61 protein-coding genes (2 of these 61 running past the window's edge) are annotated in these 54,189 nt (G+C 70.3%); 47 read left to right on the top strand and 14 right to left on the bottom strand.

Translation table 11 applies throughout. The features are described 5' to 3' along the window. From ASH02_RS14605 to ASH02_RS14475, 27 genes are all read left to right on the top strand, one after another. Window positions 1-166, top strand: partial view of an LLM class flavin-dependent oxidoreductase gene (locus tag ASH02_RS14605; protein WP_200949862.1) — the 3' portion only. 776 nt of this gene lie to the left of the window's left edge; only the last 166 of its 942 coding nucleotides appear in the window; the start codon falls outside the window, past its left edge; the stop codon is at window positions 164-166. Beyond that, window positions 163-1,137 (top strand): quinone oxidoreductase family protein, encoded by a 975-nt coding sequence (locus ASH02_RS14600; protein WP_057294988.1) that lies wholly within the window; start codon window positions 163-165, stop codon window positions 1,135-1,137. The genes ASH02_RS14605 and ASH02_RS14600 overlap by 4 nt, the downstream gene beginning before the upstream one ends. A gap of 51 nt (window positions 1,138-1,188) precedes the next feature. Further along, a complete protein-coding gene (locus ASH02_RS14595; protein ID WP_057294987.1) occupies window positions 1,189-1,968 on the top strand; it encodes an enoyl-CoA hydratase/isomerase family protein in 780 nt (259 codons plus the stop codon). A gap of 97 nt (window positions 1,969-2,065) precedes the next feature. Continuing rightward, window positions 2,066-2,803: a hypothetical protein gene (locus ASH02_RS14590; protein WP_056687909.1), complete on the top strand. Its 738-nt coding sequence runs from the start codon at window positions 2,066-2,068 to the stop codon at window positions 2,801-2,803. A 223-nt stretch (window positions 2,804-3,026) separates the two neighbouring features. Then, complete coding sequence (locus ASH02_RS14585) at window positions 3,027-3,566, top strand: MarR family winged helix-turn-helix transcriptional regulator (RefSeq protein ID WP_056688248.1); 540 nt, start codon at window positions 3,027-3,029, stop codon at window positions 3,564-3,566. A 201-nt stretch (window positions 3,567-3,767) separates the two neighbouring features. Next, window positions 3,768-4,733, top strand: coding sequence for an ABC transporter substrate-binding protein (locus ASH02_RS14580; RefSeq protein ID WP_056687912.1), 966 nt, complete (start codon window positions 3,768-3,770; stop codon window positions 4,731-4,733). Between the two features lie 5 nt (window positions 4,734-4,738). After that, window positions 4,739-5,527: an ABC transporter permease gene (locus ASH02_RS14575; RefSeq protein ID WP_056688251.1), complete on the top strand. Its 789-nt coding sequence runs from the start codon at window positions 4,739-4,741 to the stop codon at window positions 5,525-5,527. Further along, window positions 5,524-6,402 carry an ABC transporter permease gene (locus ASH02_RS14570; RefSeq protein WP_082620902.1) on the top strand — a complete coding sequence of 293 codons (879 nt, stop codon included), beginning with the start codon at window positions 5,524-5,526 and terminating at the stop codon, window positions 6,400-6,402. Before ASH02_RS14575 ends, ASH02_RS14570 begins: the two co-directional genes overlap by 4 nt. After that, window positions 6,395-7,198: an ABC transporter ATP-binding protein gene (locus ASH02_RS14565; RefSeq protein ID WP_056687914.1), complete on the top strand. Its 804-nt coding sequence runs from the start codon at window positions 6,395-6,397 to the stop codon at window positions 7,196-7,198. The genes ASH02_RS14570 and ASH02_RS14565 overlap by 8 nt, the downstream gene beginning before the upstream one ends. A gap of 1 nt (window position 7,199) precedes the next feature. Further along, entirely contained in the window at window positions 7,200-8,126 is a 927-nt protein-coding gene (locus ASH02_RS14560; protein WP_057294986.1) for an FAD binding domain-containing protein, read from the top strand. Next, window positions 8,123-8,608 carry a (2Fe-2S)-binding protein gene (locus tag ASH02_RS14555; RefSeq protein WP_056687921.1) on the top strand — a complete coding sequence of 162 codons (486 nt, stop codon included), beginning with the start codon at window positions 8,123-8,125 and terminating at the stop codon, window positions 8,606-8,608. The genes ASH02_RS14560 and ASH02_RS14555 overlap by 4 nt, the downstream gene beginning before the upstream one ends. Then, entirely contained in the window at window positions 8,605-10,956 is a 2,352-nt protein-coding gene (locus ASH02_RS14550) for a xanthine dehydrogenase family protein molybdopterin-binding subunit (RefSeq protein ID WP_057294985.1), read from the top strand. Before ASH02_RS14555 ends, ASH02_RS14550 begins: the two co-directional genes overlap by 4 nt. Next, window positions 10,953-11,750, top strand: a complete 798-nt coding sequence (locus tag ASH02_RS14545) for an aspartate dehydrogenase domain-containing protein (protein ID WP_056687927.1) — start codon at window positions 10,953-10,955, stop codon at window positions 11,748-11,750. Before ASH02_RS14550 ends, ASH02_RS14545 begins: the two co-directional genes overlap by 4 nt. 109 nt (window positions 11,751-11,859) lie before the next feature. Further along, a complete protein-coding gene (locus ASH02_RS14540; RefSeq protein WP_057294984.1) occupies window positions 11,860-13,386 on the top strand; it encodes an aldehyde dehydrogenase in 1,527 nt (508 codons plus the stop codon). Beyond that, entirely contained in the window at window positions 13,383-13,730 is a 348-nt protein-coding gene (locus tag ASH02_RS14535; protein ID WP_056687930.1) for a RidA family protein, read from the top strand. The genes ASH02_RS14540 and ASH02_RS14535 overlap by 4 nt, the downstream gene beginning before the upstream one ends. A 61-nt stretch (window positions 13,731-13,791) precedes the next feature. Further along, on the top strand, window positions 13,792-14,328 hold the full coding sequence (locus tag ASH02_RS14530; protein ID WP_056890157.1) for a cupin domain-containing protein: 537 nt from the start codon (window positions 13,792-13,794) through the stop codon (window positions 14,326-14,328). Window positions 14,329-14,355: 27 nt separating this feature from the next. Next, window positions 14,356-15,315 (top strand): PDR/VanB family oxidoreductase, encoded by a 960-nt coding sequence (locus tag ASH02_RS14525; protein ID WP_057294983.1) that lies wholly within the window; start codon window positions 14,356-14,358, stop codon window positions 15,313-15,315. A gap of 88 nt (window positions 15,316-15,403) precedes the next feature. Beyond that, window positions 15,404-16,369, top strand: a complete 966-nt coding sequence (locus tag ASH02_RS14520) for a VOC family protein (protein ID WP_057294982.1) — start codon at window positions 15,404-15,406, stop codon at window positions 16,367-16,369. Window positions 16,370-16,376: 7 nt separating this feature from the next. Next, window positions 16,377-17,174 (top strand): alpha/beta fold hydrolase, encoded by a 798-nt coding sequence (locus ASH02_RS14515; protein ID WP_056687944.1) that lies wholly within the window; start codon window positions 16,377-16,379, stop codon window positions 17,172-17,174. After that, window positions 17,171-17,914 (top strand): SDR family oxidoreductase, encoded by a 744-nt coding sequence (locus ASH02_RS14510; protein ID WP_057294981.1) that lies wholly within the window; start codon window positions 17,171-17,173, stop codon window positions 17,912-17,914. Before ASH02_RS14515 ends, ASH02_RS14510 begins: the two co-directional genes overlap by 4 nt. Window positions 17,915-17,937: 23 nt before the next feature. Then, window positions 17,938-18,723 (top strand): SDR family oxidoreductase, encoded by a 786-nt coding sequence (locus tag ASH02_RS14505; protein WP_057294980.1) that lies wholly within the window; start codon window positions 17,938-17,940, stop codon window positions 18,721-18,723. Window positions 18,724-18,748: 25 nt separating this feature from the next. Further along, entirely contained in the window at window positions 18,749-20,446 is a 1,698-nt protein-coding gene (locus ASH02_RS14500; RefSeq protein ID WP_056687953.1) for a thiamine pyrophosphate-binding protein, read from the top strand. Between the two features lie 5 nt (window positions 20,447-20,451). Beyond that, entirely contained in the window at window positions 20,452-21,072 is a 621-nt protein-coding gene (locus ASH02_RS14495; RefSeq protein ID WP_200951235.1) for an alpha/beta fold hydrolase, read from the top strand. Next, entirely contained in the window at window positions 21,065-21,283 is a 219-nt protein-coding gene (locus tag ASH02_RS14490; RefSeq protein WP_056687956.1) for a recombinase-like helix-turn-helix domain-containing protein, read from the top strand. The genes ASH02_RS14495 and ASH02_RS14490 overlap by 8 nt, the downstream gene beginning before the upstream one ends. Window position 21,284: 1 nt before the next feature. After that, window positions 21,285-22,367, top strand: a complete 1,083-nt coding sequence (locus ASH02_RS14485; protein WP_056687959.1) for a Rieske 2Fe-2S domain-containing protein — start codon at window positions 21,285-21,287, stop codon at window positions 22,365-22,367. Continuing rightward, window positions 22,367-22,714 carry a hypothetical protein gene (locus tag ASH02_RS14480; RefSeq protein WP_056687962.1) on the top strand — a complete coding sequence of 116 codons (348 nt, stop codon included), beginning with the start codon at window positions 22,367-22,369 and terminating at the stop codon, window positions 22,712-22,714. The genes ASH02_RS14485 and ASH02_RS14480 overlap by 1 nt, the downstream gene beginning before the upstream one ends. Further along, window positions 22,711-23,118: a RidA family protein gene (locus tag ASH02_RS14475; RefSeq protein WP_200951236.1), complete on the top strand. Its 408-nt coding sequence runs from the start codon at window positions 22,711-22,713 to the stop codon at window positions 23,116-23,118. The genes ASH02_RS14480 and ASH02_RS14475 overlap by 4 nt, the downstream gene beginning before the upstream one ends. On the opposite strand, the gene ASH02_RS14470 is transcribed toward ASH02_RS14475, so the two are convergent. The 3 genes from ASH02_RS14470 to cysC form a co-directional block, all read right to left on the bottom strand. Further along, on the bottom strand, window positions 23,108-23,857 hold the full coding sequence (locus tag ASH02_RS14470; RefSeq protein WP_056688264.1) for an IclR family transcriptional regulator: 750 nt from the start codon (window positions 23,855-23,857) through the stop codon (window positions 23,108-23,110). The two genes, ASH02_RS14475 and ASH02_RS14470, sit on opposite strands and share 11 nt — an antisense overlap. Beyond that, window positions 23,854-24,999: an FAD-dependent monooxygenase gene (locus ASH02_RS14465; protein ID WP_056687967.1), complete on the bottom strand. Its 1,146-nt coding sequence runs from the start codon at window positions 24,997-24,999 to the stop codon at window positions 23,854-23,856. Before ASH02_RS14465 ends, ASH02_RS14470 begins: the two co-directional genes overlap by 4 nt. Window positions 25,000-25,191: 192 nt before the next feature. Further along, window positions 25,192-26,454 (bottom strand): adenylyl-sulfate kinase, encoded by a 1,263-nt coding sequence (gene cysC, locus ASH02_RS14460; RefSeq protein ID WP_057294979.1) that lies wholly within the window; start codon window positions 26,452-26,454, stop codon window positions 25,192-25,194. A gap of 54 nt (window positions 26,455-26,508) precedes the next feature. On the opposite strand from cysC, the gene ASH02_RS14455 reads away from it, so the two are divergent. The 5 genes from ASH02_RS14455 to ASH02_RS26125 all read left to right on the top strand — a co-directional run bounded on the left by ASH02_RS14455 (window position 26,509) and on the right by ASH02_RS26125 (window position 29,623). Next, window positions 26,509-26,895: a hypothetical protein gene (locus tag ASH02_RS14455; RefSeq protein ID WP_057294978.1), complete on the top strand. Its 387-nt coding sequence runs from the start codon at window positions 26,509-26,511 to the stop codon at window positions 26,893-26,895. A 33-nt stretch (window positions 26,896-26,928) separates the two neighbouring features. Further along, a complete protein-coding gene (locus tag ASH02_RS14450; protein ID WP_057294977.1) occupies window positions 26,929-27,888 on the top strand; it encodes an asparaginase in 960 nt (319 codons plus the stop codon). A 135-nt stretch (window positions 27,889-28,023) separates the two neighbouring features. Then, on the top strand, window positions 28,024-28,404 hold the full coding sequence (locus tag ASH02_RS14445) for a helix-turn-helix domain-containing protein (RefSeq protein ID WP_056687980.1): 381 nt from the start codon (window positions 28,024-28,026) through the stop codon (window positions 28,402-28,404). Window positions 28,405-28,459: 55 nt separating this feature from the next. Beyond that, window positions 28,460-29,119: a hypothetical protein gene (locus ASH02_RS26670; RefSeq protein WP_056687983.1), complete on the top strand. Its 660-nt coding sequence runs from the start codon at window positions 28,460-28,462 to the stop codon at window positions 29,117-29,119. A 210-nt stretch (window positions 29,120-29,329) separates the two neighbouring features. Beyond that, window positions 29,330-29,623, top strand: coding sequence for a DUF2516 family protein (locus ASH02_RS26125; RefSeq protein WP_056687985.1), 294 nt, complete (start codon window positions 29,330-29,332; stop codon window positions 29,621-29,623). A 34-nt stretch (window positions 29,624-29,657) separates the two neighbouring features. Here ASH02_RS26125 and ASH02_RS14430 read toward each other — a convergent pair whose 3' ends face one another. Continuing rightward, a complete protein-coding gene (locus ASH02_RS14430) occupies window positions 29,658-31,037 on the bottom strand; it encodes a sugar nucleotide-binding protein (RefSeq protein ID WP_057294976.1) in 1,380 nt (459 codons plus the stop codon). Next, window positions 31,037-32,023: a dTDP-glucose 4,6-dehydratase gene (gene rfbB, locus ASH02_RS14425; RefSeq protein WP_057294975.1), complete on the bottom strand. Its 987-nt coding sequence runs from the start codon at window positions 32,021-32,023 to the stop codon at window positions 31,037-31,039. Before rfbB ends, ASH02_RS14430 begins: the two co-directional genes overlap by 1 nt. 41 nt (window positions 32,024-32,064) lie before the next feature. Between rfbB and rfbA the strand changes: the two genes are divergently transcribed. Further along, entirely contained in the window at window positions 32,065-32,925 is an 861-nt protein-coding gene (rfbA, locus tag ASH02_RS14420; protein WP_056890562.1) for a glucose-1-phosphate thymidylyltransferase RfbA, read from the top strand. A 2-nt stretch (window positions 32,926-32,927) separates the two neighbouring features. Here the strand turns inward: rfbA and ASH02_RS14415 are convergent, their stop codons facing one another. Further along, a complete protein-coding gene (locus tag ASH02_RS14415) occupies window positions 32,928-34,070 on the bottom strand; it encodes an LCP family protein (RefSeq protein ID WP_057294974.1) in 1,143 nt (380 codons plus the stop codon). Window positions 34,071-34,283: 213 nt separating this feature from the next. Here ASH02_RS14415 and ASH02_RS14410 point away from each other — a divergent pair, with 213 nt between their 5' ends. The 4 genes from ASH02_RS14410 to ASH02_RS14400 all read left to right on the top strand — a co-directional run bounded on the left by ASH02_RS14410 (window position 34,284) and on the right by ASH02_RS14400 (window position 37,334). Then, window positions 34,284-35,051: an N-acetylmuramoyl-L-alanine amidase gene (locus tag ASH02_RS14410; protein ID WP_082620899.1), complete on the top strand. Its 768-nt coding sequence runs from the start codon at window positions 34,284-34,286 to the stop codon at window positions 35,049-35,051. Window positions 35,052-35,109: 58 nt separating this feature from the next. Further along, a complete protein-coding gene (locus ASH02_RS14405; protein WP_057294972.1) occupies window positions 35,110-36,015 on the top strand; it encodes an alpha/beta hydrolase in 906 nt (301 codons plus the stop codon). Window positions 36,016-36,035: 20 nt separating this feature from the next. Further along, on the top strand, window positions 36,036-36,182 hold the full coding sequence (locus ASH02_RS25665) for a DUF1059 domain-containing protein (protein WP_082564138.1): 147 nt from the start codon (window positions 36,036-36,038) through the stop codon (window positions 36,180-36,182). A 267-nt stretch (window positions 36,183-36,449) separates the two neighbouring features. Next, window positions 36,450-37,334: a DUF559 domain-containing protein gene (locus ASH02_RS14400; RefSeq protein ID WP_056688002.1), complete on the top strand. Its 885-nt coding sequence runs from the start codon at window positions 36,450-36,452 to the stop codon at window positions 37,332-37,334. 163 nt (window positions 37,335-37,497) lie between these two features. On the opposite strand, the gene ASH02_RS14395 is transcribed toward ASH02_RS14400, so the two are convergent. Next, entirely contained in the window at window positions 37,498-38,259 is a 762-nt protein-coding gene (locus ASH02_RS14395; protein ID WP_056688005.1) for an SDR family NAD(P)-dependent oxidoreductase, read from the bottom strand. Then, a complete protein-coding gene (locus tag ASH02_RS14390; RefSeq protein WP_057294971.1) occupies window positions 38,259-39,428 on the bottom strand; it encodes an acyl-CoA dehydrogenase family protein in 1,170 nt (389 codons plus the stop codon). The genes ASH02_RS14395 and ASH02_RS14390 overlap by 1 nt, the downstream gene beginning before the upstream one ends. Before the next feature lie 118 nt (window positions 39,429-39,546). Here ASH02_RS14390 and ASH02_RS14385 point away from each other — a divergent pair, with 118 nt between their 5' ends. The 6 genes from ASH02_RS14385 to ASH02_RS14360 all read left to right on the top strand — a co-directional run bounded on the left by ASH02_RS14385 (window position 39,547) and on the right by ASH02_RS14360 (window position 45,384). After that, window positions 39,547-41,193: an AMP-binding protein gene (locus ASH02_RS14385; RefSeq protein ID WP_057294970.1), complete on the top strand. Its 1,647-nt coding sequence runs from the start codon at window positions 39,547-39,549 to the stop codon at window positions 41,191-41,193. Further along, the gene (locus ASH02_RS14380; protein WP_235529959.1) at window positions 41,190-41,807 is read left to right on the top strand and encodes a TetR/AcrR family transcriptional regulator; all 618 of its coding nucleotides are present in this window, start codon (window positions 41,190-41,192) and stop codon (window positions 41,805-41,807) included. The genes ASH02_RS14385 and ASH02_RS14380 overlap by 4 nt, the downstream gene beginning before the upstream one ends. Continuing rightward, window positions 41,804-42,538: a nitroreductase gene (locus tag ASH02_RS14375; RefSeq protein WP_082620898.1), complete on the top strand. Its 735-nt coding sequence runs from the start codon at window positions 41,804-41,806 to the stop codon at window positions 42,536-42,538. Before ASH02_RS14380 ends, ASH02_RS14375 begins: the two co-directional genes overlap by 4 nt. An 84-nt stretch (window positions 42,539-42,622) precedes the next feature. Continuing rightward, on the top strand, window positions 42,623-43,972 hold the full coding sequence (locus tag ASH02_RS14370) for an MFS transporter (protein WP_162262592.1): 1,350 nt from the start codon (window positions 42,623-42,625) through the stop codon (window positions 43,970-43,972). Between the two features lie 99 nt (window positions 43,973-44,071). Then, entirely contained in the window at window positions 44,072-44,557 is a 486-nt protein-coding gene (locus ASH02_RS14365; RefSeq protein WP_056688023.1) for a nuclear transport factor 2 family protein, read from the top strand. After that, window positions 44,554-45,384, top strand: a complete 831-nt coding sequence (locus tag ASH02_RS14360; RefSeq protein ID WP_057294967.1) for an SDR family NAD(P)-dependent oxidoreductase — start codon at window positions 44,554-44,556, stop codon at window positions 45,382-45,384. The genes ASH02_RS14365 and ASH02_RS14360 overlap by 4 nt, the downstream gene beginning before the upstream one ends. A 130-nt stretch (window positions 45,385-45,514) precedes the next feature. Here ASH02_RS14360 and ASH02_RS14355 read toward each other — a convergent pair whose 3' ends face one another. The 3 genes from ASH02_RS14355 to ASH02_RS14345 are packed head-to-tail and all read right to left on the bottom strand — an operon-like array spanning window position 45,515 to window position 48,301. Beyond that, window positions 45,515-46,264, bottom strand: coding sequence for an enoyl-CoA hydratase/isomerase family protein (locus ASH02_RS14355; protein ID WP_056688029.1), 750 nt, complete (start codon window positions 46,262-46,264; stop codon window positions 45,515-45,517). Window position 46,265: 1 nt separating this feature from the next. Further along, window positions 46,266-47,444, bottom strand: a complete 1,179-nt coding sequence (locus ASH02_RS14350) for a thiolase family protein (protein ID WP_057294966.1) — start codon at window positions 47,442-47,444, stop codon at window positions 46,266-46,268. A gap of 11 nt (window positions 47,445-47,455) precedes the next feature. Next, window positions 47,456-48,301, bottom strand: a complete 846-nt coding sequence (locus ASH02_RS14345; RefSeq protein ID WP_057294965.1) for a 3-hydroxybutyryl-CoA dehydrogenase — start codon at window positions 48,299-48,301, stop codon at window positions 47,456-47,458. Window positions 48,302-48,428: 127 nt separating this feature from the next. Here ASH02_RS14345 and ASH02_RS14340 point away from each other — a divergent pair, with 127 nt between their 5' ends. After that, window positions 48,429-49,076, top strand: coding sequence for a hypothetical protein (locus tag ASH02_RS14340; protein WP_056688038.1), 648 nt, complete (start codon window positions 48,429-48,431; stop codon window positions 49,074-49,076). Between the two features lie 9 nt (window positions 49,077-49,085). On the opposite strand, the gene ASH02_RS14335 is transcribed toward ASH02_RS14340, so the two are convergent. Genes ASH02_RS14335 through ASH02_RS14325 form a run of 3 tightly spaced genes read right to left on the bottom strand, consistent with a single transcriptional unit; the run spans window position 49,086 to window position 51,234 of the window. Further along, window positions 49,086-49,889: an SDR family NAD(P)-dependent oxidoreductase gene (locus ASH02_RS14335; protein WP_057294964.1), complete on the bottom strand. Its 804-nt coding sequence runs from the start codon at window positions 49,887-49,889 to the stop codon at window positions 49,086-49,088. Then, the gene (locus tag ASH02_RS14330) at window positions 49,886-50,356 is read right to left on the bottom strand and encodes a nuclear transport factor 2 family protein (RefSeq protein WP_057294963.1); all 471 of its coding nucleotides are present in this window, start codon (window positions 50,354-50,356) and stop codon (window positions 49,886-49,888) included. Before ASH02_RS14330 ends, ASH02_RS14335 begins: the two co-directional genes overlap by 4 nt. Then, window positions 50,353-51,234, bottom strand: a complete 882-nt coding sequence (locus ASH02_RS14325; RefSeq protein WP_056890131.1) for an LLM class F420-dependent oxidoreductase — start codon at window positions 51,232-51,234, stop codon at window positions 50,353-50,355. Before ASH02_RS14325 ends, ASH02_RS14330 begins: the two co-directional genes overlap by 4 nt. A 98-nt stretch (window positions 51,235-51,332) precedes the next feature. Between ASH02_RS14325 and ASH02_RS14320 the strand changes: the two genes are divergently transcribed. The 3 genes in view from ASH02_RS14320 to ASH02_RS14310 are tightly spaced (at most 26 nt apart) and all read left to right on the top strand, a layout consistent with a single transcriptional unit that may run on beyond the window. Continuing rightward, complete coding sequence (locus ASH02_RS14320) at window positions 51,333-51,962, top strand: PaaI family thioesterase (protein ID WP_200959144.1); 630 nt, start codon at window positions 51,333-51,335, stop codon at window positions 51,960-51,962. Further along, entirely contained in the window at window positions 51,959-52,783 is an 825-nt protein-coding gene (locus tag ASH02_RS14315; RefSeq protein ID WP_056890130.1) for an SDR family NAD(P)-dependent oxidoreductase, read from the top strand. Before ASH02_RS14320 ends, ASH02_RS14315 begins: the two co-directional genes overlap by 4 nt. 26 nt (window positions 52,784-52,809) lie before the next feature. Then, window positions 52,810-54,189: the 5' portion of a class I adenylate-forming enzyme family protein gene (locus ASH02_RS14310; RefSeq protein ID WP_057294962.1), read on the top strand. Its footprint extends 234 nt past the window's final position; only the first 1,380 of its 1,614 coding nucleotides appear in the window; the start codon lies at window positions 52,810-52,812; its stop codon lies beyond the right edge, outside the window.

Genomic DNA, 54,189 nt, shown 5'->3' with positions numbered 1-54,189 from the left:
CGCCGCCGGCAGCCCCGAGACCGTCGCCGAGTTCCTCAACACCTACGTCGAGGCGGGCGCCCGCACGATCACGATCATCCCGGTCGCGGAGACCATTCACGAGGCCATCGAGCTCTCCGGTGAGGTGCGCCGCCAGCTGCAGCCAGCCGTCCCGGTCGCCGGATGAAGGCGGTCCGCCAGCGCTCGTACGGCGACGCGTCGGTGCTGGAGCTGGCCGAGGTGCCCGATCCCGTCGCCGAACCCGGCTGGACCGTCGTCGAGCTCCGTGCGGCGGCGCTGAACTGGCACGACGTGCTGGTGCGGCAGGGGAAGTACGGCTCCCCGCTCCCGCACACGCCAGGTGCCGACGGGGCGGGCATCGACCTGTCCACCGGTGACGAGGTCGTCGTACTCCCGTCGTTGTGGTGGGGATCTGACGAGTCCGCACCCGGTCCCGACTGGGAGATCCTGGGTGACCACCGACCCGGCACCTACGCCGAGCGGGTGCTGGTCCCGACCGAGGCCGTGGCGCCCAAGCCTGCGGGGCTCTCCTGGGCCCAGGCCGCGGCGCTTCCGCTGGTGGGCGTCACGACGCATCGCGCCCTGTTCACCCGTGGGCGGCTGCGCGCGGGGGAGAGCCTGCTCGTGCTCGGCGCCGGCGGCGGTGTCGCCACGATGGCGGTCTCCTTGGCGTCCGCGACCGGTGCGAGGGTCTTCGTCACCTCCTCCAGCGACGACAAGATCGTCGCCGCGCAGGAGCTCGGCGCCCACGGCGGAGTGCGGTACGACGACCCGGCCTGGCCCACCGCCGCGCGCGAGCTGGCCGGCGGGCGTGGCTTCGACGTCGTCCTCGACCCGGTCGGCAACTGGGCGCAGGCCCTCGAGGTGCTGCGTCCGGGAGGTCGGCTGGTCGTCCTCGGTGCCAACCGCGCAGACACGGCAGAGCTGGGCGTTCGCCCCTACTACTTCGGCCAGTTCGACCTGCTCGGCACCACCATGGGCAGCCCGCGCGACTTCGCCGGACTCCTCGACCTGATGGCCGAGCATGTCGTCCCGCCGCCGGTCATCGACCGCACCTTCGCCCTCGACCTGGCCGCCGATGCCCACCGGCACCTCGAAGCAGGCGGCGGCTTCGGCAAGGTCGTGCTCGAGATCTGACTGCCACTGTCTGTTCTGGCCAGTTCTGACTGCACAACAAGGAGAAACCGGATGCCCAAGGTCAGCTACGAGGTCGACGAGCGCGGTGCCGCGTTCGTCACGCTCGACAGCCCCGAGACCCGCAACGCGCTCAGTGATGCCCTGCTCGACGAGCTGCTCGATGCGCTGGAGCGGGCCGGCGACGATGACGCTGTCCGGGTGGTGGTGATCGGGTCGTCCCACGAGCGGATCTTCTCCGCCGGCGGTGACCTCAAGGCGTTCGCCTCGGACCGGCCCACGATCGAAAAGTATGCGGGACTGGACCGCTTCCCCCGGCTCTACGAGACGATCGGCGGCATGGGCAAGCCGGTGATCTGCGCCGCCGGTGGTGACGTCCTCGCCGGAGCCTTCGGGCTGGCCCTGGCCTGCGACCTGATCATCGCCAAGGAGGGCGTCCGCTTCGGCTGCCCAGAGATCAACGTCGGTGTCTTCCCGTTCATGATCTCCGCGTTGATCTACCGCAACGTGCCACGGATGCGCGCCAACCAGCTGATGATGACCGGCGAACCGATCGACGCCACCGAGGCGGAGCGGATGGACGTCGTGAACGCCGTCGTACCGGCCGCCGAGTTCGACGACACGGTCCGTGAGTGGGCGCACCGGATCGCGGCCAAGTCGCCGCTGCTGATGAGGCTCGGGAAGGACGCGATCAACGCGACCCGCGACCAGAGTCTTCCCGACGCGCTCTCGTCACTGCGCTCGCAGCTCGCACTGGCCTTCACCACCGAGGACATCGGCGAGGGCGTCGCCGCGTTCAAGGAGAAGCGGGAACCGGTCTGGCGCATGCGCTGATCTCGGGCGATGAACTGTGCCGTTCGGCGGACGGCGAGGCCCGCGTCGTCGTACGGTCTGCGGACGTGGATTCGGTTCGAACGGGGAGAACAAACGCATGATGCGTCGACTGCTGGTCCTGGCTGCTGCCGTGGCGACGGGAGTCGCCCTCTTGGCGACGCCGGCGTCCGCGAGTGCGGGCACTGACCTGCTGACCGAGGACTCGACGCGTGTCGTCGTCGACCTCAACGGTGTGCAGCACGAGCGGCACAGCGGGAACTGCTCGGTGACCAACGCGGCGCCCACCGCGACCCTGAAGTGTGCGCGCGACCGGGGCGACTCGCTGATCTACAAGTTCGAGATCCCCGGGGCAGCGATCAACCTGCGGACGCAGGCGATGTACGACGTCCTCGCCAAGGGGCCGTACTCCGACACCGGGTCGTTCGGCATGCGCATGGACAGGCGGACCTACGGGATCCTGGTGCATGCCAGCAACGCGAACCTCCGGGTGAACCGGGTCCGGCTGATCTACGACCTGCCGACCCGAAGGGATGCGCGGGCCTGCGTCACCACCGGCGAATGGTTGAGCGTGCAGCCCGACAGGGGAGGTCTCTACGCGACCCTCTCGCGTGTGGAGACTGTGTTTGACAGCTCCGGCAAGCAGGTCCGGCTCACCGCCTGGCATGGCGACCTGCGCAGCCAGGTGCGCACGTACCGCCGATGCGGAAGCGACCGCACCTATCGGGTCACCTACTTCCAGCTGAAGGGCTACCCGTACTGGTTCTCGCTGTTCGGTTCGGAAGGCGTGATCGTGACCATCGAAGAGGCACGCCAGCTGGTGGCGCGCTACCGCTGACCGTGCGAAGCGCATGGATTGCGTGGGGTGTGGCTCGCTCCCGCGAGCCGCTGTGGAGTGCGTCGTTGTCTGCGTCGCGGTGACATTCCCGTGGTGACAAGGTGGCTCCCGTCCGCGTGGGCCGTTGTGTCCGGACGCCGAAGCCACTAGAGTGCCTTGGCGCCAAGATATTGAGCGGTCCTCATGGTTTCGCCGCTTGGCCGACTGGAAGGTTGTGGAGCGTGTGAAGTCCTCCTCCGACGGCGTGGCCGACATCATCGAGCAGTGGGCTGCGGTCCGACCCGAGCTCGACGTCTCTGCCATGAGCGTCTTCGGCCCGTTGCATCGCAGTTTCCTGCTCTACCGGGCACAGATCTCGGCGATCTTCGAGAGCTACGGCACCAACGAGGCCGGGTTCGACGTGCTCGCCAGCCTGCGCAGGGCCGCGCCCGAACATCGACGTACGGCGGGGGAGCTGGCCGCCCAGACGTTGGTGACGACGGGCGGTCTCACGCTGCGGGTCAACCGCCTCCAGGAGGCCGGGCTGGTCCAGCGCCAGCGCGACGGAGTCGACAATCGCGTGGTCTACGTGACCCTGACCGAAGCGGGGAGGCGGCTGATCGACGAGGTTGCCGACGCCCACTTCGCCAACGAGCAGCGCATGCTCGCCGGCCTGACGAACAAGCAGCGCACGAACCTCTCCGCCCTGCTCGGCGAGCTCGAGTCGTCGTTGCGCGCGGTCGTCCAGCTCGGCCCGGACGGCGAGGTCAAGGACTCCGCCTGACCCCGACCGCCTCGATCAGGGCGCTCGCCGACCGGTTGGTCGCGGGCGCCCTTCTCCATTTCTGCCCCAGGCGTACCTCTTCGGCAAGAAAGATCGGCAAAACCGTTGACGGAGGCATGTGAGGGCGGTAACAATCTTGGCGCAAAGTAATTTTCCGGTGAGATAAATTCACCCATCGCGCCAGAGCCAGGGAGTCAGCCCATGAGCACGACCCGAATCACCACCGCTGCGGTAGCTGCGAGCCTCGCCCTTCTTCTTTCCTCATGCGGCTCGGGCAGCGAGGCACAGCAGGCCGACGGCAAGCTCGAGAAGACCAAGGTCACCATCGGCGTGCTGCCGCTGGCCGACTACGCCACCGTCTACTGGGCCAAGGAGAACGGCTTCTTCGAGGACGAGGGCCTCACTGTCGAGCTCGAGCCGCTGCAGGGCGGACCGGTCGGTGTCCAGAAGGTCGCCGCCGGTGAGCTCGACTTCAGCTTCACCAACTCCGTCTCCGGCTCCATCGCCCAGGCGAAGGGCGCCCCGGTCCAGACCGTGGTGCTGAGCAGCTCGCTCGGACCCGACAGCATGGGCGTGTTCGTCGAGCCGGACTCCGACATCAAGGACCTGGAAGACCTCGACGGCAAGACCATCGGGATCAACACCACCAACAACATGGGTGACGTGACCTTCCAGAGCCTCGTCGACAGCGAGGGACTCGACGTCAAGCCTGAGTGGATCGAGGTTCCCTTCAGCGAGATGATCGCCGGCGTCGAGGCCGGATCGATCGAGGCCGGCTACGTGCCGGAGCCCTTCAAGTCGGCTGCCGAGGCAGCCGGGCTCCGCGAGGTGGTCGACCTGGCCGGTGGCGTCAACTCGGAGTTCGCGGCCTCCACCTTCATCGCCAGCGACAAGTTCATCGATGCCAACCCCGACACCGTGGCAGCCTTCATCGACGCGATGTACGCCGCGAACGCCGACATCAGCAAGCACGAGAAGGAGTTCCGGGCCTGGCTTCCCGGCGTGGCCGGCGTGGACGCCAAGACCGCGCAGACCATGTCCATCCCGGTCTTCGCGACGGAGTTGCCGACGGCGGGGCTCGAGAAGGTCAACAAGACCCTCGTCGACCAGGGTCTGGTGGACGACGACTTCTCCATCCTCGACCACACCTACGTCCCGGAGAAGTGACCTCGATGGACACGGGTGAGCCTCTCGGCACGTGGCAGCAGGTCGGCTACGGCGCCCTGGGCGTGGTCGGCACCGGCGCCCTCGCCGAGCTGCTGGTCCGCAAGGACATCATCACGACGCCGGGCTTCCCGGTTCCCAGCGACGTGATCTCGAAGCTGGGCACCCTCCTGGGCGACTCGATCTTCTGGACCGAGATCGGCTTCACGTTCCGGGAGTGGCTCCTCGCCCTGGTCATGGCCACGGTGGTGGGTGTCGTGCTCGGTGGCCTGATGGGTGCCTTCACCAAGGTCTTCATCGCCTTCGAGCTCCCGGTGGAGGTCTTCCGGGTGCTGCCGTCGGTGGCACTCGGCCCGATCCTGATGCTGGTCATCGGCACGGGCATGCTGCCGCTCTCGCTCACCGTCGCACTCGCCTGTGTCTGGCCGATCCTGCTCAACACCATGTACGGCGTCCGCGCGACCGACCCGACAGCAGTCCAGTCCGGTCGGAGCTTCGGGCTCTCGAACCTCGGGATCTTCTTCCGGATCAAGCTGCCCAGCGCCATGCCGTTCGCCTTCACCGGTCTGCGGGTCGCCGCCTCCATCGGCCTCATCGTGGCGGTCAGCTCCGAGCTCCTGATCGGGAACGGCCGCGGGATCGGTGGGTTCATCCTGGTCCGCACCTCGCAGGCCAGTGACCTCGACCTGGTCTACGCCGCCACCCTCATGGCCGGCCTGATGGGCATCGCGATCAGCATGCTGCTCACCGTGGTCGACGCGAAGGTCTTCGGCTGGAAGAAGGGACTCGCCCAATGAGCATCACCACGACCCACGAGCGACGTCCGCTCGTGCCGGGAAGGAGGGCCGTGTCGAGCGAGCGCTCACGGCGACTGCAACGCGTCGCCACCACGACCGGACTCCGGCTGATCGTCCCCGCGCTGATCCTCGCCGCCTGGTGGACCGGGTCGCGTGCCGAGACCGCAGGCCTGTTCGTGGCCGACCCGTTCGAGACCTTCACCCGCGTGCGCACCGACTTCCTCGCCGCAGGCGAAGGGCATGCGTTCCTTGGTGACGCCACCTGGGACCACCTCTTCCCCGGCGTCTGGCGGGCCCTCCAGGGTCTCGGCCTGGCCGTCGTGGTCGGCGTCGGGATCGGCATCGCGCTCGGACGCAACCGGATCCTGATGGCGCTGTTCCAGCCGCTGATCCACCTCGGTCGGTCGCTGCCGAGCCCGGCCCTGGTCGGTGTCTTCTTCTTCGTCTTCGGCACCGGAGACAGCCCCAAGGTCTTCCTGATCGCGTTCAGCGTCGTCTGGCCGATCCTCTTCAACACGATCGACGGCGTCTCCAGCATCGGCGCAGCGCGCATGCAGGCCGCGGCCGTCTTCAAGATCAACCGCTGGGACCGGCTCGTGCACATCGTGCTGCCCGGTGCGGCTCCCAAGATCTTCGCCGGCATGCGTACGGCGATGTCCCTCTCGCTGATCATCATGATCATCTCGGAGCTGCAGAAGTCGCAGAACGGCCTGGGCTACCTCTTGATCCAGAGCCAACGAAACTTCGACTACACCGGCTTCTGGGCGGTCCTTGTCGTGCTGGCGATTCTCGGCGTCGTCATGAACATCATCTTCACCATCATCGAACGCCGGGTCCTGGCCTGGCACCGAGGAGCGACGCAACAACATGACTGAGACACTTGAGATTGTGAACACGAAGGCCGAGCTGGTCCTCGACGGCGTCTCGAAGAGCTACGGGGCCAATCTGGCTGTCCGCAGCATCAGCGCCGAGGTGCCGGCCGGAAAGGTCAGTGTCATCGTCGGCCCGTCCGGCTGCGGCAAGTCGACGCTGTTGCGCATCATCAGCGGGCTGGACACCCCGACCGAGGGCTCGGTGACCTTCGAGGGCAGCCCGGTGACCGGTGTGCCCGAGGGACTGGCCATGGTCTTCCAGGACTACTCGCGCTCACTCTTCCCCTGGATGCGGGTCGCGAAGAACGTGGCCTTCCCCCTGCGGCACCTGAAGCCCGCCGAGCGTGCGGAACGGGTCCAGGAGGCCATCGACGCGGTCGGGCTCGCCGGCAAGGAACACCTCTACCCGTGGGAGATGTCCGGCGGGATGCAGCAGCGGGTGGCCATCGCCCGGGCCCTCGCCAGCCATCCCAAGCTCCTGCTGATGGACGAGCCCTACGCCTCCGTCGACGCGCAGACCCGCGCGGACCTCGAGGACCTGCTGCTCGCGATCCAGGCCCGGCTCGGCATCACCGTGCTCGTGGTCACCCACGACATCGACGAGAGCGTCTATCTCGCCGACCACGTCATCGTGCTCTCCGCACCGCCGAGTGTGGTGGCCGAGACGATCGAGGTGGACCTGCCCCGGCCGCGCGACCACGTCACGACCAAGACCGACCCGCGCTTCGTCGAGATCCGGGGCCACGTGACCCGGCTGTTGCGAGGGGCTGGCCGACCGGCCGACGACGGAACCCACTGACGTGCGGGCCCAGGCGCTGGGCGCCGGCCTGGTTGCCCAGACCCAGTCGAGCATCCCGCCGTTCGAGCTCCACCGCCCCGGCTCCGTGGCCGAGGCGGTGGCGCTGCTCGCCGTACACCCCGAGGCCGTGATCGCCGCCGGCTGCACGGACCTCACTGCACAGCTGCGGGAGGGCCGCGTCCCCCGTGACCTCATCTCCGTACGTCGAGTGCCGGACCTGCAGCAGGTCCGGCACAACGGGGGAGTGCTGCGCATCGGCGCGGGGCTGACCCATCACGAGGGCAGCCGTCACCCGGTGCTGCAGGCGACCCTGCCGTCGCTCGCCGCGGCCTGGGCCGACATCGCCACTGTGCGCATCCGCTACTCCGCCACGATCGGGGGCAACCTGCTGGCCCGCCGTTTCCGCTACGAGATGCCGGTCCTCCTCGGGGCGCTCGAGGCCGGCCTCGAGCTCGCCGGCGCAACGGAGCCCCGTCGCCCGGTCGACTGGCTGTGGCGCGGTGGCGACCACGACGGTGCCGACCACGACGGGGCCGGCGCGGGAGCCTGGCGCACGCGGGGACTGCTCACCGGGGTCGCGATCGGCACGTCCGACCTGCTCTGGTTCGGCTACGAGCGATCGATGCGACCGACGACCACCGTTGCCCTGGCCATCCGGGCCGTCGACGGCTCCCTGCGCGTCACCGCCACCATCGGCTCGGAGTACCGCCGTCCCGTCACCGTCTCGACCACCGCCGACGTCGCACACCCGGCCGATCTCGACCCCGGTTCAGTGGGGCGGGCGGTCGCCTCCCGGCTCCCCGACGACATCGAGGACCGGGCCGGTTCCGCGGAGTACCGCCGCCACCTGGTCGCCGTACTGGTCGGGCGACTGGTCGCCACGGCCCGCGACAGCGGCGCGCAGGCACCCGAAGGAGTCACCGCATGAACGAGACCACCATCGACTTCCGGCTCAACGGCACACCGACGGAAGTCACCGTGCCCACGAACCGGCTCCTTGCCGACCTGCTTCGCGAGGACCTGCGCTGCCACGGCGTGCGGAGCTCCTGCGAGCGCGGCGTCTGTGGAGCCTGCACGGTGCTGGTCGACGACCTGCCCGTCGCGTCGTGCTCGACCTTCGCGTTCGACGTCGACGGGGCCTCCGTGGAGACCGTCGAGGGACTCGCCGCCGCCGACGGCTCCCTGTCGCCGCAGCAGCAGGCCTTCGCCGAGTGCGGCGGGTTCCAGTGCGGCTTCTGCACCTCGGGGATGTTGATGCTGACCACCGGGTTGCTGCGCCAGAACCCGTGTCCGAAGCGCGCGGACATCCGGTCGTGGATCAGCTCGAACACGTGTCGCTGCACGGGCTACGAGATGATCCTCGAGTCGGTGGAGCGGGCCGCCGAGCTGGGCGACGGGGGCGCACGATGACCCTGACGCAACCGTCCACCGACGCCGGCCCGGTGCTCCACGAGCTGCCGACCGCCCCGTCCGCCCACCGGGTCGTGGGCCGCGACGGTGCCCGCGCCGACGCGCCCCTCAAGGTGACCGGCAAGGCCGTCTACACCACGGATGTGGTGCGCCCGGGCATGCTGCACGCCAAGGTGCTGCGCAGCCCGCACGCCCACGCACGCATCGTGTCGATCGACGCGGCGAGAGCCAGGACGGTGCCGGGAGTCACGGCGGTGCTCACCCAGGACGACGTGCGCCACCTCAACCCCTACGGCACCTTCGTCAAGGACCAACCCGTCGTCGCGATCGACCACGTCCGGTACGTCGGCGACGTCGTGGCCGCGGTCGCCGCGGTCGACGAACGCACTGCGCTCGCGGCCCTCGACCTGATCGAGGTGGTCTACGAGGTGCTGCCCCACGTCACCGAGCTCGACGAGGCCCTCGACCCGGCGGGCGTGGAGATCTGGCCCGAGGCACCGGTCGGGATGGTTCCCGACTACGGCCAGGGCGCCTCCGGCGAGCTGCGCACCCAGCACAACGTGAGCTACACGTTCCGCTACACCACGGGTTCGCCCGACGTGTGGGACCAGTGCGACCACGTCTTCGAGGACACGTTCACCTTCTCGCGGATGAACCACATGCACCTCGAGCCCTTCGTCGCCGTGGCCGAGGCGACCGACGACGCGATCGAGATCTGGAGCTCCACCCAGTCCCCGTTCCCGCTGCGCAAGGAGCTGGCCTGGACGTTCGGGCTGCCGGAGAACCGGATCCGCGTGCAGACGATGCTGCTCGGCGGCGGCTTCGGCGCGAAGAACGGGTTGAAGGCCGACCCGGTCGCCGTACGCCTCTCGCAGCTCAGCGGCGGCCGCCCGGTGCGCTACGCCATGACGACCGAGGAGGTCTTCCTCACGGTCTCGCAGCACGCGGCGCGCCTCGTCTACCGAACCGGCGTGATGGCCGATGGCACGTTCGTGGCGCGCAGGGCGCGCGTGCTCCTCAACGGTGGCGCCTACACCGAGCTCAGCCCGCTCGTGTGCGAGAAGGCGGGCTACCGCACCCCGGGCGCCTATCGCTGGCAGCACATCGACTCCCAGGCGTCGGTGGTCACCACGAACACCGTCCCCGCCGGCGCGTTCCGCGGCTTCGGCGGCACCCAGGCCACCTGGGCCAGCGAGCGGCAGCTCGACCTGATCGCCGAGCGGCTGGGCATCGACCCGTTCGACCTGCGGATGAAGAACCTCAAGGAGCTGGGTGAGGAGTTCGTCCCCGGCGAGGCACCGATCGACTCGGACCTGCGCGAGGGACTGCGGCTCGTCGCCGACGAGATCGGCTACCCCGACCGGGTGCAGGTGCCCGGCCGCGGCATGGGTGTCTGCATCGGCATCAAGGACGGTGGCGGCGTGAACAAGCCGGCCCAGGCCAGGGTCAAGGTCTCCACCAAGGGAGACGTCTTCCTCTCCAGTGGTCTCACGGAGATGGGGCAGGGCAGCCAGTCCGCGCTCTGCCAGATCGTGGCCGAGGTCCTCGGCTGTGCTCCCGGGCGGGTCGCGTTCGCGCGGATCGACACCGACAACACGCCGTTCGACCAGGGCACCAACGCGTCGTCGGGCATCGCGGTCATGGGCCAGGCGGTGCAGCAGGCCGCGGAGAAGGTGCGCCGAGAGGTGCTCTCGTGGGCCGGCGGCCAGCTCGATCTCGACCCCGGGTCCCTGGCCCTGCGGGACTGGGTCGTGGTCGGTCCGGACGGCGCGGAGCACCCGCTCGCGCCCTTGGTGATGGGCACCTTCGGCGGCACCGGCTTCGAGTTCACCGCCGACGGGTTCTTCAAGTCCGGCAACTCCCACCTCGCGCCGCTGGAGGCGCCCTGTGTCTTCTGGGAGATCGGCTGGGCGGCCGCCGAGGTCGAGGTCGACCCCGAGACCGGCAAGGTGACCGTGCTGCAGCTGGTCGTGAGCGGCGATGCCGGCAAGGTGATCAACAAGCTCGGGTGCCGCGGCCAGGACGAGGGCGCAGCCGTCTTCGGGCTCGGCCAGTCACTCTTCGAGGAGCTCCGCTACGACGGGGACCGGCCGGTCAACGCCGAGGCGCTGGACTATCGCGTGCCGCTGGCGGAGGACCTCCCGGAGCGCTTCTGGTCCCTGACCCAGGAACAGGGCCACGGCGCCGGTCCGTTCGGCGCCAAGGGCATGGGGGAGGGGACGATGCTCCCCGTCGCTCCGGTGATCGCACAGGCGATCGCGGATGCGGTCGGCGCACAGCTCACCGACCTGCCGATGTCACCCGAACGGGTCTTCCGGGCCCTGCACCCGCGGATCGAGTCGTCGTGACCGGCGCTGGTCCGCTCCGCGTCAGCGTCCTCGGGTACGGCGCGATCGGACAGGTCGTGGCCGCCGGGCTGCGCGACGGTGCCGTGCCCGGTGCCCGACTGGTCGGGGTCGTCAACCGGAGTCCGCTGCCCGGTGCTCCCGGGCTCCAGATCTCCCTCGCCCAGGCGATCGAAGGCAGCGACGTCGTCGTGGAGGCTGCCGGACAGGAGGCGCTCCGCAGCTTCGGCCCCGAGGTGGTGGCCGCCGGACGGACGCTGGTCGTCTCCTCCGTCGGGGCGCTGGCCGATCCCGCCGTCGCCGAGCGGCTGCTGGCCGGACCGGGCCGGGTGCTCTGCACCCACGGCGCGGTCGGGGGCCTGGACCTGCTGGCCTCGGCCAGCGATGCGGCGCCGTTCGACGGTGTCCGGGTGCGCACCACGAAGGGACCGAAGTCGCTGGTGCAGTCGTGGATGCCCGAGTCGCAGCAGCAGGAGATCCTGACAGCAACCGGCCCGCACCTGGTCTTCGCCGGCACGCCGCGCGAGGCTGCCCGGGCCTTTCCCACCCTGCTCAACGTGGCGGTGTCGGTGGCGCTCTCGGTGGGCGCGCGCACGGACGTCTCCGTCGAGCTGTACGCCGACCGCACGGCCGAGCTGACCCGCCACGAGATCGAGGCGTGGGGTCCGGTGGGCCGTTACAGCTGGTGCATCGAGAACCGTCCCAGCGCGGACAACCCACGCACCAGTGCCGTGGTGCCCTACTCGATCCTGCGCACCGTCTCCGGGCTGACCGAGCGTCCACCGCTGATCGCCTGACCCCTCGGATCCGAGAACGTCCGAGAAGGTTCGGAAAAAGCCTTGACACCTAATATCTTAGCGCTCAAACTCTTTGTAGTTAAACAAATCTGACATGGATGAGGACTCGATGAACGTGCGAAGCGAGGGGACCGGCGTGGCCGTACCCGAGGCCGACACCCCGGACGAGATCTTTGTCGGCGGCCGCTGGACCCGCGGACGCGGAACCTTGATCGAGTCGGTCAACCCCGCGGACGGCAAGGTGTTCGCCCAGCTGCACGGGGCGGTCGTCGACGACGTCGACCTCGCCGTCGACGCCGGCCTCCGCGCCGCTGCCGGTTCCGGCTGGGCCACGTGGCTGCCCCACGAGCGGGCCGCGGTGCTGCATCGCATCGGCAACGCGCTCGAGGCCAACGTCGACCGCATCGGCGCCCTGCAGACCCTCGACACCGGCAAGACCCTCACCGAGACCCGGGCCCTGGCCCGCAGCGCGGCCGGCACCTTCCGGTTCATGGCGGCCGCGCTGGAGACCATGGAGGGCGCGATGACGCCCGCCCGTGGCAACTTCCTCACGCTGGCGACGTACGAGCCGATGGGCGTGGTCGGAGCGATCACCCCGTGGAACTCGCCGATCGCCTCGGACGCCCAGAAGATCGCCCCGGCCCTGGCCGCCGGCAACGCCGTCGTGTCCAAGCCCCCGGTGTGGGCGCCCTGGGTGACCCTGCTCCTGGCCCGCCTGTGTGAGGACGCCGGCCTGCCGACCGGACTCCTCTCGGTGCTCCCCGGCCCCGGCCGCACCGTCGGCGAGGCCCTGGTCGCCCACCCGCAGGTCAGCAAGGTCTCGTTCACCGGCGGCACGACCACCGGACGCCACCTGGCGCACGTGGCCGCGGACAAGCTGATGCCGATCACCCTCGAGCTCGGCGGCAAGTCGCCCACGATCGTGTTCAGCGACGCCGACCTCGACCAGGCCGTCGCCGGCGTGCTCTTCGGCGTCTTCTCCTCGTCCGGGCAGAGCTGCATCGCCGGGTCGCGCATCTTCGTGCACTCCAGCATCCACGACGAGTTCGTCGACCGCCTCGTGGCCGGTGCCCGGCAGCTGCACGTGGGGCCGGGCGACGACCCGCGCACCCAGGTCGGCCCGATGGTGACCCACTCCCACCGCGACGGTGTCGCCGCGATGGTCGACGCAGCGGTCGAGCAGGGGGCGCAGGTGCTGTGCGGCGCCGGCATCCCCGACGACCCCGCGCTCCAGTCGGGTGCCTACTACCTCCCCACCGTCCTGACCGGCGTCGACAACGCCGCCACCATCTGCCAGGAGGAGGTGTTCGGGCCGGTCGCCGTCGTCCTGTCGTTCGACGACGAGGACGACCTCGTGGCCCAGGCCAACGACACCGTCTTCGGCCTGGCCTGCGGCATCTGGACCCGCGACTTCGTCAAGGGCTGGCGCGCGGCGCAGGCGATTCGCGCCGGCACCGTCTGGATGAACACCTACAAGCAGTTCAGCATCTCCACGCCCTTCAGCGGGCTGAAGGACAGCGGGATCGGCACCGAGAAGGGCCGTGACGGCATCCGTTCCTACATGAACCAGAAGAGCATCTACGTCGACCTGTCGGGGCACGCGCTCCCGTGGGCCACTCCCCAGGAGGAGTCATGACCACCACCGCCCATCCCTACAGTCCCGCCTTCGAGAGCGCCGGCTTCGGCTTCGTCTCGGGCGCCCTGTCCGTCGACGGGCACGGTGTCGCCGTACCCGGTCGTCGTGAGGCGCTCGAAGCCGCCGTGGCCCGCCTGACCGAGCGCCTGGCCACCGTGGACATGCAGCTGTCCGACGTCGTGAAGACGACCTACTTCGTCACCGACGTCTCCCTGCGCGACGAGGCCAACGCGCACTACCAGGAGATCTTCGCCGAGCCGCGTCCCGCGCGGTCGTTCGTCCAGGTGGCAGCCCTGCCCTACGGCGCCACCGTCGAGATCGAGGCCATCGCCCGCCGGGCGTGACCCACCCATGCCGACCCCCGGCGTACGCCGGTTTGCAGCACCCCACAGGAAGGAAGAAAAGATGACCAGCACCGAGACCCAGCAGGCTGAACCGCAGAGCGCCGTCGACCTCGAGGAGCTCATCGACTCCTGCATCGCCTCGCGCGAGACCCGCCACGAGGACTGGGACACCCTGGGCTTCCAGGCGGCTGCCGGCGGCGACCGCTTCAAGCGGGCCCAGATCCGTTACATCGGCTCCGGTGCGACCGGCAACCACGACGACGACAGCCGCTCGCTGCCGTCGGAGCACTTCACGTTCTCCAACATGCGCCTTCCCGTCGGGGCAGTCGGCCCGGAGCACACCCACCACGACGTCGAAGAGGTCTTCTTCGTGCTCGAGGGCGAGCTCGAGGTGGCCGTGCACGACGTCGAGGACGGCACCAAGACGGCGGTCCGCAAGCTCGGCTACCGCGACCTGATCCGGGTCCCGGCCGGCGTGCCGCGCAGCCTGACGAACGTGGGCGACACCGATGCCCTGTTCTGCGTGGTCATCGGCACCCAGAAGCCGCAGCTGCCGACGTACCCCAAGACCTCGGAGATGTACGGCGTCACGCGCTGACGCCCGACCCGGACACAGGAGCAACTCATGGACGAGAACACGGCACGCGCACTGCGCGTCCAGCAGAAGACGTGGGAGGCCGACGGCGTCACCAGTGTCACGCTGGTCGACCCGGCGGGCGCCGAGCTGCCCGCCTGGACGCCCGGCTCACACCTGGCGCTGCGGCTCTCCGACAACCTCGTCCGTGAGTACTCCCTGTGCTCGGACCCGGCGGACCGCTCGCAGTGGAAGGTGGCGGTGCTGAAGACGCCCGACTCCCGGGGCGGCAGCCGCCTGGTGCACGAAGCGCTGCCGGTCGGGCAGGTGATCACCGTCGAGGGACCACGCGACAACTTCTCGCTCGACGGCGACGCCAGCCGGCACGTCCTCGTGGCCGGAGGGGTCGGCATCACGCCGATCATCGCGATGGTCCGGCGACTGCACGACGAGGGCGCGGACTGGCACCTGCTCTACACCGGCCGCTCGCGCTCGACGATGGCGTTCCTCGACGAGGTCGCGGCACTGCCCGCGGACCGCGTCACGGTGCACGCCGACGACGAGGCGAACGGCAGCTTCCCCGACCTGGTCGCCCTGCTCGGCGACCTCGACGCGACCGCGACGGCGTACTGCTGTGGCCCCGAGGCGCTGATGCAGGCCTGCGCCGAGGCGTTGCCCGACAGCTCTCGACTCCGGATCGAACGCTTCAAGGCTCCCGAGCCGGTCGTCGTCGCGGGCGAGGACGTCGCCTTCGACGTGGTCATCGACAGCACCGGCCAGCGCATCCCGGTGGGACCGGACACCTCGGTCCTCGCTGCGCTGTGCGACGCCGGCATCCCGGTCGAGAGCTCGTGCACCGAGGGCATCTGCGGCACCTGCGAGACCGGTGTCGTGAAAGGCGAGATCGACCACCGCGACTTCCTCCTCAGCGCCGAGGAGCAGGCCAGCGGGAAGTCGATGTTCGTGTGCGTCTCCCGGTGCCGGTCCGCGGAGCTGGTGCTCGACCTCTGACCCGAACCCCTGTGCGGCCCGATCCCATGGGCAGCCCGCACCGGATCCACCATGCTGGTCCGGGAAGTGACGAAGGAAGGACACGACCATGCATTACGCCGACACCCCCGTGTGCCGCATGAGATCACTGCGCTCGATCACCCTCCGAGTGCCGGACCCGGTGCAGTCGAAGGACTTCTACCACGAGGCCTGGGGACTCAGCACCGTCGACGAGGACCGCTCGACCTTCTGGCTGCGCGCCACCGGCAGCGAGCACCACGTGCTCCGGCTCGAGCAGCACGACGTCAACGCCCTCGGCAAGATCAGCTTCGCCCTCGGCTCCCGCGTCGAGGTCGACGAGGCCGCGCGTGCGCTCCAGAAGCTCGGCATCCCGCTGCTGCGCGAGCCCGGCCTGCTCAGTGACGACGCCGGGGGCGGCTACGGCCTCCAGCTCGTCGACCCCGAAGGACGCTGCGTCGAGCTCTCCACCGACACCCACGCCGTCGTCGCCCAGGAGCCGGCCGGACGGCGCGCCGTGCCCCGCAAGATCGCCCACGTCGTGCTCAACACCGTCGACATCGACCGGGCCGCCGACTTCTACACCCAGGTGCTCGGCATGCGCATCTCCGACTGGTCCGAGCACCAGATGACGTTCCTGCGCTGCAACTCCGACCACCACGTCATCGCGCTGAACCAGGCGCCGTGGACGTCGGTCAACCACGTGGCCTACGAGATGCAGAGCATCGACCACTTCATGCGCGGCATCGGCAGCCTCAAGCACCACGGCATCGCGCCCCAGTGGGGTCCCGGCCGCCACGGTCCGGGCGACAACACGTTCTCCTACTTCACCGACCCGGCCGGACTGGTCTGCGAGTACACCTCCGAGGTGGCGCAGATCGACGAGGACGCCTGGCTCTGCCGCACCTGGCAGCGCACGCCCGAGCTGTCCGACCAGTGGGGGACCGCCGGTCCGCCGACCGCCGCCGTGCGCTCGGCGATGGCCGGTGTCGCGGACCTCGGGCACCGGGACCGCGTCGTCCCGGGCGTCGCCGACTACTTCCTCTCCGGGGAGTGACCAGGCGATGACCGTCCTCCCCGCCCTCCAACGGATCCGCACCACCCGCGGTGTGTCCGTCGACGTGCGCGGCAGCGGCGATCCCGTGCTGCTCCTGCACGGCATCGGCGGGCACGCAGAGTCCTGCGGCCCGCTGGCCGAGCAGCTCGACGGACACCGCACCCTGTGCTGGGACGCCCCCGGGTACGGCGACTCCGCCGACCCCGCGGAGGGCGCGCAGGTCGACCACGTGGCCGAGGCGATCGCACTCCTCGAGGAGTGCGTCGACGCGCCGGCCCATCTGTTCGGCACCTCGTGGGGCGGGGTGATCGCCGTACAGGTGGCACTCGCGCGTCCCGACCTGGTGCGTTCGCTGGTCCTCGCCGACAGCACCCGCGGCTCCGCGGTCACTCCCGAGCGTGCCGCGTCCATGCGGGCCCGGGTCGACGACCTCGCCCGTCTCGGGGCACGCGACTTCGCCGCGGCCCGCGCGCCGCGCCTGGTCGCTCCGTCCTGTAAACCGGACGTCGCCTCGGCCGTCGAGGCAGGCATGGCGCGGGTGCGCGTGCCCGGCTACGCGGCGGCGGCGGAGCACATGGCCGCCACCGACCTGGGCGACGTACTCGCCCACCTGACCACTCCCACCCTGGTCGTGGTCGGCGCCGACGACGTGGTCACCGGTGTCCCCGAGTCGCAGCTCCTCTCCGACCGCATCGCCGACGCCCGGCTGGAGGTCATCCCCGGCGCCGGGCACGCGGCACTGCAGGAGAAGCCGCAGCAGATCGCCGACCTCCTGATCGCCTTCTGGGCAGGGGTTCCCGCATGAGCAGTCTCACTGTGGTCACCGGAGCGGGTCGCGGGCTCGGCTTCGCGATCGCCGAGAGACTCGGCGCCGACGGTGACCGGATCATCGTCGCCGAGCTGCGCCCCGAGCTCGCCGAGAAGGCCGAGAAGCAGCTGAGGGACCAGGGCGTCGACGCGCACGCCGTGGTCACCGACATCTCCGACAAGGACTCGGTCGCGGCGCTCGCCGAGCACGCCGCGTCCCTGGGCGGAGCGAGCCGGCTGGTCAACAACGCGGCCCTGGCCGACGGCGTCGGCGGCGACACCTTCTGGGAGCTCGACGAAGCAGCCTTCTCGCGGGTGATGAACGTCAACGCCTACGGCACCTGGCTGGTCAGCAAGCACCTCTTCGGCCAGCTCGCGGCCACCGGCAACGGCGCCATCGTCAACATCGCCTCCGACGCGGCGTTCTACGGCTCGCCGCGGCTCGTCCACTACGTCGGCTCCAAGGGGGCCGTCCTCGCGATGACCCGGTCGATGGCCCGCGACGCCGGGCAGCACGGCGTACGCGTCAATGCCGTGGCGCCCGGCCTCACCCGGGTCGAGGCCACCGAGACCGTGCCGGCCTCCCGCTACCAGCTGTACGCCGACCACCAGGTGCTCGACCGCGAGCAGACCCCGCAGGACGTGGCCGGTGCGGTGGCGTTCCTGCTCTCCGACGACGCCGGCTTCGTCACCGGCTCGACGCTGGTCGTCGACGGCGGCTTCGTCATGAACACCTGACCATCCAGATCCAGGAGACCCACATGGACCTCAAGCTCGCAGATCGCACCGTGATCGTCTCCGGCGCCAGTTCCGGCGTCGGGCTCGCCACGGTGCGCCTCCTCCTGCAGGAGGGAGCCCGGGTGGCCGGATGCGCCCGCGACCTCGGCCGGCTCGAGGACGCGGTGGGCGGCCTGGGGGCCGATCCCGACCGGGTCCACCTCGCCTCGTGCGACGTCACCGACCGAGCGGCCGCGGAGGACTTCGTCGCCAGCACCGTCGGCGCCTTCGGCGGTGTCGACGCCCTCGTCTGCAACGCCGGACGCTCGCTGATGGCGCGGCTCGGCGAGACCGAGGACGACCAGATCCGCGAAGAGCTCGAGCTCAAGATCTTCGGCTCGTGGAACCTGGTCCGGGGTGCGCGCTCAGCGCTGGCGAAGTCGGACGGCGGTGCTGTGGTCAACGTCAACGCGATCCTCTCCCGCCAGCCCGAGGGTCGTCTGGCGGTCACCTCCGCCGCGAGGGCCGCCCTGCTCAACCTCACCCACTCGATGGCCACCGAGCTGGCCGCCGAGGGCACCCGGGTCAACTCGGTCCTGCTCGGCCTGGTCGACACCGGCCAGTGGCGTCGGCGCTTCGAGGCCGCAGACACCGACCTCGACTACGACGCCTGGAGCGCGGAGATCGCCGCGGGGCGCGGCATCGGGCTGGGCCGCTTCGGCACGGCCGACGAGGTCGCCTTCCAGATCGTCACCCTGCTCTCACCGCTCAGTGGCTACACCACCGGTGCCTCCATCGACGTCGGCGGCGGCGTCGGCCGCTACGTCTGACCAGGCAAGGACAAAGGACTCGAAGATGAGCAACGACAAGACGCCCCACCCCACCGGCCGACCCGCCGGCCAGCTGCCTGCTCGTGAGCCCACCGGCGGCGACGTGCTGGTGCAGGTCATGCGCCGTCACGGCATCGACACCGCGTTCGGCGTGATCAGCATCCACAACCTGCCCCTGGTCGAGGCGGTGGCCCGCGAGCTCACCTTCGTCGAGGTCCGGCACGAGGCCGCCGCGGTCAACGCCGCCGACGGCTACGCCCGTGCCTCGGGCAAGATCGGCGTCGCCCTGACCAGCACCGGCACCGGTGCCGGCAACGCAGCCGGCTCCATGCTGGAGGCCCTCACCGCGGGCAGCCGGGTCCTGCACGTGACCGGCCAGATCGAGACCGAGCACCTCGGTTCGGGACGCGGCGTCATCCATGAGGTGCCGCGCCAGCTGCAGATGCTCGACGCGATCTCCAAGCATGCCCACACGATCACCGACGCGAAGAGCGTCGAGGCCGACCTGGAGCAGGCGGTGGCCCGAATCCTGTCCGCACCCCAGGGTCCCGCGAGTGTCGAGTGGCCCAGCGATCTTCAGTACCTCGCACGCCCCGACGAGCAGCTGCCCTTCGAGTCCGTCGTCGACGCGACCGTCGCCCCCGAACCGACCGACGTGGCCGAGGCGGTGCGCCTGCTGTCCACGGCCAAGCGGCCCCTGATCTGGGTCGGCGGCGGAGCGGCCGGTGCCCGGGCCGAGCTCACCGAGCTGCTGCACACCCTCGGGGCCGGGCTGCTGACCAGCAACTCGGGCCGGGCGATCGTCCCGGAGGACGACGACCTGGTGATCGGGAACTTCGCCTCCACCCCGCAGGTGGCGCGCCTCCTCGAGCGGGCCGACCTGCTGCTCAGCGTCGGGTCGCACTTCCGGTCCAACGAGACCAAGAGCTATCACCTGCCGTTGCCGACCCCGCACATCCAGATCGACGTGGACCCCGCGGCGATCGGCCGGGTGCACCCCGCGGACGTGGGCGTCACCGGGGACGCGGCGGCCACCCTGGCCGCGATCAACGAGGCCCTCGTCGACACGTCGGTGGAGTCCACCTGGACCCACGCCGTACGCACGGTGCGGGCCGATGCGCGCAGGACGCTCACCGACTACATCGGTGGCTACGCGGAGATCTGCTCGACGATGCGGGCGATGCTGCCCCGCGAGTCGGTCGTGGCCCGCGACGTCACCATTCCGTCGAGCCAATGGGGCAACCGGCTGCTCGAGCTCTACTCCCGTGAGACCAACATCTTCCCGCTCGGTGGCGGGATCGGCCAGGGCCTGGCGATGGGACTGGGTGCGGCCTCGGCGCGCACCGACGTACCCACGGTCGTGATGGCCGGCGACGGCGGGCTCGCCGTCCACCTGGGTGAGCTGGCCTCGCTGGCCGGCTCCCGCGCCTGGTGTGTCGTGGTCGTCTTCAACGACGGCGGGTACGGCGTGCTGCGCAACATGCAGCGCGCCAACGGCTTCGACGAGGCCGGCGTCGACCTCTTCACCCCCGACTTCGCCCTGTTGGCCGCCTCGCTGGCGATGCCGTACCACCTCGTCCAGGGGCCCGGGGAGTTCGAGGGCGCCTTCCGCGACGCCCTCGCCGTCCGTGGCCCGGTGATCGTCGAGGTCGACGTGGCTGCCGTCGAACCGAAGCCGGGCGCCTTCGTGCCACCCGTCCACGTGCCCACGAAGGAGGGGTGAGTCCGATGACAGATCCTGTGGCAGGTCTCCTCGAGGCCGAGCGCACGGCGGTGCGGCCGATCGTGTGCCTGCACCCGACACCCGGCGCCGCCGACTGGTTCGACCAGCAGCACGAGGATCTCGACGTGATCGCCTGGGAGACTCCGGGCGACCTCGCCCTCGACGCCACCGACCCGGGCTCCGTCGACCGCTGGGTCGAGGGAGCGGTCACCGCGGTGACCTCGCGTGGCGAAGGTCCCGTGCACGTGCTGGCCACCGGCGCCGCGGCGTACGGCGCGATCGTGCTCGCCTCCCGGCACCCGGAGCTGGTCGTGAGCCTCCTGCTCGGTGACCCCGAGCTGGCACACGCAGCCGGCGCAGAGACGGAGCGCGCCGACCTGCTGCGCTCGATCGTCGCACCCACGCTCGTGATCGCCTCGGCCCCTGACCCGGGCCACGGCACAGCCGACGCCCAGGCGCTCGCCGGCGGCATCGACAACGGCGTGTTCGTCATCATCGACGGCTGCCGGGTCCCGGCCCACCGGGAGCGCGGCAGCTCGTTCAACGAATGGGTCAGCTCTTTCACGATCATCGCCGAGGGCCTCATGGCGCTGGCGCCGCAACGACAGGAGGACATCAATGCCTGAGCAGTATCTCGTCCAGAACCAGACCCACCCGGAGCCGCTGAGCCCCTACGAGCAGAAGCTCTCCGGCGCGCTCATGGAGATCTTCGGCACCGGAGTGCACGACCTCGACGGGCTCCTGGCCGGACTCAACGCCATGGGGCTCAACGCCCCCGAGGGCGACGCCTGGAACGAAGCCAACTTCCGCGCCGAGATGCGCCGACTGGGAGACTGACATGACCACCACTGCTGCACCCACGACCACCGCGTCGGCACCTCGCCGCGCTGTCGGCGTACGACGCCCGCTCGATGCCGGCGACCTCGCCGCCACCGGACTCCGCGACCGCTGGTACCCGATCTACCCGTCCCACATGGTCAAGCCCGGCGCGATGGTCAAGGTCACCCGACTCGGTGTCGACTGGCTGCTCTTCCGCGGCGCCCAGGGCAAGCTCTTCATGCTCGAGGACAGGTGCCCGCACCGCAGTGCACCGCTCTCGGTCGGCCAGCACCTCGGGGACCGGGTCGCCTGCAAGTACCACGGCGTCCAGGTCGACGGCACCGGCACGGTCGTCTCCGTGCCCGGCATGCCCGGCTGCGCACTGGAGGGCAAGCAGGCGACGGTGTCTCTGCAGGTCGTCGAGGCCGCCGACACGATCTTCGCGTTCGTGCCGCTCACCGCCGACTCCGAGCCGACTCCGTTCGTCCTGCCCGACCGGCTCACCGACGACGAGGTGTCGTGGTTCCCCAACTACGCCGAGTGGGCGGGGCCCTGGCGCTTCTACATGGACAACGTGCTCGACCCGATGCACGGCGCGTTCCTGCACCGCGACTCGCACTCGATGTTCGGTGGTGACACGTCCGCACGCTTCCGGATCCGTGAGACCGACCGTGGGTTCTTCTTCGAGAAGACCGACCAGGTCGGGGTGAACTTCGACTGGGTCGAATACGTGCGCGGCTCGATGGACTACGTCGACCTGGAGATCCCCTACGCGCCGAACGCCGGCCCCGGCGGCGTGTTCGGCATCGTCGGCATGGCCACGCCGATCGACGCCGACAACTCGGCGATCTTCCACTGGCGCACCCGTCGGGTGCAGGGCTGGGAGCGCGAGGTCTGGCGCTTCCTCTACCGCACCCAGCTCGAGGCGAAGCACTGGACGGTCCTCGAGCAGGACCGTGAGGTCCTCGAGGCGCTGGCGAGCGACGCCGACACCGAGGAGCACCTCTACCAGCACGACCTCGGGGTGTCGCGGATCCGGCGGATCTATCGTGCCGACGCGCGCGCCCAGGCCGCCGTGCTGGCCGGTACGCCGGCACGCTGATGTCGTCCGAGACGCTGCTGCTCACCGTGGTCCTGCGACACGACCAGTCCCAGAACCTCGAGGAGCTGCAGGGCAGGCTGGACGATGCTGGTTGGTGGCACGGCTTCCCGCCGGAGGGCTGCGAGGTCGTCTCGTGGGTGGTGGCGATGGGCCTCGGGCAGGTCGTCACGCTCCGGCTCCCGGCGAGTCGCCTGGCCCAGGTGAACGTCGAGCTGGAACGTCGGGCCTGGGGCGTCTTCGAGACCGACTTCTATCCGACGTACGACTTCGTGCCGGTGCGTGAGCGGCTGACCCGGGAGTCGGACGCCCGGCTCTCCGACGCGAGCCGCTCCGGCGTGCCGTCGTGAGCCCCGACGCCGCGGGAGTTCCGGCGCCTCCGCGGCCGGGCATGTTCAGCAACGCCCGCGTGCACGGCGAGCACTTCTTCCTCTCGGGGATGCACGCCGGGGGTCCGGACGGAATCGTCGGCGGCGCCGACACGCTGCTTCAGGCGCGCGAGGCGTTCCGACGGGTCGTGGTCCTGGCCGAGAGTTGTGGGGCGGCGGTCGACGACATCCTCGTGCTGCGCGTCTACCTGACCGATATGGGCGAGAAGGCGTTGGTCGGGCGGGCGCGCAGCGAGGTGTTCACCGGCGTGATGCCCACGTCGACGCTGGTCGAGGTGTCGGCGCTCGTGGAGCCCGGCCTGACCGTCGAGGTCGAGGCGCAGGGGATCATCGGCGCCGGGCCTGAGCGGGTCTTCAGCCGCTGAGCATGGTGGAGAGGTCGGTCGCCTCGTCGGCGACGGCCCGCTCGATCTCGTCGCGCCGGTCGGTGAGCTGCGCGGTGGGCCCCGCGACCGAGAGTGCTGCCACAGGTCGGCCGTCGTGACCGTTGACCACGGCGGCGCAGGCATCGACGCCCGCTTCGTAGGCCCCTGAGCTCCACGCCGTGCCCTGTGCAGACTCCTCGGCCAGCAGCGCGGTGAGCGCGTCGTACGACGACGGAGTCTGGTCACTCACCGTGGGCAGCGGCTCCGTCCCGAGCAGGGCGCGGAGGTCGGGCTCGGTGTGCCCGCCGAGCAGGACCCGGCCCGGTGCCACCCAGTGGGCCGGCACCCTGCTGCCCACGGCGATGTTGCTCACCAGTGGAGTGGCCGGCACGGAGCGCATCAGGTAGAGGCACTCGTTGCCGTCGAGCACCACGAGGTAGGCGGTCAGCTGGAGGCGGTTGCTCAAGGCCCGCAGGCAACGACGCCCGAGGCTGGTCAGGTCGACAGACCCGAGGGAGTGCCCGGCGAGCTTGAGGAAGGCCAACCCGATGCGGTGACCGCCGCTCTCCTGCCGCTCCAGCATGCCGGCCGCCTCGAGGTCCTCCAGCAGCCGCATCGCGGTGACCCGGTTGATGCCGGTGGCGCGAGCGAGCTCGCTGAGGTTGGCCGTGGACCCGCCCTCGGACACGTGACGCAACAGCGCGAAGACGCGCTCGGTCGGAGAGTTCGGCTCGGTCATGCGAGCGGCACCGTCCACGCGTCGTACTCGTAGACCCAGTCGCCGTTGCCGGCCGCCTTGAGCCAGTTGTTCTCGCGCGAGCCCACCTGGATCAGCGCGGTGCGCTCGCGGCGGGTCCCCTCGTAGCGCTGCAGTCGCGCAGCCGGGTCGCGCTGGGCGCCGGGTCGGATGTCGTCGCCGGGCTCGGTCAGGCATCGCGACAGCACGACGGCGTCCTCGATCGCCTGGCCGGCTCCCTGCGCCATGAACGGCATCATCGGGTGACAGGCGTCGCCGAGGAGGGTGACGCGTGAGGTGCTCCAGCGGGTCAGTGGGTCGCGCACGTAGAGCGCCGACTTCAGCACGCTGGTGCAGGCGTCGAGGAGGGTGCGGGCCTCGGGGTGGAAGTCGGCGTACGCCGCCCGCAGCTCGACCACGTCGCCGGGGCAGGTCCACGACTCCTCGCGCCACGAGTCCTGCGGGGTCGTCGCGAAGATGAAGACGTCCTTGCCCTGGTTGAGCGGGAAGGTGACGATCTGCGTGGCCGCGTCGGGACCCCACCACTTGGTGAAGGCGTCGAGGTTCTGCACGGTTGCGGAGACTGCTTCGACGGGGACCACCGCGCGGTAGGCGACGACTCCGGTGAACTCGGGGTGCTCCTCGCCGAGGAGCGCGGAGCGGACGACCGAGTGGATGCCGTCGGCGCCGACCAGCAGGTCGACGGTCTCGGTGCTGCCGTCCTCGAGGTGGGCCACCACCGAGTCGGGTCCTTCCTCGATGCGCACCAGCCTCTTGCCCAGCCGCAGCCGGTCGGCGGGGAGCGCCGCGGTCAGAGCGTCGAGCAGGTCGGCGCGGTGCATCGTGAGCTGGGGTGCGCCGTACCGTTCCTGCGCCGCATCGGACATCGGGAGCCGTGAGGTCTCCTCGCCGGTGTCCCAGGTTCGGCTGATCCGGTGCGTGGGACGGGCCGCCGTCTCGCGGATCCGGTCACCGACGCCGAGTCCGTCGAGGGCGCGGACGGCGTTGGGGGTCAGGTTGATGTCGGCGCCCACCCGGCCGAGCCCGGGAGCCTGCTCGAGCACGATGGTCTCGACGCCCTTGAGCTCGAGTGCGATGGCCGCGGCCAGTCCGCCGATCCCGCCACCGATGATTCCGACCCGCATGGTGTCTCCTGTTCAGATACGAACAACCTGTTCAATAACTGACGATATGCCCGCGAAACCGAAATGGCAAGGCTGTCGACCCGTCGCCAGTTCACGTCGACCTGTCGTGAGTTCACGTCGACCTGTCGCCAGTTCGCGGCCGATCGCACGAACTGGCGACGGGTCGATCCGAACTGGCGACGGGTCGACGGATCAGAGGTCGAGCAGGCCGGCCTCACGCAGGGCGTCGAGCACGTCGTCGAGGGCTTCCTCGATCGTGCGGCCGGTGGTGTCGACGCGTACGTCGGCGTCGGTCGGCTCGTCGTACGGGCTGGAGATGCCGGTGAACTCCGGGATCACGCCCGCGCGCGCCTTGGCGTAGAGGCCCTTGCGGTCGCGACGTTCGCACTCCTCGAGCGGGGTCGCGACGTGGACCAGGAAGAACTGGCCGCCGGCCGCGTCGACCATCGCACGGACCTGCTGGCGGGTCTCGTCGAACGGCGCGATCGGCGAGCAGATCGCCACGCCGCCGTGGCGGGAGATCTCCGCGCCCACCCAGCCGATGCGGCGGATGTTGGTCTCGCGGTCCTCCTTGGAGAAGGTCAGGCCGGCCGACAGGTTGCGGCGTACGACGTCACCGTCGAGGGAGGTGACCGTACGACGACCCTGCTCGAGCAACTTGTCCTGCAGGGCCCGGGCGATGGTCGACTTGCCGCTGCCGGAGAGTCCGGTGAAGAAGAGCACGAGCCCGCGCTCGTCGGGCGCGGGGCGGTCGAAGTCCACGACGGCCTGGATCTCGGCGGGGTGGTTTCGAGACGGCTCGTTCCTCGCCTCCTCAACCACCGAGGCAGACGACTCGTTCCCCACCTCATCTACCAGCGAACTCTCATTCGAGGGCAACGCGAAGACCGGGTCGCCGGCGGCGTAGTGGGCCACCACCTGCGTGCCGAGCAGGTGGTCGGCGGACGGGTCGTCGTGCGAAGGGAGCGGTACGGCGACCACGGCCGCGTCCGGCAGCAGTGCCGCCGCCGCGAGCGTGGCCCGGATCAGCCCGACCGGGCTCAGGTCGTCGGGAGTGCCCGCGCCGACCAGCGCCAGGAAGACGATGCGTCCCGTCGGCAGCGAGTCGAGCTCGGCCTGCGTCAGTGCGTCGGTCACCGGAACGAACGTGGCGCCGGCGTGCTGCTCGCGCACGTCGCCGGGGGAGAGGTAGAGCCGACGGAACGGGCCGTACTGCGCGTGGGTCAGGTGCGTGACGCTGCCGTCACGGGTGACCGTGGCCAGCGGCAGGCCTTCGGGGTCGACCAGCTCCACCTCGTCACCGAGGCCCTCGGGGAGGTGCAGCTTGACCGGCGAGCCGGGTTCGTTGAACCCGGTCAGGGGCGAGTAGGCCCCCGTGACCAGGAGCTCGAGGTCGTCCAGCTCGCGCTGGGTCGGGCAGTGCTGGGCCGGGCTGTTCTGCGGAGTCGTCGACACGGGCGCAATCCTGCCTCATTGCCGCGATGACCTGCTCGGGCGGATACTCGGCGCATGGACCTGAGGATCGTCGCGGTCTGCGCACTCCTTGCGCTGGTGCTGCTCGGCGCCGCCCCGGCCGGAACCGCCGTGCCTGTGGCGTCGGGCCACTCCCGGGCGGCTTTCCCGGGCCCCGAGCGGGTTCTCGCACCTGAGGCGCAGCTGGACCTCGGTGACCCGCAGGCCTGTGTCATCCCCGCGGGCAGCGCCGGGTCGGGGCACGCGATCGGTCGTGTCGCTGACGGATGTGGCGCGATCCTGACGCCCGGACGCGGTGACGCGTCGGCACCCGGGTTCTGTGTGCAGCAGATCGTCCACCACGGTGATCGGGTCAGTCGGCCGTGTCGCGCCGTCCGTCCGGGCCAGCGGGGGGAGATCGTGCCCCTGGAGACGGCGCGGTAACAGCGCCGTCGCGTGGGCGATAGCGTCGGACTCATGTCTGCACCCGTTGTCGCCGCCGAGATCGTCCGCTCCGGAGTGGTCGAGGGCCACCACTACGGCTCCGTCGTCGCACTCGACACCTCCGGCGAGGTGGAGTGGTCGGTCGGCATGGTGGACCAGCCGGTCTTCCCGCGCTCGTGCAACAAGCCGATCCAGGCGCTCGGCATGGTCCGGGCCGGTCTCGACCTTCCGCCGGACCTGCTCGCGCTGGCCTGCGCCTCCCACTCGGGCGAGCCCTTCCACGTCGACGGCGTACGCCGCATCCTCGCCGGCGCCGGGCTCGGCGAGTCGGCGCTGCAGACCCCGCCCGACTACCCGCTGGACGACGCCACCAAGGAGGCGCTGATCCGGTCCGGCGGTGAGAAGGCGCCGGTGCTGATGAACTGCTCCGGCAAGCACGCCTCGATGCTGGCCACCTGCGTGGTCAACGGCTGGGACACCGCGACGTACCTCGCGGTCGACCACCCGCTGCAGGTCGCGATCGCCGAGACGTTCGCCGAGCTGACGGGTGAGGCGGTCGCCCACGTGGCCGTCGACGGGTGTGGGGCCCCGCTGCTCTCGACCTCGTTGATCGGCCTGGCACGGGCGTTCCGCACGCTCGCTCTCGCCACCTCCGGTCCTGAGGCGACGATCGCCCGGGCCATGCGGGAGTTCCCTCAGAACGTCTCCGGCTCGACCCGCGACGAGCTCGCGCTCTTCACCGCCATCCCCGGCGCGATCGGCAAGGCCGGAGCCGAGTCCTGCTACGCCGTGGCGCTGCCCAACGGCCAGGCGTTCGCACTGAAGTGCGACGACGGGGCACCGCGGGTCCGGCCGGTGTTGATGGCCGAGGCGCTGCGCCGCTCCGGGGTCGACAAGCTGGACGGCGTCGACGTCGCGGCGATGAACAGGACCGGTGAGCTTCCGTTGCTCGGTGGCGGGAAGCCCGTCGGAGAGATCCGCGCCTCCTTCTGATCGACAGGGCGGTAACTGCAGTTAGCAGTGGTTGAAGACGCAATCTCTTTGTCCTGTGCGGGTTCCACGGCAGCTGTGGCCCGTCACACGTCGTGACGGCTTGCATTTGCTAACTTTTGTTAGCACGATGGAGCCATGGCAAAGGGCGTGGTCGGCAAGACCGTCGAGTCACTCGGTGACTACCTCAAGGAGCAGCGCACCACTGCGAAGCTCTCGTTGAGGCAGCTCGCCGAGCAGGCCGGCGTGTCGAACCCGTACCTCAGCCAGATCGAACGTGGTCTGCGCAAGCCCTCCGCCGACGTTCTCCAGCAGATCGCCAAGGCGCTCCGCATCTCCGCGGAGCAGCTCTACATCCGTGCCGGCATCCTCAGCCCCGAGGACACCGCGGGCGGTTCCGTCGAGCTGGCCGTCCTGGCCGATCCTGCGCTCACCGAGCGTCAGAAGCAGTCCCTGCTCGACGTCTACTCCTCGTTCCTGGCGCTCAACGCCACGGACGACGAGCCGACCGACAGCTGACCATCCCACTCGGAGCGGTCCCCGGGATCGCGACGTACAAACCAAGGAGATCGACATGGCCAAGGCCAAGTTCGACATCAAGACCGAAGCGGCTCGCCCGTTCTACGCCACCGTCGGCGCCACCGACCTCACCGTCGAGTACGCCCGCCAGTACGCCGCCGACGTGCAGGCCAAGGTCGCCGACGTGCAGAAGAAGGTTGCCGGCTTCGAGTTCGAGCCCAAGAACCTCAACAAGCAGGCCCAGACCGTCGTGTCGGCCCGCGTCGAGACGGTGACCAAGGAAGCCAAGGACGCCCAGGCCAAGCTGGAGGCGAAGCTCGCCGAGCTGCAGGCCGAGGCGAAGAAGGCCCAGGCCCGTTTCGTGGCCCAGGTCAACGAGCTCCAGGCCGAGGCCAAGGCGTTCCCCGCCAAGGCGCAGAACTTCGTCGCCGACGCGGTCAGCGAGGCGACCGACACCTACACCGAGCTCGCCAAGCGCGGCGAGAAGGCCGTTGCCAAGCTCCGCAAGGTCGAGCTGAAGCTGGACGTCGACGCCAAGCAGACGAAGACCACCGTCTCCGCCTCGGCGAAGTCGACCACCGGCACCGCCAAGCCGGCCGCGAAGAAGGCTCCGGCCAAGAAGGCCCCGGCCGCCAAGAAGGCGCCCGCCGCCAAGAAGGCTCCGGCCAAGAAGGCCCCGGCCGCCAAGAAGGCGCCGGCGGCCGAGCAGGCCTGAAGGACTGAGGCTGAATCGGAACAGCTGACGCTGTTCTGACTTCATTGCCCCGAACTCGGGGGCGTGCACAACCCCGGACGTATGCGGTCCGGGGTTGTGCACGTTCTGGGGCGATCGGGCCCGAGTCCCCAGTGCCGAAAGGTCGCGCGCCGCGGCACGCGATCTCGCGCGGAATCCGCCTCCGGGAATGTCCCCGGTAGGCTTTGGGGCGTGCTGAACATCTTTGCCGTCGAGGGCTACGTCATGCTTGCCGTGGTCTTCATCGCGATCGCCGTCAAGGTCTTCGCGTTCGTCAACGCGCTGCTCTGGCCCGCGGAGGCCTACCACGCGGCCAACAAGCTGACCAAGCCCGCGTGGGTCGGCATCCTCGGCGTTGCCCTGGCCGCACAGCTGCTGCTGATCGACTCCTCGCCGCTGAACCTGCTGCACCTCATCGGCTCGATCGCCGCGATCGTCTATCTCGTCGACGTACGCCCGGCGGTCCAGGAGCTCACCCGCCGCTGACTCTGCGGCCGGCGCCTGCCGCCGGCCCCTTCGCTCAGCCCGCCACGTGGCGGCGCAGGGTCGTCATCGCGTCCTCGGGGATGAAGCCGGTGGCCTCGATCTTCCCGGTCGACAGCACACCACGCGCCGGACGTGGTGCCAGCGCCTTGCCGGCGGCGTACTCCTGCGTCGTGAGCCGGGTGATGTCGCCGCGGGAGCGCCCGCACTGCTCGAACACCTCGGCGGCCACGTCGGCCCAGCTCGTCGCGGGGCCGCCGCCTGTCACGTTGTAGATGCCGTACGGCGCGCGCGTGGTGAGCAGGTGTCGTACGGCGCGGGCCAGCTCGGTGGTGAACGTCAACCGGCCGACCTGGTCGTCGACCACGCCGGGCGACACCCCGTCGCGGGCCAGTCGCGCCATCGTCGCGACGAAGTTGTGGCCGTCGCCGATCACCCACGACGTACGGACCAGGTAGTGCCGGGGGGCCGTCGCCACGGCCAGGTCGCCGGCCGCCTTCGACTGCCCGTAGACGCCCAGGGGGCAGACCGCGTCGTCCTCGTCGTAGGACTCGGCCGTGCCGTCGAAGACGTAGTCGCTGGACCAGTGCACCAGGGTGAGCCGGTGCTCGCGGGCGATCGCCGCCAGCAGTGAAGGACCTGCGGCGTTGGCCGCCCACGCCTCCGCGCGCTCGGTCTCCGCGGCATCAACGGCGGTGTGGGCCGCGGCGTTGAGCACCACGTCGTGCTCGTGCCACGGCCAGGCTCGCAGTGCCTCGGCGTCGGTGATGTCGAGCTCGTCCGCGTCGACGGCACGGGCGTCCGGGAACTCGGCGACGAGGGCGCGGCCGAGCTGTCCGTGGGCGCCGATGACGAGTGGACGCCGCGGCGCCATCGCGGCGACCTCGTCGAGGCGCGGGTTGTGCCGGTCCTTCTCCGAGATCTCCGCCTCCGCGAGCGGAATCGGCCACGGGATCGCCACCGTCGGATCGGCCAGGTCGAGTGCCGGGTACGCCGCGCCCGGCCGCCAGTGCTCGTTGACGAGATAGCTGTAGGTGGTCGCGTCCTCGAGCGTCTGGTAGCTGTTGCCCACGCCGCGCGGCACGAACACCGCCACCGACGGGTCGATCTCGATCGAGTACGACGCCGCGAAGCTCGGGCCCTCACGCATGTCGACCCAGGCACCGAACACGCGGCCGTTCGTCACCGAGACGAACTTGTCCCAGGGTTCGGCGTGCACGCCGCGGGTGGTGCCGCGGCGCGTGTTGAACGAGACGTTGTTCTGCACCGGTCCGAAGTCGGGCAGCCCGAGCGCGGTCATCTTCTCGCGCTGCCAGTTCTCCTTGAACCAGCCGCGGCTGTCGGCCATCACCGGCAGGCGGACGACCAGCAGGCCGGGGATCGGGGTGGCCTCGACCTCCAGGGAGGGACCGCCCATCACATGCCCTTCGCGGCGTACGACGACTCGGTGGCGGCCTTGTGCGGACGCCACCACTCCTCGTGGGTGCGGTACCACTCGATCGTGTCGGCCAGGCCCTGCTCGAAGTCCTCGAAGCGCGGCGCCCACCCGAGCTCGGCCCGGAGCTTGCCGGACTCGATCGCGTAGCGCCGGTCGTGTCCGGCCCGGTCGGTCACCTGGTCGAACGCGTCGGCCGGTTGGTCCATCAGCGTGAGGATCAGCCGCACCACCTCGAGGTTGTTCCTCTCGCCGTCGGCACCGATCAGGTAGGTCTCGCCGATCCGGCCCGCATCGAGGATCCGCAGCACCGCGGACGAGTGGTCGTCGGCGTGGATCCAGTCGCGCACATTGAGCCCGTCGCCGTACACCCGCGGCCGGATGCCGTCGATGACATTGGTGATCTGCCGCGGGATGAACTTCTCGACGTGCTGCCACGGGCCGTAGTTGTTGGAGCAGTTGCTGACCGTCGCGCGCACCCCGAAGCTGCGCACCCACGCACGGACGAGGTGGTCGGACCCGGCCTTCGACGCGGAGTACGGCGACGACGGCGCGTAGGGGGTGTCCTCGGTGAACCGCTTGGGGTCGTCGAGGGCGAGGTCGCCGTACACCTCGTCGGTCGAGACGTGGTGCAGGTGTACGTCGTGCTTCCGCACCGCCTCGAGGATCGCGAACGTGCCGAGGAGGTTCGTGCGGATGAACGGCGACGGGTCGTCGAGCGAGTTGTCGTTGTGGGACTCGGCGGCGAAGTGCACGACCGCGTCGGTCTCCGCCACCAGTGCGTCGACCGTGGATGCGTCGGCGACGTCGCCGACCACCAGCTCCACGGGCAGCCCGGCCAGTGCCTCGCGGGAGGCGGCGTAGGTCAGCTTGTCGAGCACCTTCACGTGGTGGTCGGTGTGCGTGATGACGTGGTGCACGAAGTTGGAGCCGATGAACCCGGCGCCACCGGTCACGAGCAGTCTCATGCGGCCACCCTATTCACGCGTTCGCCCCTATGCTGACCGCCATGCGTGGAATCATCCTGGCCGGTGGCACCGGCACCCGGCTGCACCCGATCACGCAGGGCATCAGCAAGCAGCTGGTGCCGGTCTACGACAAGCCGATGATCTACTACCCGCTCTCCACGCTGATGCTGGCCGGCATCCACGAGGTGCTGGTGATCACCACCCCTCACGAGGCCGAGGCGTTCCGGCGACTCCTCGGTGACGGGTCGCAGCTGGGCGTCTCGCTGACCTACGCCGTGCAGCCCTCGCCCGACGGTCTGGCCCAGGCCTTCCTGATCGGCGCCGACCACGTCGCCGACGAGTCGGTCGCGCTGGTGCTGGGCGACAACGTCTTCTACGGCCACGGCCTGGGCAACCAGCTGACCCGCTTCGCCGATCTCGACGGTGCGGCCATCTTCGGCTACCAGGTGGCCGACCCGACGGCGTACGGCGTGGTGGAGTTCGACGACGAAGGACGCGCACTGTCGCTGGAGGAGAAGCCGGCCACGCCGCGTTCGTCGTACGCCGTTCCGGGTCTCTACTTCTACGACAACTCCGTGCTGGCGCGGGCCGCCACGCTCGAGCCGTCGGCGCGCGGCGAGCTGGAGATCACCGACCTGAACCGGCTCTACCTCGACGAGGGCAAGCTGCAGGTGACCGTGCTGCCGCGCGGCACGGCGTGGCTCGACACCGGCACGTTCGACTCCCTCAACGACGCCAGCAACTTCGTGCGCACCATCGAGAGCCGCCAGGGCATGAAGATCGGCGCGCCCGAGGAGGTCGCCTGGCGTCAGGGTTGGCTCAGCGACGACGACCTGCGGCGAGTGGCCGAGCCGCTGTCGAAGAGCGGGTACGGCGAGTACCTGCTCGGCCTGCTCGACTGACGTCACGGCACCTCGTTGCCGGCAGGCAGCTCGCTGACCGGGTGATGGGCGTACCACGACTCGAACTGGTCCTTCGAGATCGCCTCGAACATGGCGCGGGCCTGGCGCGGCTTGACCTTCACGACGCTCGCGTCGCCGACCATGCCGCTGCCCGAGTTGGGCAGGGTGAGGAAGCGGAACGACCCGCTGCGCAGGTGCCTGTTCGCCAGGGCGAGGTCGCGGATCTTCGCGCTGGTCAGGCTGTCGTCGACCATCACCAGGCTCGAGAGGTTCCGCGCCAGCCTGGTGAGGCGCACCGGGTTGAACATCACGCCACGCGTGGTCAGTTTCTCCAGCACCGTGCGGAGGAAGTTCTGCTGGCGCTGGATGCGGCCGAAGTCGCCGTTCGGCAGGCTGTAGCGGGTGCGCACGTAGTGCAGCGCCTCGTCACCCTCGAGGTGGTGGAAGCCTCGTTCCCAGTCGACCGTGCCGGACCGGGGATCGCTCACCGTCCTGGGCACGAAGACGTTGACGCCACCAAGGGCCCCGGTGACGTCCTTGAAGCCGTCGAAGTCGACGATCACGAGGTGGTCGATGCGGATGCCCATGGTCTGTTCGACCGTGCGCGCGGCCAGGTCGGGCCCGCCCCAGGAGAACGCCGCGTTGATCTTCGACCGGCCGTGGCCCGGGATGGCGACGTACGAGTCGCGCGGGATCGAGACCAGCTGGGCGGCCCGGTGGTCGGCCTCGATGTGCAGCACCATCATCGTGTCGCTGCGGGCGGTGCCCGGCTTCCAGGTGCCGGCCTCGAGCATCTCGTAGACGCTGTCGCCGACCTCGCGAGAGCCGTCGAGGTCGTCGACTCCCATCAGCAAGATGTCCGTGCCCTGGCCTTGCGGCGGGCGGTTGTCGCCGAGGTCGGTTTCGAACCGGCGTACGTCGCCGAGCTTCGAGTTCAGGTAGAGCAGCCAGCCGATCAGGATCGCCAGCAGCACGAGGGCGATCACGACGAGCGTGGTGATCGCCTTGTGCCTGCGGAACCATGCGCAGCGCCGCTTGATCCAGCTGCGGCGCCGACGCCGCCGGACCAGGACTCGCTCGCCGGACGTCGGTGCAGTGTCGACGGTGCCGACCTCCGGTCCGTCCAGTTCCACGTCGTTGCTCACACAGGTCCCCGTTGTCTCGCGAGTGGCCGCTGTCGACCAGTGCGGCCGGCAGGTGACCGCTGTCCTGCCCAACGACGCCAGCACGCCGAGGTGACGGCCATTCGGGGGTTCCCCGACCTACTCGCGGGTACGCCATTTCGTCAGTCGACGCGGTCGCGGGCCTGCTGCTCCGCAACCCGTCTCGCAACCACGCGGCCACGTAGGCTGGCGGCCATGCTCCGGTCCGGTCTTGTTGCGCTCGTGGTCGCCGCCGCGGCCTGTGCGGGAGCCCTGCTGCCGGTGCCGCCGGTGGAGGCGCCGACCCACCCGGCCGCCGTCCGGGCCCCCGCCGCTCCCAAGCCCTTGGCCGGCAAGGTGATCGTGATCGACCCCGGGCACCAGCTCGGCAACGCGCGTTTCCCCAGCGAGATCAACCGCCTCGTGCCGGCCGGCGGCTTCCGCAAACCCTGCAACACCACGGGGGCCTCGACGAACAACGGCTACCCCGAGGCGACCTTCACCTGGCAGGTCGCCCGCCTCCTCCAGTCCCGACTGACCGGCCTGGGCGCGAAGGTCGTGCTGACCCGCACGTCGAACCGCCTCGATCGTTGGGGGCCGTGCGTCGACGTCCGCGGCCGCCGCGGCAACGCGCTCGGGGCCGACGTCAAGATCAGCCTCCACGGCGACGGGTCGTACGCCGGCGGCCCGGGCTTCCACGTGATCACGCCGCCCCGTGACCGCGCAGCGCGTCGGCTGGCGCTCGACGTTCGCGCCGGACTGCACGCGCGCCGACTGCCGTACGCCGGCTACATCGCCGGCGGCGACGGCCTCGACGTGCGCGGCGACCTCGGCACGTTGAACCTCTCCGCGATGCCCGCGGTGATGGTCGAGCTGGGCAACATGCGTTCGGCCGCCGACGCCCGCCGGATGACCACGCCGCGCGGGCGGTCGTCGTACGCCGCCGGGCTGACCAACGGCCTGCGCGTCTTCCTGGCCCGCTGAGGCGACCCACCGCGGGAACTGCCGGAGTTCGGCACGGCGCACCGATATCGTCGCGGACATGCCCCTGGACCCAGGAATCTCGGCCCTGCTCCAATTCATCGAATCGTCGGGGAACCCGCCGATGCACGAGTCGTCGCCCGACGATGCGCGCAAGGCCTTCGCCGGCCTGGCCCAGATCGCGGTCGCGCAGTCGGGCCGGATCGAGGTCGGATCGGTCGTCGACACCTCGGTCGCCGGACTCGCGGCCCGGGTCTACCGTCCGGCGGTCGACGGCCCGGTGCCCACCATCGTGTTCTTCCACGGCGGCGGCTGGGTGGTCGGCGACCTCGAGACCCACGACAACACCTGCCGCCGGCTGTGCCGCGACACGTCGTCCGTGGTCGTCTCGGTCGACTACCGCATGGCACCTGAACATGCCTTCCCGGCCGCGGTCGACGACGCGCTCGCGGCAGCCACGGCGATCAGCGAGGACCTCGCGGCCTACGGCGGCTCCGACGTCTGGGCAGTCGCGGGCGACAGCGCCGGCGGCAACCTCTCCGCCGTCGTCGCCCAGCAGGTGCCGGGGGTCGCTGCCCAGCTGTTGATCTACCCGGCCGTCGACGTGTTCGGCGACTACGCCTCACGCGAGTCCAACGGCACCGGCTACTTCCTCGAGCTGCCCTTGATGGAGTGGTTCCTGGGCCACTACCTGCAGTCCGCCGCCGCACCCGACGACGCCCGCCTCTCGCCCCTGCACGGCGTACGCCCCGAGCTGGCGCCGGCCATCGTGGTCACCGCAGAGTTCGACCCGCTGCGCGACGAGGGCCGGGCGTACGCCGACGCACTGGCTGCGTCCGGCGTACCCGTGGACTCGGTGACCTACGACGGCCTGATCCACGGCTTCGTCGACATGCCCGCGTTCTCGCCGGCCGCCGACGCCGCCGTGGCCGACATGAACCGTCGCTTCGCGGCGCTCCTGCACTGACCGGTCGTAGGGTGACGACCATGAAGACGCAGCTGCACTGCCCCTGTGGGGCGCACATCAAGGGGACCGACGAGGACGACCTGGTCGAGAAGACACAGGCCCACCTCGCGGCCGAGCACCCCGGCATGACCTACGGGCGCGAGGAGATCCTCTTCATCGCCCGCTGATCTGCGCGTCACACGGCGCAGCTGCCTCCGGCGACACGCGCACGGATCCGCACACCGCCGTACACCGCCGTACCACGCGACAACCCAGCGCGAGATGTTCAGTTCGACATACAGTTCGGACCGGTCGCCCGGCAGTCGAGCGTGCATCGACAGGCGGCGCCGCGAACTGCAGGTCCATCTGCACGCACGCTGACTCCACAGGCCTCCGAGCACAGAGCCTGTGGACAGCGAGATGCGCCGCCGCGCCATGCGAAGAAGACTGGGTCCATGGACGCTCTGACCGCTCTGCACCGCTGTGGCGGCAGCGCGACGTGGGCAGAGCTCAAGGGCCTGACCAACCGTCGAGGCCTCGACAAGGCACTGCAGCTGGGCGTGATCGTCAAGCACAGGCACGGGAGCTATGCACTGCCGACGGACGATCATCGTCGCGCGGCCGGGGAACTCTGCGGAGTCGTCTCTGGCCTGAGTGCTGCCCTGCACTGGGGCCTCAAGATGAAGAAGGAACCGGAGCATCCGACGGTGACCGTGCCTCGCAGTCGCCGGGTCGACGCATCGCGCCGCGAGGGTGTCCAGCTTCATCGCGACACCCTGCCTGCCGGCCACGTCTTCCAAGGCGTGACCTCACTCGCCCGGACAGTGGCCGACTGCGCGCGCTGGCTCCCGTTCGACGAGGCGGTGTGTGTCGCGGACTCCGCTCTGCGCAGCAGGCTGGTGACGAAGGAGGACCTCCGAGCTGTTGTCGTGTCGCTGCCGAGGACTGGTCGCTCACGAGCGATGGCGGTCGTCGAGTTCGCCGATGGCCGCGCCGCCAACCCGTTCGAGAGCTGTCTTCGCGTGATCGCCGCACAAGTGACCGGACTCTGTGCAGAGCCGCAGGTGGAGATCGGGCCTCACCGCGTCGATCTGGCCGACCGCCGGCTCCGGCTGGTGATCGAGGCCGAGTCCTACGCCTTCCACGGGAGCAAGGAGCTGTTCCGCGCGGACGTGCGCCGCTACACGTGGCTCGCGACGCAGCAATGGGTGGTTGCGCGGTTCCTCTGGGAGGACGTGATGCACGCGCCCGAACGGGTCCGCGAAGCCTTGCACCTGCTGGTCAAGACTCGCCTAGCCTGCTCGTGCCTCGCCGCCACTGGCGGAGCGCCGTTCATTTGAGCACGCAGTTCGGCCCCGGATCCACGCTGGTGAGCGTGGATCCGGGGCCGGGACAGCGAACTGTATGTTCACCTGAACAGTCGAGCGGTCATGCTGAGCCGAAGTCTGCACCGGTGGGTTCCCGGACGGCCCGCGGCGTGAACGACACGACGAGCGGGAACTGTCAGCGGGGGGCCATGCGGAGGGCGCCGTCCATGCGGAACACCTCGCCGTTCAGGTAGTCGTGGTCGACCAGGAACAGCGCGAGGTCGGCGTACTCCGACGGCTTGGCGAGGCGCTGCGGGAACGGTACGCCGGCAGCGAGGCCGGCCCGGAACTCCTCCGAGACCGTGGCCAGCATCGGCGTCTCGACGATGCCGGGGGCGATCGTGTTGACACGGATGCCGTGCTGCGCGAGGTCGCGGGCGGCCGGCAGGTTCAGGCCGACGATGCCGCCCTTCGACGAGGCGTACGCCGCCTGGCCGATCTGTCCCTCGAAGGCGGCGATGGAGGCGGTGTTGATGATGATGCCGCGGGCGTTGTTCTCGAGCGGCTCGGTGGCCGCGATCTTCTCGGACGCCAGCGCCAGCACGTTGAACGAGCCGATCAGGTTGATCTGCACGATCTTGGCGTAGAGCGCGAGGTCGTGGACGCCCTTCTTCGACAGGATGCGCGCCGAGGGACCGATGCCGGCGCAGTTGACGACGACGCGCAGGGGAGTGGTCGGGTCGGCGGCGGCCTGGTCGACCGCCTCCTGGACCTGCTCCGGGTCGGTCACGTCGACGCCGACGTAGTGCACGCCGTCGACGGCGGGCGCGCCGTCGATCGCCGAGGGGAGGTCGAAGGCGTAGACGGTGGCTCCGCGACCGGCGAGGGCGGCGGCGGTCGCCGCACCCAGACCCGACGCTCCGCCGGTGACGATCGCCGCGGTGTTCTCGACCTGCATCAGTTGCTCTCCTTGATGGTTCCGTTGTTGTCCTTGGCCAGCGCGCGGCTGATCACCATGCGCTGGATCTGGTTCGTGCCTTCGAAGATCTGCATGACCTTGGCCTCGCGCATGAAGCGCTCGACCGGGAAGTCGCGGGTGTAGCCGTAGCCGCCGAGCACCTGGACGGCGTCGGTGGTGACCTTCATGGCGTTGTCCGTGGCCACCATCTTCGCGATCGACGCCTCGCGGCTGAACGGCAGCCCCCGGTCCTTGAGGCGTGCGGCGTGCAGCACCATCGCGCGGGCCGACTGGATCGCCGCCTCCATGTCGGCCAGCACGAACGCCAGCCCCTGGTGGTCGATGATCTTCTTGCCGAACGTCTCGCGCTCCTTGGCGTAGGCGACGGCGTGGTCGAGCGCTCCCTGGGCGAGGCCGGTGGCGACCGCGGCGATGCCGAGGCGGCCGGAGTCGAGCCCGGCCAGCGCGATCTTGAGCCCGTCGCCCTCGTTGCCGAGAAGTCGCGACGCCGGGATGCGTACGTCGTTCAGGCGCATCGTGGTCGTCGAGGAGCCGGTCAGGCCCATCTTCTTCTCGGGCGGGTCGGCCTCGAAGCCCGGGGTGTCGGCCGGGATCAGGAAGCAGGAGATGCCGTTGCGGTCGTCCGACGTACGGGCCATCACCTTGTAGAAGTCGGCGTTGCCGCCGTGGGTGGTCCACGCCTTCGCGCCGTTGAGCACGTAGTCGTCTCCGTCGCGGCGGGCCGACGTCTTCATTGCGGCCGGGTCGGAACCGGCGTGCGCCTCGCTGAGGCAGTAGGCGCCGAGCAGCTCGCCGCCGAGCATGTCGGGCAGCCACGCCTGCTTCTGCTCCTCGGTGCCGTGCTCGTGGAGGCCGAAGCAGCTGAGCGCGTGCACCGAGACGCCGACGCCGACGCTCGACCAGACCGAGGCGATCTCCTCGAGCACCTGGAGGTAGACCTCGTAGGGCTGGCCTCCGCCGCCGTACTCCTCGGAGTAGGGGAGTCCGAGCAGGCCGGCGCGACCGAGCAACTTGAAGACGTCGCGCGGGAAGGTCTCGGTCGCCTCGTCCTGCGCGGCGCGGGGGAGCAGCTCCTTGGTGGCCAGGTCGCGGACCAGTTTGAGCAGGTCGGCGGCTTCGGACGTGGGCAGCACGCGGCTGGCGGGCATGGTCACTCCTGTGGCTTGGGTCATGCGATATTGATACTGTGGCTGAACCTAGCGTACTAATACGAGTACGATCTTGTCACGACGGAGTGACCCCGAGCGCATCCGAAAGGCAGAACAGATGACCCCCGAGGCCCGCGTGGCACAACTGCTGGACACCTTCGACGCACCGGAGGTGAACCTCGGTGAACTCCTCTGCGACGGCCACCCGGTCGACGCCGTCGCGTTCACCGTCGTCCAGCCCGACCTGACCACACTCGACCTGACGTACGGCGACCTGGCCGAGAGCTCGCGCCGCTTCGCCGCCTACCTCGCCGACCAGGGTGTGGAGCCCGGCGACCGGGTGGCCACCCTGATGGGCAAGTCGGCAGACCTGGTCACCGTCATCCTCGGCATCTGGCGCGCCGGGGCGGTGCACGTGCCGCTGTTCACCGCCTTCGCGACGCCGGCGATCGCGCTGCGCCTGGACGGCAGCGATGCGAAGTACGTCGTCTGCGACGCCGACCAGCGCGCCAAGCTCGAGCCCGGCGAGGACCTCCCCGAGGACCCGGCCCGGCAGGTCATCGTGGCCGGCGACCGGGTCGCGTCGGGCGACCTCTCGCTGACCGCCGTACTCGCCGAGGCCGACCCGGCTGCCGCCCCGAACGTGGCCGTTGCCGGGAGCGCCGAGTTCGTGCGGCTCTTCACCTCGGGCACCACAGGAACCCCCAAGGGCGTGCCGATCCCGGTCAAGGCGCTGGCGACGTTCGTGGTCTACCTGGAGTACGGCCTCGACGTCACCGCCGACGACGTCTATTGGAACGCTGCCGACCCGGGCTGGGCCTACGGCCTCTACTACGGAATCGCGGGTCCGCTCGCCGCTGGTCGCCGCAACATCCTGCTACAGGCCAAGTTCACCCCCGAGACCACCTGGCAGGTGATCCAGTCGCTCGGCGTCACGAACCTGGCGGCCGCGCCCACCGTGTTCCGGTCATTGCGCAGCGCCGAGACGCCTGCCCCGGCCGGGCTCGACCTGCGCCGCATCTCCAGCGCCGGCGAGCCGTTGAACCCCGACGTGGTCACCTGGGGCGCCGACGTCCTCGGCGCCGCGATCCACGACACCTACGGCCAGACCGAGCTCGGCATGTCGATCGTCAACGGCTGGCAGGCGGACGTCGCCGGCGAGCTGCGCCACGGCTCGATGGGGCGCCCCATGCCCGGGTGGGACGCCGCCGTGCTCAAGGAGGAGGCCGACGAACCCGCCGACGCCGGCGAGCTGGGCCGGGTCGCCATCGACCTCCAGGGCAGTCCGCTGATGTGGTTCACCGGCTACGTCGACGCTCCCGAGAAGACAGCCGAGCGGTTCAGCGCCGACGGCCGGTGGTACTACACCGGCGACGCCGGCTCGATGGACGAGGACGGCTACGTCTACTTCTCGTCGCGCGACGACGACGTGATCATCATGGCCGGCTACCGGATCGGCCCGTTCGAGGTCGAGAGCGTGCTGGTCGGTGACCCGCGGGTCGTCGAGGCGGCCGTGGTCGGGGTCCCCGACGACCTGCGCGGCGAGGTCGTGGAGGCGTTCGTCGTGCTCGCCCCCGGAACCTCGGCCACGCCGGAACTCGTCGACGAGCTCAAGCAGCGGGTCAAGACCAAGCTGGCGGCGCACGCCTACCCGCGCCAGATCCACCTGGTCGCCGAGCTCCCGAAGACCCCGTCGGGCAAGATCCAGCGCTTCCAGCTCCGGTCGCAGCGGGCCTCCGAGATCGCGGCGGCGTCGCAGTCGTGAGTGCCGGTACGTCGAAGGGGCCGGGCCGCGCGGTGGTGCGCGGCACCGGCCGTCGGCGTACGCCCCGTCAGCTCGACCTGCTCGACCGCCTGGTCGACCTGATGACGAGCGAGGGTTTCGCGCGGTTCACCCTCGACGACATCGCCGTGCGCATGCGGTGCTCCAAGACCACCCTCTATGCGCTGGCGCCCTCGAAGCCGGAGCTCGTGGTCGAGGTGGTCAAGCAGTACTTCCGCAACTCGGTGCCACGCATGGAGGAGTCGGTGGCGGCGGCCGAGGCGCCGGCCGATCGGGTCACGGCCTACCTGCTCGCCGTTGCCGACTACCTCGCCCCGCTCTCGCGCGACTTCATGGACGACGTGGCGTCGTTCGCGCCGGCTGCGGAGGTCTATCGCACCAACACCATCGCCGCGGCCAACCGCATCCGCGAGCTGATCGCGGAAGGCATCGCAGCCGGCCAGTTCCGCGCGGTCAACGCCGCGTTCGCCGCGGAGATGGTGGCCGCGACGATGTTCGAGATCCAGCGTGGTGAGATGTTCGCGCGGCTCGAGATGAGCGACGCGGAGGCGTACACCGAGCTCGCCGCGCTCGTCGTCGGCGCGCTGACCGTGTGAGGCCTCTGACTCGGTCGACCAAGCACCACGCGGGCACCAGACGAGTGCCAGACACGAGACAGGAGTGGACAGTGGAGTTTCACAGTGTTCTGGAAGAGCGTTGGAGTTGCCGCGCCTTCACCACCGACGAGGTGCCCGAGACGACTCTGCGCAAGATCTTCGCGCTCGCACAACGCACGGCGTCGTGGTGCAACACCCAGCCGTGGCAGGTGCACCTGCTCAGCGGCGAGGCCAGGGAGCGGTTGGCCAAGGGCCTTGTCGACGCTGTGGTCTCTGGAGCCGGTGGCTCCGACCTGCCGATGCCGGATGCTTACGTCGGGGTCCACCAGGAGCGTCGGCGCGAGGCAGGCTACGCGCTCTACGAGAGCCTCGACATCGCCCGTGATGACCGCGTGGCGCGCGATCTCCAGATGCTGAAGAACTTCACGTTCTTCGACGCACCCCACGTCGCGATCATCACCACCGACGCCAACCAGGGTGTCTACGGGGCGGTCGACTGCGGTGGCTATGTCGCCAACCTGCTCAACGCCGCCCACGAGCTGGGGGTCGCGACCGTCCCGCAGGCTGCCATCGCCATGCAGTCGCCGACCGTTCGCGACGTCCTCGACCTGCCGGCGGACCGTCTGGTGGTCTGCGCGGTCTCTCTCGGCTTCGCTGACACCGATCACCCGGTCAACGCCTTCCGGACCAGCCGGGCCACGGTCGAGGACTCGGTCGTCTTCGTCTCCTGAGTGTGACGAGTCGGGGCCTCGCCCGACATCCGCCCCCGCCGGAGAGGAATGAATGGTGCCGGGCGGCGGTTGGTGAAGGTTGTGATGGCCAAAGACGCGAGACGTGTGTCCGTACTGCTCGGACTCCTCTTCGGCCTCGCCGGCATGGGCTCCTCCTCGGCCGCGATCGCGCTGCCGTTGATCTCCCAGGACCTCGGCGTGAGCGTCGGTGTCAGCACCTGGACGATCACGCTCTACGCGCTGATGCTCGCGGTCACCACCGCGGTCTACGGACGGGTGGCCGACCTCGTCGGCGTACGCCTGCCGTTGCTGGTCGGTGTGGCGCTGATGACCAGCGGCGCGATCGTCTCTGCCCTCGCCCCCAACTTCGAGGTGCTGCTGGTGGCCCGCATCTTCCAGGGTGCGGGCGCGGCCGCAGTACCCACGATGGGGGTCGCGGTGCTGAGCGCGCGCTACCACGGCGAGATCCGGGGCCTGGCGTTCGGCCGGCTGGCCGGTTTCGCCGCGGCACTGAGCTGCCTCGGACCCCTCATCGGCGGCGTCGTCGAGCACCAGTTCGGCTGGCGTGCGGTGATGGCGCTGCCGATCCTCGGGCTGCTCGTGATCCCGTTCCTCTGGCACGCCCTGCACAACGAGGGCACCGGGGCCCGGCTCGACATCGTCGGTGCCGTGCTGGTCGCGGCCACCGCCGCCGGCGCCGTCCTGCTGGTGCAGTCACCGTCGACCGGCGTGACCGTGGCGGTGGCCGGCGTCCTGCTGATGGCACTGGGCACACCGGCCGTCGTGCTGCGGGTCCGCCGCCGACCACACGGTTTCCTGCCCGCCTCGGTGATCACCAACCCGGTCGTGGTGCGCAGCGCGCTGGCCGCGATGGCCATCCCCGCCGCATGGTTCGCCTTGTTGATCGCCATCCCGGCGGTGCTGGTCGGCGACGGCTGGGAGCCGTGGCAGGTCGGCCTGCTGATGGTGCCCAGCGCTGCGGTCGGCCTGATCACCCCTCGCTTCGCCGGTCCGCTGCTGAACCGGGTCGGCGCCACGAACACCCTGGCCGCATCGGGGGCGATCGTCTCGGTCGCGATGCTGGTGGCCGCGGTCGGTGCTCACCAGACGTGGGCGCCGGTGCTGCTGGTCGCCGTGATGCTGGCGACCGCCTCGTTCGGCATGGGCCAGCCCGCGCTCAGTGCCGCGGTCGGTGACGCCGTGCACGCCGACGTACGCGGTGTGGCGCTGGGCGTGGCGACCCTGATGTTCCTGGTCGGCGGGTCCATCGGCTCCGCGGTCGTCGGCGGTCTCGGCGACGTGGTCGGCATCGACTGGAGCCTGGTGGCGCTCGCGCTGCTGCCCCTGGTGGGGTTGGCCGCCCTGCTGCCGATGCTGCGGGACCGGACGGCTCCGGCACCCAGCCTGACCACGGTGCCCACTGGGCGGGACTGACGTCGAGCTGATGGCGGGTCAGTGCTTGCCTTGCAGCAACGCTCGGGGCCGTTGGTTCCTGCGCGAGACCGACCACCCCGCGAAAGGGCAGGTGTCCCCGTGGACCTGGAAGCACGTGTCTCCCGTCTCGAGGCGGTCGAGCAGATCAAGGCACTCAAGCATCGCTACCTGCGCGCCTGTGACGCGAAGCGTCCCGAGGACTTCCGCGCCTGCTTCATCGAGCGCGGTGCGGTGCTCGACTACGGGCCACGGATCGGGAGCTTCGACGACGCCGACGGCATCGCGGCGGTGTTTCGCCGGATCGCCCTGCAGCGGGTGGACGGGAAGGTCGTCGTCCTCGACATGCACCACGCCCTGCACGCCGACATCGAAGTCGACGACGACGAGGCCACCGGTGCCTGGACCCTGCGCTTCCGCCAGGTCGACCTGACCCGGAGCACCGAGTCGGTGAGCGCCGTCGAATACGCAGACCGCTACGTCGTCGAGGACGGGGAGTGGCGGATCGCCCGCAGCGAGGTCACGGTGCTGTGGACCCTGACCACACCGTTGCCCGAGGGCTTCGCCGTCACGGAGTCGTTCTCGTGAGCGGCGGGAGCCGGGTCGCCCTGGTCACCGGGGGCAGCAAGGGCGTGGGCCAGGGGATCGCGGTGGGCCTGGCCGAGTCCGGCTGGACCGTGCACGTCTCCGGCCGCGACCGCGAGCGCCTGCAGGCCACCGTCGACCGCGTCGACGCCGTAGGAGGCACGGGCCACGCCCACACCTGCGAGCACACTGACGATGACGACGTACGCCGACTCGTCACGACGGTGCACGACCACGCGGGACGTCTCGACCTGCTCGTGAACAACGCCTGGGCCGGTCCGCCGATGAACCACGTGACGCCGGAGAAGTTCTGGGAGAGGCCGCTGTCCGACTGGGACACGCTGATCGGCGTGGGCCTGCGCGCGCACTACGTGGCCACCCACGTCGCCGCGCCCCTCATGATCGCCCGGCGCACGGGGCTGGTCGTCAACATCTCCTCCGTCGGCACCCGCGCCTACCTGCACTCCACGCTGTACGGGATCTCCAAGGCAGGGCTGGACAAACTCACCCACGACGCGGCACTGGAACTGCGCGAGCACGGGGTGACCGTGTTGTCGCTGTGGCCCGGTCTGGTCCGCACCGAGAAGCTGCTGGCCAGCGGGGTCGACAACATCGCGGGCGTCTCGGTGTCGGACACCGAGACGCCGGAGCTGCAGGGGCGGGTGCTGGCCGCGATCGCCGCGGATCCTGACCTGCACCGGCGCACGGGCGGCGTGGTGATCACCGCCGAGGCGGCCGCCGAGCTGGGCATCGTCGAGCCCGGCGGTGGGACCCCGGTGTCGCCGAGGCGGATGTTCGGTGGCGGCCCGATCTTCCCGCCGCTGCCCTGACCCGAACACACCCGCGCCGCCTCGTGCAACGCGGGGTTACGGTCGCTCCACACGCGTCGTGACGCGGGCGAGGCGACCACAGCGCCGCACAAGTGCGAAGGCGTCCCAGTCAGGGACGCGCCAGCCGAGCTCAGCGCTTGGTGAAGGCGGCGAGCAGTCGCTGGGCGTCGTCGGTGCCGACGGCCTTGGCGATGGTGACCGCCTCGTCGCGTCCGACAGAGGCCCGGTCGGACTCCCACGAACCACGGATCAGTCGCCGGGCCTGGCCGAACGCGAAGACCGGCCCGGCCGCCAGCGTCGTGGCCAGCTCGAGGGCACGGTCAGCGCCGGCGACCTCGGTGACCAGGCCCCAGTCGAGGGCCACGTCGGCGGTGATCGGGGTGTTGGTCAGCGCCATGTGGAGGGCGCGCTGCTGCCCGATCGCGCGGGGGAGCAGCCACGAGACACCGCAGTCGGGGGTCAGCCCGACACCGGGGTAGGCGGTCACGAACTTCGTGCCGGGATCGGCCACCACGAGGTCGCAGCTGAGCATCACCGCGAGACCCGCTCCCGCGACGGCACCCTGGACGGCGCCGACGACGGGCTTCTCGAGCGCGGTGAGCTCCTGCAGCGCGCCGTCCAGTGCGCCGGCCAGCTCGAGGAGGTACGCCGCCTGGTCGCCGTCCGACGCGACCATCGAGGCCACGTCGCCACCGGCACAGAACCGCTTGCCGGCACCCGTCACAAGCACGGCGCGTACGTCATCATCAGCGGCCGCCGACTTGATCGCCGCCGACAGTGCGTGGGCGGTGGGCAGGTCGACCGCGTTGGAGACCTCGGGGCGGTTGAGCTCGATGCGGGCCACACCGTCGGTCACGGCGTACGAGACAAGGTCGCTCATGTCAGATCCTCCGGAACAGGGCGGCCAGGGCCTGGCCGCCGCCGATGCACATGGTGACGATGCCCAGCTCGAGGTCGCGGCGCACGAGGTCCTTGGCCACCCGCAGCGACAGGATCGCCCCTGTCGCGCCGACCGGGTGGCCCAGCGCGATCGCGCCGCCGTACGGGTTGACCTGCTCGGGGTCGAGCTTCGCGTCGCGGATCACCGCGACGGCCTGCGAAGCGAACGCCTCGTTGAGCTCGATCGAGCCGATGTCGGAGGGCTCCGTGCCGGTCTTCTCGAAGAGGTTCTGCAACGCGAGCACGGGTGCGTAGCCCATCAGCTCGGGCTCCATCGCCGCCGTGGCGACGGCCTCGATGGAGACCAGTCCGGTCAGGCCGCGCTCGGCAGCCACCGACTCACGGGCGAGTACGACGGCCGCGCCGCCGTCGTTGATCCCGGAGGCGTTGCCGGCCGTGACCGTGCCGTCCTTGCTGAACGCAGGACGCAGTCCGGCCAGCGTCTCGAGCGTGGTGTCGGGCTTCGGGTGCTGGTCCTCGGTGACGGTGAACGGCTTGCGGCCACCCACCTCGACCGGGGTGATCTCCTCCGCGAACGCGGCCTTGGCGGCCTCGCTGGCGGCGCGCTGCTGGGAGAGCAGGGCGAACTCGTCCTGCTCCTGGCGCGAGACGCCGTACTTGGTGGCGACGTTCTCGGCGGTGACGCCCATGTGGATGTCGTGGAACGGGTCGGTCAGCATCATCACGGTGCCGTCGACCAGCGACCGGTTGCCGAGCTTGTAGCCGTTGCGGGCACCGAAGTCGTAGAACGGCATGCGGGTCATCGACTCGTCGCCGCCGGCCAGGGTGAGGCCGAGGTCGTTCCAGCGCATCTCCATCGCGGCCGACCAGATGGCCTGCAGCCCCGAGCCGCACAACCGGTTGACGGTGTAGGCGGGCACGTTCTTCGGCAGGCCGGCCGTGATCGCGACCCGGCGGGCGTTGTAGGCGTCGGGCCCGACCTGGCCGATGCAGCCCATCACCACCTCTTCGATGTCGGCGCCGTCGACGCCGGCGCGGCTCAGGGCCTCGCGGGCAGCGGTCGCGCCGAGCTCGAAGCCGGGCACGTCCTTGAACACTCCGCCGAAGCTGCCGACCGGCGTGCGGGCGCCGTCGACCAGGACGATCTTCTCGTCAGGCATGGATTCCTCGTTCAGTTGTAGGTGTAGAAGCCACGGCCGGTCTTGCGGCCGAGGAGGCCGGCGTCGACCATGCGGTTGAGCAGCGGCGGGGCGGCGTAGAGCGGCTCCTTGAACTCCTCGTAGAGCGACTCGGCGACGGCCTTGGTGGTGTCGAGCCCGATCAGGTCGGCCAGCGCGAGCGGGCCCTGCGGGTGGGCGGCACCGAGCACCAGGCCGCGGTCGATGTCGGCGGCGGTCGCGAAGCCCGACTCCATCATGCGGATCGCGGAGAGGATGAACGGGATCAGCAGCGCGTTGACCACGAAGCCGGCGCGGTCCTGGCAGTCGATCGCCTCCTTGCCGAGCACGTCCTGCACGAACGCGCGGGAGCGTTCGGTGACCTCGGGCGCGGTGACGATGGACGGCACGAGCTCGACCAGCTTGAGCACCGGCACCGGGTTGAAGAAGTGGATGCCGAGCACGTTCTGCGGGCGGTTGGTGACCACGCCGAGCTTCATGATCGGGATCGAGGAGGTGTTGGAGGCCAGGATCGCGTCGGGGGAGGTGACGATCTTGTCGAGCTGGCGGAACAGTTCGGTCTTGGCGTCCTCGTCCTCGAGGATCGCCTCGACGACCAGGTCGCGGTCGGCGAGCTCGTCGAGGTCGATGACCACACGGATCCGGGCCAGGACGTCGGCGGCGGAGGAGATCTTGCCCTTGGCCTCGGCACGGGCCAGCGACTTCTCGAGTCGCGACCGGCCTGCATCGGCGGCGCCCTGCGACGACTCGGCGACCACGACGTCGAGCCCCGCGCGGGCGCAGACCTCCGCGATGCCGGCTCCCATCAGGCCGCATCCGACGACCCCGATCTTCTCCATGTCTTCTCCTCGTTGATCCGATCGACGACTGTCACAACGACGCTAACCGCTACCGATAGGTAACTCTCACCGCGTCCACTCGCGCGAACGCCTGCACCGTGGCCGCAGCACGCCGTACCGTGTCTCCATGCGTTTCGACTGGGTGCCGGCCTCGGCGGCGTCGCTGATCGCCGGCGCGGTGACGCTGGCCCTGGGATCGACGTTGCTGCCCGGCGGAGACACCCCGACGGAGTCCCTGCACCTCGTCGAGCAGCACGACTCGCAGTGGCTCGCGGTCTCGGTGCTCTTCTTCATCGCCGCGATCGCACTCGTCCTCGGCCTCCCGGCGGTGCTCACCCTGTTCCAGAAGCGTGGCGGGCTGCTCGGCCTGGTCGGCTGCTGCATCTTCCTGATCGGCTGTGTCGGGACGGCCGGCTACGCCATGCTGCTGGCGTTCTTCCGGGCCCTTGCCCTCAGTGGTGCGGTGCGCGCGGAGGCACTCGACGAGGTGGTCGCCGATCCCGGACTGAACGGCTTCCTGCTCGGGTGGGTGGCCGCGTTCTACCTGGGCGAGCTGCTGATCGGCCTGGCCCTGCTGCGGGCCGGCACCACGTCGAAGTGGGTGCCCGCCCTGCTGCTGGCCCACGTGGCCACCCTGCCGCTCGGTGCGCTGGCGCCGCGCCTGTTCGGGTCGTGGACGATCGTGTTCATGGGCGTCGGATTTGCAGGGGTCGCGATCGCCGCCAACAGCCGCCAGGGAGTCAAGGGCGAGACCGTGCAGTTCAGCTCACGTTGAGCGACCCGCCTAGGGATGGTCGGGCATGTTCGTCCAGCCCTTGCGGTCCTCGCGTGCATACCAGCCCGACGCGGCCAGGGTGCCGCCGTCGACGGGGATGGTGTGGCCGGTGACGAACCGCGCCTCGTCGCCGGCGAGGAACGCGATCACCGCGGCGTAGTCGTCGACGTGCCCGAACCTGCCCAGCGGGATCCAGGTGCGCAGCAGGTCGGGGTCGCGGCCGCGCAGCATCGCGTCGCGCGAGGTCTGCGGGGTGTCGGCCAGGTCGGGCGCGATGGCGTTCACGCGGACGCCGTACTGCCCGACCTCGACCGCCAGGCTCTTGGTGAACGCCGAGACGCCCGCGTTGTACGCCGAGTAGGCGGCGTTGCCGGGGATGCCGCGGAACGCCTCGACCGTCGAGTTGTTCACGATCGCACCGGAGGTCTGCTCGACCATCCGGGGCAGCAGGGCGTGGGTCACCTTGAGCACGTGCAGCAGGTTCAGCTCGTAGAGGCGCTGCCACTGCTCGGGCTTGCTGTGCAGGAACGTCTTCGACGCCGGGCGGAAGTCACCGACGTTGTTGACCAGGACGTCGACCCGGCCGAGCTCGCCGACCTGCGTCGACACCGCCTCGACCACGTCGTCGTCGGCCACGTCGCCGACCACCACGTGAACGGTCCCTCCCGCGGCCCGGATCTCCATGGCCGTGGAGTCGGCCGCCGCGGCGTCGATGTCCACCAGTACGACCGTGTCCCCGTCGGCGGCCAGGCGCCTCGAAGTCGCGCCGCCGATGCCGAGCGCCCCACCCGTCACCACGCTGACCCGGCTCACCGGACGGCCTTCAACGTCTGGGTCCGCACCGAGCCGACGTGCACCTCCCGGCGGCTGAACCGCCAGCCCGCCGGCGTACGCCGGTAGTGGTCGCGGTAGGTCACCGTCCAGACCAGGTCACGTGGGCCGTCGGGGGAGTCGGTGTAGTGGTGCGCCTCGCAGGCGATCCGCCCGGTCGCGGTGTCCGCGTCCGTTCCGGCGGTGAAGACCTCGCCACAGGCCGCGTGGAACGTGCCGCGCAGTCCGAGCACCTGCTCCATCGCGGCACGTACGCCGGCCTGCCCGACGTGTTCCTCGACCGGGTCCAGGTGTGTCGGGGGCTGCGCCGTGGCCAGCACCCCGTCGTCGGTGAAGAGCCCGGCGACCCCGGCCGGGTCGCGGTCATCGACGGCCCCGGCATAACGGTGGACCAGGTGGCGCAGCTCGACGAGGTCGGCGGACTCCGGCGTCAGAGCCGGGCCACTCATGAGAGTCCCAGGCGCTGGGCGCAGGCCGACAGCTCGTCGCGGGCCTGGTCGAGGTCAGCCGTCTCGCCGGCGGCGAGCACTATCCGGTCGGCGCCCTGGGCCGCGAGCCGCTCGGCGCGTGGCTGGTCGATCCTGGAGACCAGGTGCCCCAGGGAGACCTCGAGCGCCTCCGGGTCGCGCCCGGCGCCCTCGGCCTCGGTCCTCATCAGCTTGACCAGTGCGGCCAGCTCCTCACCGGCGACGCCCAGCGGCTGCAAGCCGTCGCCGTACCGGCCCGCTCGGCGCGCCGCGGCCTTGCTGTGGCCGCCGACATGAAGGGGTACGCCGCCGGGCTGCGCGGGCTTCGGGTAGGACATCGCGCCGTCGAAGTCGAAGAACTCGCCGTGGTGGTCCGCGCCGTCGGGCGACGAGTCGGCCCACAGCTCGCGGAGCACCTGCAGCTGCTCGTCGGCGCGGCGGCCACGGGACTCGAACGGGGCGCCACAAGCCTCGATCTCCTCCTTCATCCAGCCCATGCCGACACAGACCCGCAGCCGACCGCCGGAGAGGCGGTCGATGGTGGCCAGCCGCTTGGCCAGCACCACGGGGTGGTGGTTCGGAAGGACGAGCACGCCCGTGGCCAGGCCGAGCGTCGTGGTCTGACCGGCGAGGAACGCCAGCAGGTCGAGCGGGTCGGGGATGTCGAGGTCGTCGGCCAGCTCCATCTTCCCGGACGCGTCGTAGGGATAGACGCTGGAGTAGCGGCTCATCACCACCGCGTGCTCGACGAGGACCAGGGACTCGAAGCCGCAGGCCTCGACGTGCTGGGCGTAGGCCGTCATCCAGACGGGATCGGCGGTGGTTCCGGCAGCGGTGGGTGCGATCACGGCGAACTTCATGTCGCGAACCTAGGCGCGGACCCACCCCGCGGTGCAGGTGTTCCCGGTGGCCGGGAGCGGTCCCATCGAATCCGAGGCCCAGCCGCTAGAAACAGTGCGTGTCCAGCAACCCCCGAGAATCCGAAGCCATCCCTGTGACGGACCCCGAGCGCCGGGCCACGACCGTCGAGCTCGTCGAGGCGACCCGGGCCCTGATGCTCGCGGTGGCCACCACCGACCTGCCGGTCGACGACCTCGTCGAGGCGACCAAGTCGATCTCCGGCCTGGCCGACCTGCTCGGCACCGAGACGCGGACCCGGGTGCTGAGGACATCGTTCGAGCTGCCCGCCCAGTTGCGCGGGGCCGGCGAACCGTGGCGCACCTACGGTGTGAACCCGTTCGGCATCCCGCTCGAGATCCACTTCGACGGCGACACCGCGCGGGCCACCCTGGTCGGCGACGCACTCCTGGAGGGCCCGCCCGATCACCTGCACGGCGGCTTCTCGGCGCACCTGATGGACTGCCTGCTCGGCAGCCTCGTCCAGGGCACGGGCGAACGGGCGGTGACCGGCACCCTCGACCTGCGCTACCTGAGCCGTACGCCGCTGGACGCACCGCTCGACCTGCACGCCGAGATCACCGGGCGCAGCGGCCGGAAGATCCACGCCGTGGGTTGGATCGAGCACGAGGGTGTCCGGTGCGTCGAGGCGACCGGCCTCTTCATCACGATCGACGGGGTGCACGCATGAGCTACGAGCTGACCGGGCTCGACGGGAAGGTCGCGGTCGTCACCGGTGCCGGCCGGATGCGGTCGATCGGACGCCAGATCGCCGTCGAGCTGGCCCGGGCCGGGTGCGACGTGGTGGTCACCGGCACCGGTCGTACGCCGGCACACCGGCCGGCCGACGAGCAGGAGGCGGGGTGGCGCGACATCGAGTCGGTGGCCGACGAGGTCCGTGCGCTCGGACGCCGCGCCCTGCCGGTGGTCTGCGACGTCTCCGAACCCGACCAGGTCGATGCGCTGCTGGCGGGAACGCTTGAGGAGTTCGGCCGGGTCGACGTACTCGTCAACAACGCCGCGGCCTCCCGCGGTGGCGACCGTGCGCCGCTGCTCGACCTCGACGTCGCCGACTTCGACCGGGTGGTCCGCATCAACCTGCGCGGCACGTTCCTGATGACCCAGGCCTTCGCCCGGGCCTTCGTCGAACGCGGTGACGGAGGAAGCATCCTCAACATCTCCTCGATCGGCGGCAAGCTGTCGGGTCCGGGCACCGGCGTCTACTCGGCGTCGAAGGCCGGCGTGCAGTCGTTGACCTCCACCGCCGCCAAGGAGCTCGGCCAGCACGGGATCCGGGTGAACGCACTCTGTCCCGGCGTCACGGCCACCAGCCGCCTCGACGACTGGTCGCCCGAGGCGTGGGAGACCTACGTGCGGGCCAACCTGCCGTTGGGCCGGGTCGGCGAACCGGTCGAGATCGCCCACGCCGCGGTGTTCCTGGCCAGCGACCAGGCCGCGTGGGTGACCGGGCAGTGCTGGAACATCGACGGTGGCCAGCTCACCGTCCGGTGAGCCCACCCCTTCTGGAGGACGAACGGATGACGCCCCGCGAGCAGGCGATGGCTCGACTCACCGGCCCCGGCCAGCCCTTCGAGCTGCACGAGGAGCTGGTGCGCGGTGTGCCGATGCAGGTGTTCCGCAACCGGCACCGCAGCCTGACCGAGCTGCTCCACGCCTCGGCGGCCTTCGGTGACACCGACTACCTCGTCACCACCGAGGGCCGGATGACGTTCGCCCAGCACCACGAGGCGGTCGCCGCGCTGGCCACCGCACTGCGTGAGGAGTACGACGTCCACCCCGGCGACCGGGTCGCGTTGTGCGGCGCGAACTCGACGGAGTGGATCGTGGCGTTCTGGGCCACCGTCGCGTTGGGTGCCGTGGCGGTCGGGGTGAACTCGATGTGGGTCACCGACGAGATCGCCCACGGCCTGGAGCTCACCGAACCCTCCGTGATCTTCGCCGACGGTCCGCGTGCGGCGTTGGTCGCGGAGACCGCGGCGCCCGTGCTGTCGTTCGAGACCGACCTGGCCGCCCTCGTCGAGCGGCACCGCGGGACCCCGATGCCCGTCGCCGACGTCGACGAGGACGACCCGGCGGTGATCCTGTTCACCAGTGGCACGAGCGGCCGATCGAAGGGCGCCACGCACTCGCACCGCAACGTGCTCTGCGCGGTCTGGTTCCACCTGCTCAACGACGCGGTCGCCACCGAGCTGGGCTTCCCGCCGAGCCACCGCCGCTACCTGCTGGCCACTCCGCTGTTCCACATCGCTGGGCTGCACAACCTGGCGATCGCCAGGCTCGCGGTCGGCGACACCGCCGTCCTCCACCTGGGGCGCTTCGACATCGACGCCGTGCTGCGGTTGATCGAGAAGGAGGGAATCACCAACTGGGGTGCGGTTCCGACCATGCTCACCCGGTTGCTCGAGTGCGACCTGTCGGCGTACGACCTGTCCTCGTTGCGCGCACTTTCGGTCAACAGCGCCCCGTCCGCGCCGGTGCTCAAGGAGCGACTGAGGGTGGCCCTGCCGGTGGCCGGTGCAGCGCTGGGGACGACGTACGGCCTGACCGAGTCGTCCACGGGTGCCACCCTGGCCACCGCCGCGGACCTCGAGGTGGACCCCCAGTCGGTGGGCACCCCGGTGGTGACCCTGCAGGTCGAGGTGCGTGATGCGGAGGGCGCGGCGGTGCCCGACGGGGTCGAGGGCGAGGTCTGCCTGCGTGGCCCACAGATGATGCTGGGCTACTGGCGCAACCCGGAGGCCACCGCCGAGTCCGAGGCGGCCGACGGCTGGTTCCGGACCGGCGACTTGGGGTGTCTCGTCGACGGTCACCTGCGTCTCTCGAGCCGACGCTCGGACCTGATCCTGCGCGGTGCGGAGAACGTCTATCCGGCCGAGGTCGAGAACCAGCTGGCACTG

Origin of the sequence: Nocardioides sp. Soil796 (assembly GCF_001429525.1) — a bacterium.
Lineage (GTDB): Bacteria > Actinomycetota > Actinomycetes > Propionibacteriales > Nocardioidaceae > Nocardioides.
The sequence above is the reverse complement of the archived record's forward strand: the minus strand, read 5'-3'. Positions and strand labels throughout refer to the sequence as shown.

What these genes read in the sequence shown, in the direction of transcription:
- ASH02_RS14600 (WP_057294988.1), top strand. Translation starts at nt 163, where the DNA reads ATGAAGGCGGTCCGCCAGCGCTCGTACGGCGACGCGTCGGTGCTGGAG.
- ASH02_RS14595 (WP_057294987.1), top strand. Translation starts at nt 1,189, where the DNA reads ATGCCCAAGGTCAGCTACGAGGTCGACGAGCGCGGTGCCGCGTTCGTC.
- ASH02_RS14590 (WP_056687909.1), top strand. Translation starts at nt 2,066, where the DNA reads ATGATGCGTCGACTGCTGGTCCTGGCTGCTGCCGTGGCGACGGGAGTC.
- ASH02_RS14580 (WP_056687912.1), top strand. Translation starts at nt 3,768, where the DNA reads ATGAGCACGACCCGAATCACCACCGCTGCGGTAGCTGCGAGCCTCGCC.
- ASH02_RS14575 (WP_056688251.1), top strand. Translation starts at nt 4,739, where the DNA reads ATGGACACGGGTGAGCCTCTCGGCACGTGGCAGCAGGTCGGCTACGGC.
- ASH02_RS14570 (WP_082620902.1), top strand. Translation starts at nt 5,524, where the DNA reads ATGAGCATCACCACGACCCACGAGCGACGTCCGCTCGTGCCGGGAAGG.
- ASH02_RS14565 (WP_056687914.1), top strand. Translation starts at nt 6,395, where the DNA reads ATGACTGAGACACTTGAGATTGTGAACACGAAGGCCGAGCTGGTCCTC.
- ASH02_RS14555 (WP_056687921.1), top strand. Translation starts at nt 8,123, where the DNA reads ATGAACGAGACCACCATCGACTTCCGGCTCAACGGCACACCGACGGAA.
- ASH02_RS14550 (WP_057294985.1), top strand. Translation starts at nt 8,605, where the DNA reads ATGACCCTGACGCAACCGTCCACCGACGCCGGCCCGGTGCTCCACGAG.
- ASH02_RS14540 (WP_057294984.1), top strand. Translation starts at nt 11,860, where the DNA reads ATGAACGTGCGAAGCGAGGGGACCGGCGTGGCCGTACCCGAGGCCGAC.
- ASH02_RS14535 (WP_056687930.1), top strand. Translation starts at nt 13,383, where the DNA reads ATGACCACCACCGCCCATCCCTACAGTCCCGCCTTCGAGAGCGCCGGC.
- ASH02_RS14530 (WP_056890157.1), top strand. Translation starts at nt 13,792, where the DNA reads ATGACCAGCACCGAGACCCAGCAGGCTGAACCGCAGAGCGCCGTCGAC.
- ASH02_RS14525 (WP_057294983.1), top strand. Translation starts at nt 14,356, where the DNA reads ATGGACGAGAACACGGCACGCGCACTGCGCGTCCAGCAGAAGACGTGG.
- ASH02_RS14520 (WP_057294982.1), top strand. Translation starts at nt 15,404, where the DNA reads ATGCATTACGCCGACACCCCCGTGTGCCGCATGAGATCACTGCGCTCG.
- ASH02_RS14515 (WP_056687944.1), top strand. Translation starts at nt 16,377, where the DNA reads ATGACCGTCCTCCCCGCCCTCCAACGGATCCGCACCACCCGCGGTGTG.
- ASH02_RS14510 (WP_057294981.1), top strand. Translation starts at nt 17,171, where the DNA reads ATGAGCAGTCTCACTGTGGTCACCGGAGCGGGTCGCGGGCTCGGCTTC.
- ASH02_RS14505 (WP_057294980.1), top strand. Translation starts at nt 17,938, where the DNA reads ATGGACCTCAAGCTCGCAGATCGCACCGTGATCGTCTCCGGCGCCAGT.
- ASH02_RS14500 (WP_056687953.1), top strand. Translation starts at nt 18,749, where the DNA reads ATGAGCAACGACAAGACGCCCCACCCCACCGGCCGACCCGCCGGCCAG.
- ASH02_RS14495 (WP_200951235.1), top strand. Translation starts at nt 20,452, where the DNA reads ATGACAGATCCTGTGGCAGGTCTCCTCGAGGCCGAGCGCACGGCGGTG.
- ASH02_RS14490 (WP_056687956.1), top strand. Translation starts at nt 21,065, where the DNA reads ATGCCTGAGCAGTATCTCGTCCAGAACCAGACCCACCCGGAGCCGCTG.
- ASH02_RS14485 (WP_056687959.1), top strand. Translation starts at nt 21,285, where the DNA reads ATGACCACCACTGCTGCACCCACGACCACCGCGTCGGCACCTCGCCGC.
- ASH02_RS14480 (WP_056687962.1), top strand. Translation starts at nt 22,367, where the DNA reads ATGTCGTCCGAGACGCTGCTGCTCACCGTGGTCCTGCGACACGACCAG.
- ASH02_RS14470 (WP_056688264.1), bottom strand. Translation starts at nt 23,857, where the DNA reads ATGACCGAGCCGAACTCTCCGACCGAGCGCGTCTTCGCGCTGTTGCGT.
- ASH02_RS14465 (WP_056687967.1), bottom strand. Translation starts at nt 24,999, where the DNA reads ATGCGGGTCGGAATCATCGGTGGCGGGATCGGCGGACTGGCCGCGGCC.
- ASH02_RS14455 (WP_057294978.1), top strand. Translation starts at nt 26,509, where the DNA reads ATGGACCTGAGGATCGTCGCGGTCTGCGCACTCCTTGCGCTGGTGCTG.
- ASH02_RS14450 (WP_057294977.1), top strand. Translation starts at nt 26,929, where the DNA reads ATGTCTGCACCCGTTGTCGCCGCCGAGATCGTCCGCTCCGGAGTGGTC.
- ASH02_RS14445 (WP_056687980.1), top strand. Translation starts at nt 28,024, where the DNA reads ATGGCAAAGGGCGTGGTCGGCAAGACCGTCGAGTCACTCGGTGACTAC.
- ASH02_RS26670 (WP_056687983.1), top strand. Translation starts at nt 28,460, where the DNA reads ATGGCCAAGGCCAAGTTCGACATCAAGACCGAAGCGGCTCGCCCGTTC.
- ASH02_RS14430 (WP_057294976.1), bottom strand. Translation starts at nt 31,037, where the DNA reads ATGGGCGGTCCCTCCCTGGAGGTCGAGGCCACCCCGATCCCCGGCCTG.
- rfbB (WP_057294975.1), bottom strand. Translation starts at nt 32,023, where the DNA reads ATGAGACTGCTCGTGACCGGTGGCGCCGGGTTCATCGGCTCCAACTTC.
- rfbA (WP_056890562.1), top strand. Translation starts at nt 32,065, where the DNA reads ATGCGTGGAATCATCCTGGCCGGTGGCACCGGCACCCGGCTGCACCCG.
- ASH02_RS14410 (WP_082620899.1), top strand. Translation starts at nt 34,284, where the DNA reads ATGCTCCGGTCCGGTCTTGTTGCGCTCGTGGTCGCCGCCGCGGCCTGT.
- ASH02_RS14405 (WP_057294972.1), top strand. Translation starts at nt 35,110, where the DNA reads ATGCCCCTGGACCCAGGAATCTCGGCCCTGCTCCAATTCATCGAATCG.
- ASH02_RS25665 (WP_082564138.1), top strand. Translation starts at nt 36,036, where the DNA reads ATGAAGACGCAGCTGCACTGCCCCTGTGGGGCGCACATCAAGGGGACC.
- ASH02_RS14400 (WP_056688002.1), top strand. Translation starts at nt 36,450, where the DNA reads ATGGACGCTCTGACCGCTCTGCACCGCTGTGGCGGCAGCGCGACGTGG.
- ASH02_RS14395 (WP_056688005.1), bottom strand. Translation starts at nt 38,259, where the DNA reads ATGCAGGTCGAGAACACCGCGGCGATCGTCACCGGCGGAGCGTCGGGT.
- ASH02_RS14390 (WP_057294971.1), bottom strand. Translation starts at nt 39,428, where the DNA reads ATGCCCGCCAGCCGCGTGCTGCCCACGTCCGAAGCCGCCGACCTGCTC.
- ASH02_RS14385 (WP_057294970.1), top strand. Translation starts at nt 39,547, where the DNA reads ATGACCCCCGAGGCCCGCGTGGCACAACTGCTGGACACCTTCGACGCA.
- ASH02_RS14370 (WP_162262592.1), top strand. Translation starts at nt 42,623, where the DNA reads ATGGCCAAAGACGCGAGACGTGTGTCCGTACTGCTCGGACTCCTCTTC.
- ASH02_RS14355 (WP_056688029.1), bottom strand. Translation starts at nt 46,264, where the DNA reads ATGAGCGACCTTGTCTCGTACGCCGTGACCGACGGTGTGGCCCGCATC.
- ASH02_RS14350 (WP_057294966.1), bottom strand. Translation starts at nt 47,444, where the DNA reads ATGCCTGACGAGAAGATCGTCCTGGTCGACGGCGCCCGCACGCCGGTC.
- ASH02_RS14345 (WP_057294965.1), bottom strand. Translation starts at nt 48,301, where the DNA reads ATGGAGAAGATCGGGGTCGTCGGATGCGGCCTGATGGGAGCCGGCATC.
- ASH02_RS14340 (WP_056688038.1), top strand. Translation starts at nt 48,429, where the DNA reads ATGCGTTTCGACTGGGTGCCGGCCTCGGCGGCGTCGCTGATCGCCGGC.
- ASH02_RS14330 (WP_057294963.1), bottom strand. Translation starts at nt 50,356, where the DNA reads ATGAGTGGCCCGGCTCTGACGCCGGAGTCCGCCGACCTCGTCGAGCTG.
- ASH02_RS14325 (WP_056890131.1), bottom strand. Translation starts at nt 51,234, where the DNA reads ATGAAGTTCGCCGTGATCGCACCCACCGCTGCCGGAACCACCGCCGAT.
- ASH02_RS14315 (WP_056890130.1), top strand. Translation starts at nt 51,959, where the DNA reads ATGAGCTACGAGCTGACCGGGCTCGACGGGAAGGTCGCGGTCGTCACC.